The 42,761-nt window shown below is 69.1% G+C and carries 40 protein-coding genes and 2 tRNA genes; 16 read left to right on the forward strand and 26 right to left on the reverse strand.

Features of this window, described 5'->3' with window-relative positions:
• Positions 1-51 precede the first annotated feature (51 nt).
• Positions 52-1,662, reverse strand: a complete 1,611-nt coding sequence (locus AC3ERS_RS35050) for a DAK2 domain-containing protein (protein WP_431972490.1) — start codon at positions 1,660-1,662, stop codon at positions 52-54.
• A gap of 330 nt (positions 1,663-1,992) precedes the next feature.
• Here AC3ERS_RS35050 and rpmB point away from each other — a divergent pair, with 330 nt between their 5' ends.
• The 3 genes from rpmB to AC3ERS_RS35065 all read left to right on the forward strand — a co-directional run bounded on the left by rpmB (position 1,993) and on the right by AC3ERS_RS35065 (position 3,657).
• Complete coding sequence (rpmB, locus tag AC3ERS_RS35055) at positions 1,993-2,184, forward strand: 50S ribosomal protein L28 (protein ID WP_039799620.1); 192 nt, start codon at positions 1,993-1,995, stop codon at positions 2,182-2,184.
• A gap of 113 nt (positions 2,185-2,297) precedes the next feature.
• Positions 2,298-2,813, forward strand: coding sequence for a GNAT family N-acetyltransferase (locus AC3ERS_RS35060; protein WP_431972456.1), 516 nt, complete (start codon positions 2,298-2,300; stop codon positions 2,811-2,813).
• 55 nt (positions 2,814-2,868) lie between these two features.
• Positions 2,869-3,657, forward strand: coding sequence for an enoyl-CoA hydratase/isomerase family protein (locus AC3ERS_RS35065; protein ID WP_431972457.1), 789 nt, complete (start codon positions 2,869-2,871; stop codon positions 3,655-3,657).
• Between the two features lies 1 nt (position 3,658).
• On the opposite strand, the gene AC3ERS_RS35070 is transcribed toward AC3ERS_RS35065, so the two are convergent.
• The 4 genes from AC3ERS_RS35070 to AC3ERS_RS35085 all read right to left on the reverse strand — a co-directional run bounded on the left by AC3ERS_RS35070 (position 3,659) and on the right by AC3ERS_RS35085 (position 6,630).
• Positions 3,659-4,540 (reverse strand): alpha/beta fold hydrolase, encoded by an 882-nt coding sequence (locus AC3ERS_RS35070; protein WP_431972458.1) that lies wholly within the window; start codon positions 4,538-4,540, stop codon positions 3,659-3,661.
• 58 nt (positions 4,541-4,598) lie between these two features.
• Positions 4,599-4,862 (reverse strand): hypothetical protein, encoded by a 264-nt coding sequence (locus AC3ERS_RS35075; protein ID WP_431972459.1) that lies wholly within the window; start codon positions 4,860-4,862, stop codon positions 4,599-4,601.
• A 77-nt stretch (positions 4,863-4,939) separates the two neighbouring features.
• Positions 4,940-5,623 carry a uracil-DNA glycosylase gene (locus tag AC3ERS_RS35080; protein ID WP_431972460.1) on the reverse strand — a complete coding sequence of 228 codons (684 nt, stop codon included), beginning with the start codon at positions 5,621-5,623 and terminating at the stop codon, positions 4,940-4,942.
• 11 nt (positions 5,624-5,634) lie between these two features.
• A complete protein-coding gene (locus tag AC3ERS_RS35085) occupies positions 5,635-6,630 on the reverse strand; it encodes a thiamine-phosphate kinase (protein WP_431972491.1) in 996 nt (331 codons plus the stop codon).
• Positions 6,631-7,103: 473 nt separating this feature from the next.
• Between AC3ERS_RS35085 and AC3ERS_RS35090 the strand changes: the two genes are divergently transcribed.
• Entirely contained in the window at positions 7,104-7,619 is a 516-nt protein-coding gene (locus AC3ERS_RS35090; protein WP_431972492.1) for a DUF3515 domain-containing protein, read from the forward strand.
• A 24-nt stretch (positions 7,620-7,643) separates the two neighbouring features.
• Here AC3ERS_RS35090 and AC3ERS_RS35095 read toward each other — a convergent pair whose 3' ends face one another.
• On the reverse strand, positions 7,644-8,735 hold the full coding sequence (locus tag AC3ERS_RS35095) for a D-alanine--D-alanine ligase family protein (RefSeq protein WP_431972461.1): 1,092 nt from the start codon (positions 8,733-8,735) through the stop codon (positions 7,644-7,646).
• 87 nt (positions 8,736-8,822) lie between these two features.
• Positions 8,823-9,833, reverse strand: a complete 1,011-nt coding sequence (locus tag AC3ERS_RS35100; protein ID WP_431972462.1) for an NAD(P)H-dependent glycerol-3-phosphate dehydrogenase — start codon at positions 9,831-9,833, stop codon at positions 8,823-8,825.
• A 31-nt stretch (positions 9,834-9,864) separates the two neighbouring features.
• Between AC3ERS_RS35100 and cofC the strand changes: the two genes are divergently transcribed.
• The 3 genes from cofC to AC3ERS_RS35115 all read left to right on the forward strand — a co-directional run bounded on the left by cofC (position 9,865) and on the right by AC3ERS_RS35115 (position 13,759).
• Entirely contained in the window at positions 9,865-10,548 is a 684-nt protein-coding gene (gene cofC / locus AC3ERS_RS35105) for a 2-phospho-L-lactate guanylyltransferase (RefSeq protein ID WP_431972463.1), read from the forward strand.
• Positions 10,549-10,619: 71 nt separating this feature from the next.
• The gene (locus AC3ERS_RS35110; RefSeq protein ID WP_431972464.1) at positions 10,620-12,794 is read left to right on the forward strand and encodes an RNA degradosome polyphosphate kinase; all 2,175 of its coding nucleotides are present in this window, start codon (positions 10,620-10,622) and stop codon (positions 12,792-12,794) included.
• Between the two features lie 20 nt (positions 12,795-12,814).
• A complete protein-coding gene (locus AC3ERS_RS35115) occupies positions 12,815-13,759 on the forward strand; it encodes an NUDIX hydrolase (protein WP_431972465.1) in 945 nt (314 codons plus the stop codon).
• A gap of 141 nt (positions 13,760-13,900) precedes the next feature.
• Here the strand turns inward: AC3ERS_RS35115 and AC3ERS_RS35120 are convergent, their stop codons facing one another.
• From AC3ERS_RS35120 to leuC, 3 genes are all read right to left on the reverse strand, one after another.
• Positions 13,901-14,557: an HU family DNA-binding protein gene (locus AC3ERS_RS35120; protein ID WP_431972466.1), complete on the reverse strand. Its 657-nt coding sequence runs from the start codon at positions 14,555-14,557 to the stop codon at positions 13,901-13,903.
• Between the two features lie 157 nt (positions 14,558-14,714).
• Positions 14,715-15,323 carry a 3-isopropylmalate dehydratase small subunit gene (gene leuD / locus AC3ERS_RS35125; protein ID WP_431972467.1) on the reverse strand — a complete coding sequence of 203 codons (609 nt, stop codon included), beginning with the start codon at positions 15,321-15,323 and terminating at the stop codon, positions 14,715-14,717.
• A 37-nt stretch (positions 15,324-15,360) separates the two neighbouring features.
• A complete protein-coding gene (leuC, locus tag AC3ERS_RS35130; protein ID WP_431972468.1) occupies positions 15,361-16,785 on the reverse strand; it encodes a 3-isopropylmalate dehydratase large subunit in 1,425 nt (474 codons plus the stop codon).
• A gap of 190 nt (positions 16,786-16,975) precedes the next feature.
• Between leuC and AC3ERS_RS35135 the strand changes: the two genes are divergently transcribed.
• The 3 genes from AC3ERS_RS35135 to AC3ERS_RS35145 all read left to right on the forward strand — a co-directional run bounded on the left by AC3ERS_RS35135 (position 16,976) and on the right by AC3ERS_RS35145 (position 18,558).
• A complete protein-coding gene (locus tag AC3ERS_RS35135; protein ID WP_067781941.1) occupies positions 16,976-17,677 on the forward strand; it encodes an IclR family transcriptional regulator in 702 nt (233 codons plus the stop codon).
• A gap of 33 nt (positions 17,678-17,710) precedes the next feature.
• Positions 17,711-18,211 carry a pyridoxamine 5'-phosphate oxidase family protein gene (locus tag AC3ERS_RS35140; protein ID WP_431972469.1) on the forward strand — a complete coding sequence of 167 codons (501 nt, stop codon included), beginning with the start codon at positions 17,711-17,713 and terminating at the stop codon, positions 18,209-18,211.
• A gap of 164 nt (positions 18,212-18,375) precedes the next feature.
• Positions 18,376-18,558, forward strand: a complete 183-nt coding sequence (locus tag AC3ERS_RS35145; RefSeq protein WP_431972470.1) for a DUF5302 domain-containing protein — start codon at positions 18,376-18,378, stop codon at positions 18,556-18,558.
• Positions 18,559-19,863: 1,305 nt separating this feature from the next.
• On the opposite strand, the gene AC3ERS_RS35150 is transcribed toward AC3ERS_RS35145, so the two are convergent.
• From AC3ERS_RS35150 to AC3ERS_RS35165, 4 genes are all read right to left on the reverse strand, one after another.
• Positions 19,864-19,936: transfer RNA gene (locus tag AC3ERS_RS35150), tRNA-Glu, on the reverse strand.
• A 149-nt stretch (positions 19,937-20,085) separates the two neighbouring features.
• Positions 20,086-20,157: transfer RNA gene (locus tag AC3ERS_RS35155), tRNA-Gln, on the reverse strand.
• 263 nt (positions 20,158-20,420) lie between these two features.
• A complete protein-coding gene (gene gltX / locus AC3ERS_RS35160) occupies positions 20,421-21,896 on the reverse strand; it encodes a glutamate--tRNA ligase (protein WP_431972471.1) in 1,476 nt (491 codons plus the stop codon).
• A gap of 13 nt (positions 21,897-21,909) precedes the next feature.
• Entirely contained in the window at positions 21,910-22,710 is an 801-nt protein-coding gene (locus AC3ERS_RS35165; RefSeq protein ID WP_431972472.1) for a fumarylacetoacetate hydrolase family protein, read from the reverse strand.
• Between the two features lie 298 nt (positions 22,711-23,008).
• On the opposite strand from AC3ERS_RS35165, the gene AC3ERS_RS35170 reads away from it, so the two are divergent.
• On the forward strand, positions 23,009-24,190 hold the full coding sequence (locus AC3ERS_RS35170) for an MFS transporter (protein ID WP_431972474.1): 1,182 nt from the start codon (positions 23,009-23,011) through the stop codon (positions 24,188-24,190).
• 288 nt (positions 24,191-24,478) lie between these two features.
• Here the strand turns inward: AC3ERS_RS35170 and AC3ERS_RS35175 are convergent, their stop codons facing one another.
• The 3 genes from AC3ERS_RS35175 to serA all read right to left on the reverse strand — a co-directional run bounded on the left by AC3ERS_RS35175 (position 24,479) and on the right by serA (position 27,995).
• On the reverse strand, positions 24,479-25,078 hold the full coding sequence (locus tag AC3ERS_RS35175; protein WP_431972475.1) for a Uma2 family endonuclease: 600 nt from the start codon (positions 25,076-25,078) through the stop codon (positions 24,479-24,481).
• A gap of 93 nt (positions 25,079-25,171) precedes the next feature.
• Positions 25,172-26,179: a 3-isopropylmalate dehydrogenase gene (locus AC3ERS_RS35180; protein ID WP_431972476.1), complete on the reverse strand. Its 1,008-nt coding sequence runs from the start codon at positions 26,177-26,179 to the stop codon at positions 25,172-25,174.
• Between the two features lie 202 nt (positions 26,180-26,381).
• Positions 26,382-27,995 carry a phosphoglycerate dehydrogenase gene (serA, locus tag AC3ERS_RS35185; protein ID WP_431972477.1) on the reverse strand — a complete coding sequence of 538 codons (1,614 nt, stop codon included), beginning with the start codon at positions 27,993-27,995 and terminating at the stop codon, positions 26,382-26,384.
• 1,618 nt (positions 27,996-29,613) lie between these two features.
• On the opposite strand from serA, the gene AC3ERS_RS35190 reads away from it, so the two are divergent.
• Positions 29,614-30,426, forward strand: a complete 813-nt coding sequence (locus AC3ERS_RS35190) for a nucleotidyltransferase domain-containing protein (RefSeq protein WP_431972478.1) — start codon at positions 29,614-29,616, stop codon at positions 30,424-30,426.
• On the opposite strand, the gene AC3ERS_RS35195 is transcribed toward AC3ERS_RS35190, so the two are convergent.
• The 7 genes from AC3ERS_RS35195 to AC3ERS_RS35225 form a co-directional block, all read right to left on the reverse strand.
• Positions 30,416-30,622, reverse strand: coding sequence for a cold-shock protein (locus AC3ERS_RS35195; protein ID WP_357446224.1), 207 nt, complete (start codon positions 30,620-30,622; stop codon positions 30,416-30,418). The genes AC3ERS_RS35190 and AC3ERS_RS35195 overlap by 11 nt on opposite strands.
• Positions 30,623-30,773: 151 nt before the next feature.
• Positions 30,774-30,980 (reverse strand): cold-shock protein, encoded by a 207-nt coding sequence (locus tag AC3ERS_RS35200; protein WP_011210759.1) that lies wholly within the window; start codon positions 30,978-30,980, stop codon positions 30,774-30,776.
• A 221-nt stretch (positions 30,981-31,201) separates the two neighbouring features.
• Complete coding sequence (iolD, locus tag AC3ERS_RS35205) at positions 31,202-33,046, reverse strand: 3D-(3,5/4)-trihydroxycyclohexane-1,2-dione acylhydrolase (decyclizing) (RefSeq protein WP_431972479.1); 1,845 nt, start codon at positions 33,044-33,046, stop codon at positions 31,202-31,204.
• Positions 33,037-33,930, reverse strand: a complete 894-nt coding sequence (iolB, locus tag AC3ERS_RS35210; protein WP_431972480.1) for a 5-deoxy-glucuronate isomerase — start codon at positions 33,928-33,930, stop codon at positions 33,037-33,039. The genes iolD and iolB overlap by 10 nt, the downstream gene beginning before the upstream one ends.
• A 13-nt stretch (positions 33,931-33,943) precedes the next feature.
• Entirely contained in the window at positions 33,944-34,849 is a 906-nt protein-coding gene (locus tag AC3ERS_RS35215; protein WP_431972481.1) for a Cgl0159 family (beta/alpha)8-fold protein, read from the reverse strand.
• Positions 34,846-35,802, reverse strand: a complete 957-nt coding sequence (gene iolC / locus AC3ERS_RS35220) for a 5-dehydro-2-deoxygluconokinase (protein ID WP_431972482.1) — start codon at positions 35,800-35,802, stop codon at positions 34,846-34,848. Before iolC ends, AC3ERS_RS35215 begins: the two co-directional genes overlap by 4 nt.
• 69 nt (positions 35,803-35,871) lie before the next feature.
• Complete coding sequence (locus AC3ERS_RS35225; protein WP_431972483.1) at positions 35,872-36,774, reverse strand: TIM barrel protein; 903 nt, start codon at positions 36,772-36,774, stop codon at positions 35,872-35,874.
• A 288-nt stretch (positions 36,775-37,062) separates the two neighbouring features.
• Here AC3ERS_RS35225 and AC3ERS_RS35230 point away from each other — a divergent pair, with 288 nt between their 5' ends.
• The 4 genes from AC3ERS_RS35230 (at position 37,063) to AC3ERS_RS35245 (ending at position 41,163) form a co-directional block, all read left to right on the forward strand.
• On the forward strand, positions 37,063-38,064 hold the full coding sequence (locus AC3ERS_RS35230; protein WP_431972484.1) for a LacI family DNA-binding transcriptional regulator: 1,002 nt from the start codon (positions 37,063-37,065) through the stop codon (positions 38,062-38,064).
• A 54-nt stretch (positions 38,065-38,118) separates the two neighbouring features.
• Positions 38,119-39,132, forward strand: a complete 1,014-nt coding sequence (locus AC3ERS_RS35235) for a Gfo/Idh/MocA family protein (RefSeq protein WP_431972485.1) — start codon at positions 38,119-38,121, stop codon at positions 39,130-39,132.
• A 164-nt stretch (positions 39,133-39,296) separates the two neighbouring features.
• Complete coding sequence (locus AC3ERS_RS35240) at positions 39,297-39,587, forward strand: hypothetical protein (protein WP_431972486.1); 291 nt, start codon at positions 39,297-39,299, stop codon at positions 39,585-39,587.
• Positions 39,588-39,822: 235 nt separating this feature from the next.
• On the forward strand, positions 39,823-41,163 hold the full coding sequence (locus AC3ERS_RS35245) for a HupE/UreJ family protein (RefSeq protein ID WP_431972487.1): 1,341 nt from the start codon (positions 39,823-39,825) through the stop codon (positions 41,161-41,163).
• Between the two features lie 277 nt (positions 41,164-41,440).
• On the opposite strand, the gene AC3ERS_RS35250 is transcribed toward AC3ERS_RS35245, so the two are convergent.
• Positions 41,441-41,794 carry a DUF397 domain-containing protein gene (locus AC3ERS_RS35250; protein WP_431972488.1) on the reverse strand — a complete coding sequence of 118 codons (354 nt, stop codon included), beginning with the start codon at positions 41,792-41,794 and terminating at the stop codon, positions 41,441-41,443.
• 9 nt (positions 41,795-41,803) lie between these two features.
• Positions 41,804-42,670, reverse strand: coding sequence for a helix-turn-helix domain-containing protein (locus AC3ERS_RS35255; RefSeq protein ID WP_431972489.1), 867 nt, complete (start codon positions 42,668-42,670; stop codon positions 41,804-41,806).
• Positions 42,671-42,761 lie beyond the last annotated feature (91 nt).

Consider the following 42,761-nt stretch of genomic DNA (forward strand, 5'->3'; position numbering starts at 1 on the left):
GCTCCGCCATGCGCAACGCGCGCTGGCACATGATTCGCTCACTACGTTCGCTCATTCCACCCCGATCTGCGCCAGATCCCCTTGCTGCCCACCGGAATACACCGTGACCTCGACGCCGGGGAAGCTCCGCGCGATGTGCGCGCTCAATTCCTCGGCCAGACCGGCGGGCGCGTCCGCACCCATCAACAGGGTGACCAATTCGCCGCCGAGGCCGAGCATCCGGTCGAGCAGCGTCAGCGCCGCGCCGCGCACGTCGCGGTCGATCACCACCACGTCGTGGCCGACCAGGCCGAGTCCGTCGCCCGGCTCGCAGGTCCCGACCATGGTCAGTGCGCGGTGCGAGGCCGCCCGCAGCGCACCCCATCGGGTGGCCGCGGCCGCCTCCGACATCGCGAACGCGTCGTCCACGGCGATCCGGCCGCGATCGTGCACCGCGAGCGCCGCCAAGCCCTGCACCATGGAACCGCTCGGCAGCAGCAGCACGTCGCGGTGCGCGTCGCGAGCGGCGACACCGACGGCCACCAGTTCGTGCGCGGGCAGCGCGCCGTTGGGCAGCACGAGCACTTCGCGATGCGGCATCTGCCGGATCGCGGTGAGCAGCGCGGCCGAGGTGACCGGATGCGCGCCGAGCACCGCCGCGCCCGCCGCCTCGAACAGCGCCGCGGCGCCCGAGCCCGCGGCGACGGCCAGCACACCGCGATCGGCGGGGCCCGCGTCGCGCGGGCGCGGCGGCTCCAGATGATCGCGGCCGACCGGGGCCGTGATGGCGAAGCTCTCGATCCGGATGTCGCGCAGGGCGCCCGCCGCCAGCCCCGCCTCCACGGCGGCGCCCGCGTCGGCACAGTGCACGTGCGCGGACCAGTTCCCGCTGCCGTCGCCGACCACGACCACGGAATCGCCGAGCTCGGCGAGGCGCTCGCGCAGACGGGTGATGCGCGCCAGGTCGGTGTCGGACAGCTGGTACATCACCTCGAAATGCGGCTCGTCGCCCGCGCTGTCCACGACTTCCGCGGCCTCCGCGACCGCGGCGAATTCACCAGGCAGGTACTCGGGCCTGGTCGGCGTCTCGCCGAGGACGACCGCGACCAGCGCGTCCAGCAGCACCACCAGACCGCGCGCGCCCGCGTCGACCACGCCCGCCGCCCGCAGGACACCGAGCTGGGACGGGGTCTCGCCGAGCGCCTTCGCCGCGCCGTCGGCGGCGGCCACGGCGACCTCGGCGAGCGTGTCCTCGGCGCAGGCCGACGCGCAGTCGGCCGCGCACTCCAGCACGGTGAGGATGGTGCCCTCGACCGGGACGCTCAACGCCTCGCGGACCAGGGCCGCGGCGCGGTGCAAGGCGGCGCGCAGGGTCGTCGCGGTGAGCGGTCCCTCCGTAGTCGCCTCCGCGATGCCGCGCAGCACCTGCGAGAGGATGATGCCGGAATTCCCCCGCGCGCCCGCGGTGGCGCCGCGCGCCAGTGCCGCGGCGACCTGATTCGCGCTCGCCGCGGCCTGCGCGGCGTCGGCCGCCTGCACGGCCGCGCGCATGGTGGCCAGCAGATTGGTCCCGGTGTCGGCGTCGGCGACGGGGAAGACATTGAGCGCGTTGATCTCCGCGCGGCGCTCTTCGAGGTCGTCCAGACAGAGGCGGCTCCAGAGCCTCAGCGCCGCGCCGTCCATCTCGTCCCGCTGCCCCGGCACCGTCACCTCGCTCCCTTCTCGCCCACCGGCGTCACCACCGTTCGCCAGGTTAGCTGGCGATACCGACAGCGGGCGCGTGACACCGAATCGGTATGCTCGACGGGTGTTCGACGGCCGGGACGGCCCGTCCGACCGGGTCCCGGTTTGGCGGATCGGCACGGCATTGGCTACCCTTGCTGGGTTGCTCGTGCGGCCTGAAGCTGGCCTGCGCTGGCCGACGTCAGTCGGCAGGGCACATCACGACATTGTTTCCGGACATGCCGCATCATTGTGCGGCGGTCCCCACATGACATGAAGGAGTTCGCGACTATGGCTGCCGTCTGCGACGTCTGCGCCAAGGGCCCCGGCTTCGGGAAGTCGGTCTCGCACTCGCACCGGCGCACCAACCGTCGCTGGAACCCGAACATCCAGACCGTGCGCGCGCAGGTTGCCCCGGGCAACACCCGCCGCATGAACGTGTGCACCTCCTGCCTGAAGGCGGGCAAGGTCGCTCGCGGCTGATTCGGCCGCCGGTCGATCAGCACCAAGACACACGCCCCGGCGCCCGACAAGGGTGGTCCGGGGCGTCGTCGTCGGTAGGTATTCCAGTACGCCGACCACAGCGGGGACATCGGATGGCCGAGGCGCCCTCGCGAGCATGGCGGATCACGCCGCTCGCCGCCGAACACGTGCACAGCTTGGCCGAATGCCACATCGCCTGCTGGCGTGAGGCCTACCGCGGCCTGGTCCCCGCTCACGTGCTCGACGCCTTCGACGTGGATCGGCGGGCCGAGGCGTGGGACCGCGTCCGCACCGCCCATCCCGACAGCACGCACGTCGCGGTCGTCGGCGACTCCGTCATCGGGTTCGCGAGTTCGGGCCTGTCCCGGGACCGTGCCCCGGTCGCTCCGATCGAACTCAACGCGCTGTACGTGCGCGCCGGCTGGTACGGCACGGGCCTGGCCGACCAACTGCTGGCCGCCGCCGTCGACCCGGATCGGCCGTGCTCGCTATGGGTGTTCGAGGACAATCCGCGCGCCCAGGCCTTCTACCGCAAGCACGGTTTCGCGCTGGAGGGTGCGCGCAAGGTGGAGGACTTCACCGTCGCGATGCAGGTGCGGATGATTCGCCCGGCCCGCGCGACCGGGTAGCCCGAAGCCGGAACGGGCGTCGAGATCCCGCCCGAGCGAACGATAGTGTTCCCTCATGACTTCCACCGCGCAGACCGACTACGTCACGACCGTCGACGACGTCCTCCAGATCACGATCGCCACTGCCGCCAACGGCACCTCGATGGATTTCGCCGGGATCACCGCGGGCACCGCGGCGCTCGCCGACCTCGGCCCCGAGATCGGCGCGGTCGTGCTCGTCGGATCGGGCGCGAACTTCTGCGCGGGCGGCGACGTGCGCGGCTTCGCCGCCGCCGAGGATCGCGCCGCCCACATCCACGGCCTGGCGACCGACCTGCACGCGTTCGTCCGCGCACTGGACGAGACCCGCGTGCCGGTGCTCGCCGCGGTGCAGGGCTGGGCGGCGGGCGCGGGCATGAGCCTGGTCTGCGCCGCGGATATCGCGCTGGGCGGCCCGTCCACCAAGCTGCGCCCCGCCTACCCCGGCATCGGCCTGAGCCCCGACGGCGGCATGTCGTGGACGCTGCCCCGCATCGTCGGCGCGGGACGGGCCAGCGAGATCCTGCTCACCGACGCCGTCCTCGACGCCGAGGAGGGCGTGCGGCTGGGCATCCTCAGCCGCCTCGTCGCGGACGACGAAGTGCGCAGCGCGACACTCGCGCTCGCGCAGGAGCTGGCGCGCGGGCCGCGCTCCACCCATGCCAGCATCAAATCGCTTCTGGCACAGTCGGATTCGACGACGCTGAGCGAACAGCTGGACCTGGAGCGCGATTTCATCGCCACGGCGGCGAACAGCCGCACCGGCCGGGAAGGGGTGGACGCCTTCGTGGCCAAGCGCAAGCCCGACTACCGGAACCCGGCCTGAGCTACGTCAGGTTCTCCACCACGAACTTCGCGACCGCGTCGGTGAAGGCGTCGTTGTCGTCACCGGCCGCGGTGTGCGCCGCGCCGCCGATCTCGACCAGTTCGGCGTGCGGCACCAGCGCCTGGAACGCCGCCGCGCCCTCGGCGCTCACCACATCGGACTGCATGCCGCGCACCAGCAGCACCGGGATGCGCAGCCGCGCGGCGGCCGCCTCCATCTGCTCGGTCATCGCGCTCGGATCCTCGACGCGGTCGCGCAGCATGTCCGGGTCCCAGTGCCAGTACCAGCGGCCGTCGCGCTCGCGCAGATTGCGGCGCAGGCCGTCGGTGTTCTTCGGCCGCGGCCGGTGCGGCAGATACTCCGCGACCGCGTCGGCAGCCTGTTCGAGGGTGTCGAAGCCGTCGCGATGTTTGCTGAGGAAGTCGATCACCCGGGCGACGCCCTCGGGCTCGGGGCGGGTGACGATGTCGACGAGCACCAGCGCGCGGATCGCCGCGCCGCCCGGCGTGGCCGAGGTCAGCAGTCCGGTGATGCCGCCCATGCTGGCGCCGACCACGACCGCACCCCCGCCCGGTGCGGCCGCGGCATCGAGCTGTTCGAGCACGAGCGTCAGATCCGCGACCATCGTCTCGCGCGTGTAGTCGCGGTCCGGCGACCACTGGCTGTCGCCGTGGCCGCGGGCGTCCAGGGTGATCACCCGCATCCCGGCCGCGGCCAGTTTCGCGCCGGTCTGCTTCCACGAGTGCCTGGTCTGTCCGCCGCCGTGCAGAAAGACGACGAGCGGGCCGCCGACCGGGCCGAACTGGTCGGCGGCCAGCTCGATGCCACCCGAACCGCGCAGCCGCAGCCGGGTGGGCTCGAGAAGATTGTTCGCATTACTCACGATCTGAGGATCGCACAGTACGTGCACGGCTCGTCGTGAGCCTCGGTGAACTCGGTGCTCAGCAGTCCAGGCGCATGGCGCTGAAGGTGCGCTGGAACAGGCACGCGACCTTCGCGTTCACCGACGCCGAGATGGTGGAGGAGCCGGTCGAGGTGAACTCCTCGGCCACCGGCGCCGCAGGCGCGGTCTCGCTGGTCTCCACGGCGGGTTCCAGTTTCAGCGGCGCGGCGGTGGCCGCCGACGTGGCGCCCGCGATAGCGGCGGCCATGGCCAGCGTGGCGGTGGTGCCGCGCAGGGCGCCGCGAACGGTGTTGTGCTGCATTGCAGTGCTCCTCGATATCGTGTTCGTGCGGTGATGCGGGTGGTGCTGATTCCCGGCGGGCCGGGAGGCGAGCGGGATCAGGGCAGGCGCCAGTCGACCGGTTCGGCGCCCAGTTCATCGAGCAGTTCGTTGACCCGCGAGAACGGGCGCGAGCCGAAGAACCCGCGGGACGCGGACAGCGGCGAGGGATGCGCGGACTCGATGTAGGGCACCTCGGCCTGGCTCAGCAGCGGCTTCAGCGTCGAGGCGTCGCGACCCCACAGGATCGCCACCAGCGGCTCGTCGCGCGCGACGAGCGCGCGGATGGCCTGCTCGGTGACCGCCTCCCAGCCCTTGCCGCGGTGCGAGGCGGGCTGGCCGGGCGAGACGGTGAGCACGCGGTTGAGCAGCAGCACGCCCTGGTCCGACCACGGGCTCAGATCGCCGCAGGAGGGCGTCGGGTGGCCGAGGTCCTTGTGCAGCTCGGAGAAGATGTTGGCCAGGCTGCGCGGTACGGGCGAAACATCTGGCGCCACAGAGAAACTCAGTCCCATGGCGTGGCCGGGCGTCGGGTACGGATCCTGGCCGACGATCAGCACGCGCACCTTGTCGAACGGCCGCTGGAAAGCGCGTAGCACGTTCTCCCCCGCGGGCAGGTAGCCGCGGCCCGCGGTGTTCTCGGTTCGCAGGAATTCACCCATCTCCGCGATCCGGTCCTCGACCGGCTGCAAGGCCTGTGCCCAGCCCGAATCCATGATTTCCGACAGTGGTTTCGCACCCATGACCGCACAACCTATCGTGGCTCGGGCCCGGACGCCGAGTCCGCCCCACGGAACGATTCCCAGCCGCTGCCGCCCCGGTGCGGCGCACCGTCGACGGTGACCCTCGACCCGGCCGTCACGCGGCCGATCGCACGCCATCCTTCCGGCAGCTCAGCGCCCTCCGGCCAGGTCCCGGCGAAGGCGTGATCCTCGCCCCCGGCCAGAACCCATTGCGCCGCATCGGCATCCAGCCTGCGCGCGAGCGCGTCCAGCGCGGGGTCGCGCAGCGCGGCCGCGTCGAGATCGATCGCGACACCCGAGGCGTCGGCGATATGACCGAGATCGGCGAGCAGTCCGTCGGAGATATCGGTGAGCGAGTGTCCCGCTCGCCACGTCGAACCGAGTACCGCCTCGTAGGGCGGCTGCGGAACCCGGTGGGCGGCAAACGCTTCGGCGAACTCCTCGGCGTCGACGCCCCGCGTGAGCGCGGCCAGTCCCGCGGCCGACCAGCCGAGCCTGCCCGCCACGGCGACCGTGTCTCCCACGCGCGCACCGGCTCTGGTGACCGGCGTGCCGCCGCGCAGATCGCCGAACGCGGTGACCGAGAGGACCAACTCGGGGCTGCGGACCAGATCGCCGCCCGCGATCGAGCCGCCCGCGCGCGCCGCCTCGGCCCACAGGCCGTCGGCCAGTTCGTCGATCACCGCGACGGGAGTCTCGGCGGGGCAGCCGAGCGCCACCACGAAGGCCGTCGGCGCCGCGCCCATGGCGACCACGTCGGCGGCGTTCTGCGCGATCGCCTTGCGGCCGATCTCCCTTGGGCTCGACCAGTCACGCCGGAAGTGGCGTCCCTCGACCAGCATGTCGGTGGTCACCACGAACCGGCCGTCGGGCGCGGCGACCAGCGCCGCGTCGTCACCGGGGCCGAGCAGCACGGCGGGCGCCTGCACCCGGCGGGCGTTGATGCGCTCGATCAGCGCGAACTCTCCCAGCTCACGCACCGTCCGCGGCGCCGCGCTCTCGCTGATGACCGGTCCCCTTCCGAGGTAATGCCAGCTGAAATCGGCTCGACGGTACCCTGTCCTGGGCAATCGAGACCACCGAGTCGGTGCGCGCGCCCGCCGCGACGCAGGCAGCGCGACCCGCGCCGACCGGCTCCAGCGAGCGCGAAGAGGAAGGACCGGTACGCATGGCGGCGGACTCGTCGGACAGCGACTCGTCGAAGGGCCATGACCCCACCGACGACGACAAGCCGACCGGCCTCGGCAAGGGGGCGGCCGCGGATCGGTCCGCCGACCGGTCGGACACCGTCGAGCAGCCCGAAGCCTCGGACGAGCCGCGTCCCGACGGCTCCGACGCTGCCGGGGACTCGCGCGCCGACGAGGAATCCGAGGCCACCGGCGAGAAGCCCGTCACCGGCGAGGCCGACGAAAGTACCAGCACCACAGGAGATTCCGACGCCGACGACGCGAACGAGGAATCCCGCCCGTACCCGCCCGCCTTGATCGCGACGGCGGTAGCACTGCCGGTGGTTCTGGTGGTCGCCGTCCTGGTCGCCGCCGTGCTGGCCCGCCGCATGCCGGTGGAGCGGGAGCCGCTGGCGCTCGGCCCGGTGCCCGCGCCCGCCGCGGAGGGCGAAGCCTGCACCAAGCTGCTGCCCGCGTTGCCCGCCGAGCTGGGCGAGTTCACCAAGTCGACCCTGGTGGAACCCGCTCCGCCCGCCACCCGCGCCTGGCAGCGCCCGGACGGCGGGAACGCCATCGTGCTGCGCTGCGGGCTGGATCGACCGCTGGAATTCCATCGCGCCTCGCCGTTGCAGATCGTCAACGACGTGCAGTGGTTCGAGGTGCGCGACGACGCGGCCGAGGCGAGCACCTGGTTCGCCGTCGACCGCGGCACCTACATCGCGCTGACGGTGCCCGACGGTTCGGGGCCGACTCCGCTCCAGGAGGTCTCCGACACCATCACGGCGAACCTGCCCGCCACGGAGCTCGATCCGGGCCCGCTGCCGAACTGATCCGCGCGGCAGCCTTCGCAGCGGTCAGCGCAGGCCGGTGCCGCGCACCAGCGCGGTGTCGATCAAGGTCGAGATCAGGACGTTGTAGTCGATCCCGGTCGCCTCCCACATGCGGGGATACATGGAGATCGCGGTGAAGCCGGGCATGGTGTTGATCTCGTTGATCACCGGCCCCTGCTCGGTGACGAAGAAGTCCACGCGGGCCAGCCCCTGGCAGTCGAGGGCGCGGAAGGCGCGCACCGCCAGCTCCCTGATCTGCTCGGCCACCTCGTCGTCGAGCTTCGCTGGCACGTCGAACTCGCAGACGTCGTCGAGGTATTTGGTGTCGAAGTCGTAGAACTCGGGAGCGTCGTCGTCGGGCATCCTGATCTCGGCGATCACGCTGGCCTCCACCCGGCCGTCCGGGAATTCCAGCACGCCGCATTCCACCTCGCGACCGACGATGCCCGCCTCCACGATCACCTTCGGATCGTGTGCGCGCGCCGTCGCGATGGCGGTGTCCAGCTCGCTCCAGTCGTCCACCTTCGTGATGCCGAGCGAGGAACCGGCGCGGGCGGGTTTGACGAACACCGGAAGCCCGAGCCGTTCCCGCTCGGCCGCCGACAGCGTCGCGACGCCGGGTCGCAGCACCACCTGCGTGCCGATCGGCAGGCCATCGGCCGCGAGCAGCTTCTTGGTGAATTCCTTGTCCATGCCAGCGGCGCTGGCCAGCACGCCGGGTCCCACGTACGGGACACCCGCGAGCTCGAGCATGCCCTGCAAGGTGCCGTCCTCGCCGAACGGGCCGTGCAGGATCGGGAACACCACGTCGACCGAGCCGAGCGCGGCGCCCGGGTCGTCCAGCGCCACCAGCGACCCCGAACGCTGCGGGTCGGGGGTCAGCGTCAGTGCGGTGCCGGAGGCGTCGACGGAGGGCAGCGCGTCGTCCTTGCGGCGCAGCGCGGCGACGTCGGCGCCGCCGAGCACCCAGCCGCCCTCGGTGGTGATGCCGATCGGGACGGCCTCGTACTTCTCCGGATCCAGGTTCCGCAGCACGCTGCCGGCCGACAGACACGAGACGGCGTGCTCATTGCTGCGCCCGCCGAACACCACAGCCACCCTGATCCGGTTCGTCATGCCCCGAACCGTACCCGCCCGCGGCGGCGCGGCGATCGCGGACCGGGCCGGTGGGCGGCGGTCATAGCGACCGCTACCCTGCGGCGATCACTCGGGCTTGACGCGCCGCCCCAGCAGATTCTCGACGGCTTCGCGCATCGAGAGGCCCTCGTGGCACACCTGGTGCACCGCGTTGGTGAGCGGCATTTCCACCTCGTGCGCGGCGGCCAGTGCGCGCACCGATGTGCACGACTTCACACCCTCGGCCACCTGTCCATGGGTGGCCTCCTGGGCTGCCTCCATCGATCCGCCCGCGCCGAGCACTTGCCCGAAGGACCGATTGCGCGACAGCGGCGAGGTACAAGTCGCGACCAGGTCGCCGACCCCGGCGAGGCCCGCGAGCGTCACAGGCTCGGCGCCGAGCGCGACGCCGAGCCGGATGATCTCGGCGAGGCCGCGGGTGATCAGGCTGGCGATGGAGTTGTCACCGAGACCCATGCCGGAGGCGATGCCGCAGGCCAGCGCGATGACGTTCTTGCACGCGCCGCCGATCTCGCAGCCGATCACGTCGGTGTTGGTGTACGGCCGGAAATAGCCGGTGTTGCTGGCCTGCTGCACCGCCTCCGCGCGGGCGGTGTCGGCGCACGCGATCACGGTGGCCGCGGGCTGACCGGCCGCGATCTCCTTGGCCAGATTGGGCCCGGACAGCACCGCGATGCGGCTCGGCTCGGTGCCGGTCACCTCGGCGATGACCTGGCTCATCCGCAGCAGCGTGCCCGTTTCGATGCCCTTGGCGAGGTTCAGCAGCGTGGCGTCGTGCTCGGTGATCGCGCCGTGCAGCGCCGGTTTCCACGCCTCGAGATTCGCGCGCAGAGATTGGGACGGCACGGCGAGCACCACGAGCTGCGCACCGTCCAGCGCCCGCTCGTGATCGTCGGTGGCGGCCACCGGCGGCAGCTGCACACCGGGCAGGTAGAAGGGATTGCGATGCTCGGAGGCCAACGCCTCGGCCACCTCGGCGCGCCGGGCCCAGATGGTGACCTCGGTTCCGGCGTCTGCCAACACCTTCGCGAACGCGGTGCCCCACGATCCCGCGCCAAGTACTGCCGCCCTCGTCATCTGCCCAATATGCCATGGAAGGATTGGGACCATGCGCCCGCACGCCGTGCACGCCGTGATCGCGGTCAAGAGCCTCGATCTGGCCAAGAGCCGACTGGCCGACCGGCTGCGCCCGGAGCACCGGGCGCGGCTGGTGCTCGCCATGCTCGCCGACACCGTGTCGGCCGCCGCGGCGGTCTCGCAGGTCCGGTCGGTCACCGTCGTCACCCCGGATCCCGCAGTCGCCGAGCTGGCGGGCGGGCTCGGCGCGCACGTGCACCCGGAACCGCGCATCGCCGACTCCGACGGACTGAACACCGCGCTGTCCGACGCCGCGACCGCGTTGCGCAGGCGCCACGGCGCGGTCGAACTGCTCGCACTGCAAGCGGATCTGCCTGCGCTGCGCCCCGAGGAACTGGCGGACATGCTGGCGGTCGCGCCGGTCGGCAGGCGCGCGGTGGTCGTCGACCACGCCGGGACCGGCACGGCCGCGCTCGTCGTCCGCGACGGCGTCGCGCCGCTGGATCCGCGGTTCGGCGCCGACTCCGCCCGACAGCACATCGCGGCGGGCGCAGCGGATCTGACCGGACACTGGCCGGGACTGCGCCTCGATGTCGACACCGCCGCGGATCTCGACCTGGCGGTCGAACTCGGGGCGGGCGACGCCACCCGCGCTGTGCTGCGTGACATCGGCTGGTCCTGTCGTGTTCACGAACCCTTTCGTCACGTGTGCTAGGGGATCGCCGAAACGGCGTGATCCGGCCTGCAATCCCGATGTGGACCTGCACACCGCGCGGTTCGTAGGGGATGATCGTTGACGTGAGCGATACGGAAACCGTCAAGCAACAGCAGCTGCTGCCCACGCCTCCACCGGCCGTCACCCCGGTGCAGTCGGACCAGGCTCCGCAGCGGTTGCCACGTGATCGCTACCTGAACAGGGAACTGAGCTGGCTCGACTTCAACGCCAGGGTGCTCGCCCTCGCGGAGGACGCCTCGCTGCCGTTGCTCGAACGCGCCAAATTCCTCGCGATCTTCGCGTCCAATCTCGACGAGTTCTACATGGTCCGGGTCGCCGGGCTGAAGCGTCGCGCCGAGACCGGGCTGTCGGTGCGTTCGGCCGACGGCCGCTCGCCGAGCGAGCAACTGGAGCTGATCGCGGCCCGCGCGCAGGAGATCGCGGACCGGCACGCGCGGGCCTTCCTCGATTCGGTGCTGCCCGCGCTCACCGCCGAGGGCATCGCCATCATCGTGTGGCGCGACCTGAACGACGATGAGCGCCAGCGGCTCTCGGCCTACTTCCAGGATCAGGTCTTTCCGGTGCTGACCCCGCTGGCCGTCGATCCGGCACACCCGTTCCCCTACATCAGCGGACTGAGCCTCAACCTCGCCGTGACGGTGAAGGACTCCGCCACCGGCGGCGAGCACTTCGCCAGGGTGAAGGTCCCCGACAACGTGGACCGCTTCGTGCGCGTGCGGCGCAACTCGTCCGGTTCCTCGGTCGCCGCCTTCCTGCCGATGGAAGAACTCATCGCCGCGCACCTGGATCAGCTCTTCCCCGGCATGGACGTGGTGGAGCACCACTCCTTCCGGATCACCCGCAACGCCGACTTCGAGGTCGACGAGGACCGCGACGAGGACCTACTACAGGCGCTGGAGCGCGAGCTGGCCCGCCGCCGCTTCGGATCGCCGGTGCGGCTCGAAGTCTCCGACGACATGACCGAGCACATGCTCGATCTGCTGTTGCGCGAACTCGACGTGCATCCCGGGGACGTGATCCAGGTGCCCGGCCTGCTCGACCTGTCCTGCCTGTGGCAGGTGTACGGCGTGGACCGGCCGAACCTGAAGGACGCGCCCTACGTTCCGGCCACCCCGCCCGCCTTCGGCGAGCGCGAGACCCCGCGCAACGTCTTCCAGGCGCTGCGCGAGGGCGATGTGCTGGTGCACCACCCGTACGACTCGTTCTCCACCAGCGTCCAGCGCTTCATCGAGCAGGCGGCCGCCGACCCGCAGGTGCTCGCGATCAAGCAGACCCTCTACCGCACCTCCGGCGACTCCCCGATCGTCAACGCGCTCATCGACGCGGCCGAGGCGGGCAAGCAAGTGGTCGCCCTGGTGGAGATCAAGGCCCGCTTCGACGAGCAGGCCAACATCAAATGGGCACGGGCGCTGGAGCAGGCGGGCGTGCACGTCGTGTACGGCCTGATCGGTCTCAAGACGCACTGCAAGACCTGCCTGGTGGTGCGGCGCGAGGGTTCGACCATCCGCCGCTACTGCCACATCGGCACCGGCAACTACAACCCGAAGACGGCCCGCCTCTACGAGGACGTCGGATTGCTCACCGCCGCACCGGAAATCGGCGCCGACCTCACCGACCTGTTCAACTCGCTGACCGGCTACTCCCGAAAAGCCAACTACCACAACCTGCTTGTCGCTCCGCAGGGCGTGCGCGCCGGCATCATCGACCGCATCCAGCGCGAGACCGAGCTCGCGCTGGAGGGCGTCGACGCGCGAATCCGCCTGAAGGCCAACGCGATCGTGGACGAGCAGGTGATCGACGCACTGTACCGCGCCTCGCAAGCGGGGGTGCCGGTGCAGATCGTGGTGCGCGGCATCTGCGGGCTGCGTCCCGGCGTGCCCGGCATGAGCGACAACATCGAGGTGCGCTCCATCCTCGGCCGCTTCCTCGAGCATTCGCGGATCATGCACTTCCAAGCGCAGGACGAGTACTGGATCGGCAGCGCCGACATGATGCACCGCAACCTGGACCGCCGGGTCGAGGTGATGGCGCAGGTGAAGGATCCCAAGTTGCGCGAGCAGTTGGGCGCCGTCTTCGACTCCGCCCTGTATCCCACCACCCGCTGCTGGGTACTCCAACCGGATGGCAGCTGGCAGGCCTCGCCGGAGCACGCCGGCGAGGACGGTGAGCAAGTGCGCGACCATCAAGAATTCCTCATGCGACTGCGGAGACCGGAACGACCGTGAATGCCACGACGGGATACGAAATGGACGGGGGCCCATTCTGGGATCCCCGAGTGACGGCCAATATTCACGCCGCTGGCGCCGTGCTGTGGCGCCGCGCCCCCGCGGCGCCCGGCGGCGTCGAGATCGCGGTCGTCCACCGGCCCAAATACCAGGATTGGTCGCTGCCCAAGGGCAAGCTCGACCCGGGTGAGACCCCGGTGCTGGCCGCCGTGCGCGAAGTGCGCGAGGAGACCGGCCTCGACTCCCGTCTCGGCCGCTACCTCGGGCACGTCACCTACCCCGTTCCCGGCCATCGCAAACTCAAACGCGTCGATTACTGGGCGGCGGAAGTGGCGGGCGGCGAATTCACCGCCAATTCCGAAGTGGACGTGCTGACCTGGTATCCGCTCGATCGGGTGATGGACGCGCTGTCCTATCCGATGGATCGCCAGGTCGTGCGGGCATTCAGCAGACTGCCCGCCGCCACCGACACCCTGTTGCTGGTGCGGCACGCGAAAGCGGGCCACCGCGACCGATTCGACGGTCCCGACGACGAACGTCCGCTGGAGCGCGCCGGACGCGACCAGGCCCAGGCATTGGTGCCGCATCTGCTGGCTTTCGGCGCGAGCGAGATCTATTCGGCCGATCCCGCGCGGTGCGTGCAGTCGGTGGAGCCGCTGGCCGAGAAACTCGGTGTGGAGATCCATCTGGAGCCGCTGCTGTCCGAAAGCGGTTACGCGGCAGCGCGGGACGAGGCCAGGGAACGCGCCGTCGAGCTGGAGCCGCACGGCGCGGTGCGGGTTGTGTGCAGCCAGGGCAAGGTGATTCCCGATCTGCTGTCCTGGTGGGCGGGCCGGTCCGGGCTCACCCTTCCACCCGCGCGCAACCGCAAGGGCAGCGTATGGGTGCTGTCTTTCGCGGGCGGGCGGATGGTGGCCGCCGATCACCTCGACCGGTCGCTGTCGACGGGCTTGGTGAAGCCGTAGGGCCATCGAGCCCGCCGAAGGCGCGCTAGGAGATCCCCGCCCCGAAACCGGGTGCGGACAGACCGAAACGGCCCCGGGGCGATCCCCGGGGCCGTTTCCGGTCCGTATGGCTGGTCAGTCGGCCGGGCCGCCGACCGATCCTCAGCGTGCGCGGCGGGCCGGAGCCTTCTTGGCCGCGGTCTTCTTCGCAGGGGCCTTCTTCGCCGCTGTGGTCTTCTTGGCGGCGGTGGCCTTGGTAACCGTCTTCTTGGCCGCGGTCTTCTTGGCCGCGGTGGCCTTGGCGGCCGTCTTCTTGGCGGGAGCCTTCTTCGCGACGGTCTTGGCGGCGGTCTTCCTGGCGGTGGTCTTCGCAGGAGCCTTGGCCGCAGCCTTCTTGGCCGTCGTCTTGGCGGGCGCCTTGGTGGCGGTCGCCTTCTTGGCGGCGGCCTTCTTCGCCGCCGTCTTCTTGGCGGCCGCCTTCTTCGCGGCCACAGGGGCATTCACGCCGCGCTTGACCGCAGGGCCGGTCGCCGCGAGCTTCTGCTTGCCCGCGATGACCGCCTTGAACTGGGCGCCGGGACGGAACGCGGGCACCGAAGTCGGCTTGACCTTGACGGTTTCGCCGGTGCGCGGGTTCCGAGCCACACGGGCAGCACGCTTACGCTGTTCGAACACACCGAATCCGGTGATCGTGACGCTCTGGCCTTTGTGCACCGCGCGCACGATGGTGTCCACAACATGCTCGACTGCCGCGGTAGCCGTGCGCCTGTCCGTACCCAACTTTTCGGTCAGAACGTCGATCAGTTCCGCCTTGTTCATTGAATCCTCCGCAGACTAATGGCCCGTCGTCGGACCGACTAGGTACCACGGTAAACCCACTTTGAGCAAGAGTCTATGTGCCACGCCAAAATTCATGGTGGTTTAGCACACGTCTAGCTACCGCCCACCATGACGTCCAGCTATCGTCCCTGATTGATTACGCCTGCGAAATATGCGCGGGCAGGGTGGTGGGCTTCCAAGCCGGCCTTGCCTTTTCGAACTCGGTGATGACGTCGCTACGCCGCAGCGTCAGACCGATGTCGTCCAAACCCTCGAGCAGACGCCACCGGGTGTAGTCATCAATATCGAACGGCAACACGACGGTTCCCGCCGTCACGGTGCGCGCCTGGAGATCCACTACCAATTCGAGACCGGGCTGTTCCTCGATCATCTTCCAGAGCAATTCGACATCGTTCTGTGACATCTGGGCCGCCAACAGGCCACCCTTGCCCGCATTGCCACGGAAGATGTCGGCGAATCGGGGCGAGATGACCACCCGAAAGCCGTAGTCCGACAGAGCCCATACGGCATGCTCGCGTGAGGAACCGGTACCGAAATCCGGACCCGCAACCAGCACACTACCCCGGTTGAAGGGCTCGGTGTTCAAAATGAAGTCCGGGTCCGTTCGCCAGCCCGCGAACAGTCCGTCCTCGAATCCGGTTCGAGTGACCCGCTTCAGATAGACCGCCGGGATGATCTGGTCGGTGTCGACGTTGGAGCGGCGCAGCGGTACACCGATCCCCTTGTGCACGGTGAAGGCTTCCATCGGATTCTCCTGGGTAGATAGGGGGTGTCGTGCGGCGTCAGTTCAGATCGGCGGGCGAGGAGAGAGTTCCGCGGACGGCCGTCGCGGCGGCCACCAGCGGAGAAACCAGGTGGGTACGCCCGCCTTTGCCCTGCCTGCCTTCGAAGTTGCGGTTGGAGGTCGAGGCGCAGCGCTGGCCCGGCGAAAGCTGATCCGGGTTCATTCCCAGGCACATCGAACAACCCGCCTGCCGCCATTCGGCGCCTGCCGCGGTGAAAATCTCGCCCAATCCTTCTTTTTCCGCCTGAGCGCGAACCCGCATCGAGCCCGGTACAACCAGCATTCGCACGCCGTCCGCGACGCGCCGTCCCTTCAAAATCCCGGCCACAGCGCGCAAATCCTCGATGCGCCCGTTGGTGCACGATCCGACGAATACGGTGTCGATCGGGATCTGCCGAAGCGGAGTTCCCGGCTCCAAATCCATGTACCGCAGCGCTTTCTCCGCGGCCTCACGCGCCGTCTCGTCGGCAATCTCGGCGGGGTCGGGTACCGCGGCGCCCAGGGGCAAACCCTGACCGGGGTTGGTGCCCCAGGTGACGAACGGCGTCAGCGCGCTCGCGTCGATGTGCACCTCGGCGTCGAAAACGGCGCCCTCCTCCGTCTTCAGCGCGTCCCAGGCCGCCACGGCGGCATCCCAGTCGGCGCCCTCGGGGGCGTGCGGACGGCCCTTCAGGAATTCGTAGGTGACCTCGTCCGGCGCGATCATGCCCGCGCGGGCGCCCGCCTCGATGGACATGTTGCACATCGTCATCCGCGCCTCCATGGACATGGCGCGCACGGCCTCGCCGCGGTACTCCAGGACGTAGCCCTGACCGCCGCCGGTGCCGATCTGGGCGATCACGGCGAGGATCACGTCTTTACTGGTGACGCCGTGCGGCAGCTGACCGTCGATGTTGACGGCCATCGTCTTGAACGGGCGCAGCGACAAAGTCTGTGTCGCCAGCACGTGTTCGACCTCGCTGGTGCCGATGCCCATCGCCAGCGCGCCGAACGCGCCGTGCGTGGAGGTGTGGCTGTCGCCGCACACCACCGTCGTACCCGGCTGGGTCAGGCCGAGCTGCGGACCGACCACGTGCACGATGCCCTGGTCCAGATCACCCATCGGGTGCAGCCGGACACCGAATTCCGCGCAGTTGTGCCGCAGCGTCTCGACCTGGGTCCGCGAAACGGGATCGGCGATCGGCTTATCGATATCTGTGGTGGGGACGTTGTGGTCCTCGGTCGCGATGGTCAGGTCGGGGCGGCGCACCCTCCTGCCGGCGGCCCGCAGTCCGTCGAAGGCCTGCGGACTCGTCACTTCGTGCACCAGATGCAGATCGATGTAGATCAGATCGGGCTCGCGCGAGGAACCTTCGCCCTCGCCGCGCGCGACGACATGCTGATCCCACACCTTCTCGGCCAGGGTGCGTGGGCGGTCGGCCATTCTCGATCACCTTTCGGACGAGCAGCGGTCCCCCGCGATTCGGGCTGAGTGCGCGGGAACTGCTGCACAGAATTGTGGATTCGGGTCGCCGGACATCTCGACCGCGTCGCCCCGCCCGGCCGCTCGTCTCGACGGCGACTTTCCCGGCGGAGTTTGACTATCTCAATATCCGAGACGCTAATATCGTTCTATGAGACAGCATAGCGGTATCGGCGTCCTCGACAAAGCAGTGGCGGTCCTCTACGCCGTCGCGGAGCATCCGTGCGGTCTCAACGAGCTGTGCACCCGCACCGGCCTGCCCAGGGCCACCGCGCACCGGCTGGCCGTCGGCCTCGAGGTGCACCGTCTGCTCGCCCGCGACAACAACGGAACCTGGCGGCCGGGACCGGCCCTCGCCGAGCTGGCCGCGGGCGCCACCGACCCGCTCCAGGAGGCCGCTGCCGCTATTCTGCCCCGGCTGCGCGAGATCACCGGCGAGAGCGTCCAGCTCTACTGCCGGGACGGCGGCGCCAGGGTCTGCATCGCCGCCATGGAACCCCCCGTCGGACTGCGCGACACCGTCCCGATCGGGGCCAGGCTGCCGCTCACCGCGGGCTCGGCCGCCAAGGTGCTGCTCGCCTGGGCGGATCCGGAGTTGCAGCGCACCATTCTGGCCGACGCGGTCTTCGGCGAGCGCGCGCTGGCCGAGGTGCGCAAGCGCGGCTGGGCGCAGAGCGCGGCCGAGCGAGCGGCGGGCGTGGCCAGCGTCTCGGCGCCGGTCCGCGACACCGCGGGCAACGTGATCGCCGCTGTCTCGGTCTCCGGCCCGATCGATCGGATGGGCCGCAGGCCGGGCGCGCGGTGGGCGGCGGATCTGGTCGCGGCCGCGGACGCGCTGCACAAGCGCCTGTAACACGTTTCAGAAACTGTTCTCTAGAGTTGGCCCATGGGAGTCAACCAACGGGCGCAGATCGTCATGTCCGACGCCGAGATCGCCGAGTTCCTGGAGCGCAGCCGTATCGCGACGCTGGCCACCCTCGGTCCGCAGGGCAGGCCGCACCTGACCGCGATGTGGTACGCGCTGATCGATGGCGAGATCTGGTTCGAGACCAAGGCCAAATCGCAGAAGGCGGTGAATCTGCGCCGCGATCCGCGCATCACGTGCATGGTCGAGGCCGGACAGACCTACGACCAGCTGCGCGGGGTGTCGATCGAGGGTCGCGCCGAGATCATCGATGACCCGAAGCGGCTGTTCGCGGTCGGCGTGAGCGTCTGGGAACGCTACACCGGCCCCTACAGCGAAGAGGTTCGCCCGCTGGTGGAGAACATGCTCAACAAGCGGGTCGCGGTGCGCGTGGTGCCCGAGCGGGTGCGCAGCTGGGATCACCGCAAACTCGGCCTGCCCGCGCTGCCGCTCGGCGGCACGACCGCCAACGCTCTGGACTGATCGCTGGCGCGCCGCACTGATCGGGGCCGCGCCGCGCCGCACCGGAAATCGAGCTGACAGCGGCGCTCCGGCGCGTTAGCGTCGAGTCGTTCGACACGATTCGGCCGGGCAGCGCCGCCCCGCGGGTAGCGCCTGCGCGCGGCCGCGACGACGAGGAGCAGGCGATGACGGAATCGGGAAGTCCCAACGGCAGTGCCGAAGAAGTGAAGCGCAAGTTCCGCGAGGCGCTGGAGCGCAAGAACGCCCAGCACGGCAAGGCAGCCGACCACATGGACGGCCACTCCAAGGCGACCGCCACCCACGGCACCGCCAGCCACAAGCGAGAGTTCCGCCGCAAGAGCGGATAACGACGACCCGGCACGGGGCGCCCGCGGATCACGAGGCTCACCACCCGCGATCCCATCGAAGGCGCCCCGTTCCCCTTCTTCCTCGCGCCGAAGATCACCCCCGAAACGCCCGCACGCAATTCGCCGCCCGCGGCAGCACGTCGCGCCGAACACGTCACCGATTCCGATCGAGTTCGCCCCGAAGACGAACCTTCGATTGCCAACACCTCCGGCAACACAGTTCGTGGATCGTCGCTCAGTTGGCCTGGTCGCCGAATTCGACCGGCTCTTCCGTCATCCGTCCGCTCGCACTCGCTGCGCGACTCAGGGGCATGCCTGCCGACCCGTCGAGGAGCCCGGCCCCGACGGCGCCCTTGCCCCGGCATGTGCACCGCGACCCCATCCGCGCTGACGGTGCGCACAGCGTCTCGCGCAGATCCGGCAGCAGCCACCACACCACCGCTGCCACCACACAGGCTCGACGCCGGTGTGCACTCGACCTCACGGAGCTCCCGCCCGGAACTCAGCAGCCGAATCTCCGCCGCGCGACGCCGATCAGCAAGCCCCGCGGCGCATTGCAGGGGCCCACGCTGCCCGATTCCTGAGCGTCCACCTGATCGACAACCCCAACAGCACCTAATCCCCCGATCCCGGCAGCCATCGCAGACTTCATCGACCACCGGATGCCCGCCGACATGCGCGATTCCGCGCAGCGTTCAACGCGCGCCGCACTTGTCCATGCCACAAGCCGCTTCGAGCGCCCCCGGTCCCGACACTCCGCTGACGCTGCCCTCGCAGAGGTTTCACGCCCCTCGCAAAGGCTGCCTCCCCTGCGAGGCGTGCAAACGGTCTGTGTGGTCGGACGTAGATGGCGCTGCGATGGGGCTGTGAGGTTCGTGGCGGCTCGATCCACCCTTGATGCCGGGCCAACCAGCCGCGAACGGCAGCCGCGAAGTGAGCCGCGCGATCACGGCGACCGCGTACACCAGGACCGCCTGGTGAAGGTGACGCGGCAAAGGCCCCCAAAGGCCAATCAGGGTTACTCAGCGGTCAACGGCGACATCCGATGACCCGCCTCGATTGCCGGAGCGCCTCCGCCCACCGAGCCTGCACCGCCCGAAGGCCATGCCTACCGCAGACTTCAAAGGCCCGTTCGCCAACGATCCCAAAGACTCAAAGTGACGACCCCCACAAAACGGGACCACCCACCAAGGGGGTCCGGGGGGCAACGCCCCTCCGGGTGGGGCGTGGGGGCCGCACCCCCACAAAACACTTGCGAAGCAAGAAAGGCCCATGCTCTCCATGAGCATGGGCCTCTCACTTGCGTAGCCCCGACGGGATTCGAACCCGCGCTACCGCCTTGAGAGGGCGGCGTCCTAGGCCGCTAGACGACGGGGCCAGGACTGATCACTCACGTTCTCAGTGATCTCCGGTTGATCTTTCGATCTTTGGAAGCTCGGTTAGTTTAGCTGACCGAAGCTCGGCGACCAAATCGCCGGATGCTGAACTACTTTCGGCCGCGAACCGAGAGACGTACAACATTCTCCGCTGGGGTACCAGGACTCGAACCTAGAATGGCTGAACCAGAATCAGCTGTGTTGCCAATTACACCATACCCCAGTGACCAGGTCCTTCGACCCCGCTGCCTGGCTGACCTCGGGGCCGCGTTCCGGCCGAGAAAGAGATTACCAAACCTCTACCGGTAAACTACAAATCGCCTGGTCAAAGCCATGTTTTCGGCCGAAAAATGCCGCTTGCCACAGCCGGTCCGCGTACGGCGAGCGAACCGGCCTCGATGCCCCCCCCCCCCCCGCCCCGGCCGGCGCGCGCCACCGGACGACATCCGTGGCGGCCCGTGCCGACCGGAGCGAGGGCGGGCAGACCTACTCCGCGGCGGGCGACCACGCCTGCGCGGCACGCAGCCGCGCCATCGTCACCTCCCTGCCGAGCAATTCCAGCGACTCGTACAGCGGCGGGCTGATGTGCGATCCGGTCACCGCGACCCGCACCGGCGCGAACGCCTTGCGCGGTTTGAGCCCCAGATCATCGATCAGCGCGACTTTCAGCGCTTCCTCGATAGCGGAGGTGGTCCAGGACGCCAAAGGCTCCAGCGCGGCAATTGCGGCGTCGAGCACCGGTACCGCGTCCGCGCCCAGATTCTTGCCGCCCGCCGCGGGATCGATGACGAACTCTTCGGCGGGTGCGAACAAGAATCGCAGAAGATCCCAGGCATCGGACAGCACCACGATTCTGGTCTGCACCAATTCCGCCGCCACCGCGAACACCTTCTCGTCCACTTCGGCGCCGATGTGACCGTGTTCGGTGAGGAACTCGCGCAGTCGGCTCGCGAAATCACCGGGTGCCAGCAATCGGATGTGCTCGGCGTTCAGCGCGTCGGCCTTCTTCTGGTCGAAACGCGCCGGGTTCGAATTCACTGTCGCAATATCGAAGGCCGCCACCATCTCGGTCATCGAGAACACATCGTGATCGTCGGCGATGCTCCAACCGAGTAGCGCCAGGTAATTCAGCAAACCCTCGGGGATGAATCCGCGGTCACGGTGGGCGAACAGATTCGACTCCGGATCACGCTTGGACAACTTCTTGTTGCCCTGCCCCATGACGAACGGCAGGTGGCCGAACTCCGGGGTGAAGTCCGCCACTCCGATCCGCTTCAGCGCGGCGTACAGCGCGAGCTGGCGCGGCGTCGAGGAGAGCAGATCCTCGCCGCGCAGCACGTGGGTGATCTTCATCAGCGCGTCGTCGACCGGGTTGACCAGCGTGTAGAGCGGATCGCCGTTACCGCGGGTGAGCGCGAAATCGGGTACTGTGCCCGCCTTGAAGGTGGTCTCGCCGCGCACCAGATCGTGCCAGGTGAGGTCCTCGTCGGGCATGCGCAGCCGGATCACCGGGGGCCTGCCCTCTTCGCGGTAGGCCGCGATGGCCTCGGGGGTCAGATCGCGGTCGAAGTTGTCGTAGCCGAGCTTGGGGTCCCGGCCCGCCGCGCGGTGGCGCGCCTCGACTTCGTCGGGCGTGGAGAAGGATTCGTACGCCTCGCCCGCCTCCAGCAGCTTGCGCACCACATCGAGATGCAGCTCCCGCCGCTCCGACTGGCGGTAGGGCCCGTAGGGGCCGCCGACCTCGGGACCCTCGTCCCAGGTCAGCCCGAGCCAGCGCAGCGCGTCGAGGATCGCGCGGTAGGACTCCTCGGAATCGCGTGCCGCGTCGGTGTCTTCGATGCGGAAGACGAAGGTGCCGCCGGTGTGGCGGGCGTACGCCCAGTTGAACAGCGCCGTCCGGATCAGGCCGACGTGCGGTGTACCGGTGGGTGACGGGCAGAAACGGACCCGTACTTCAGTCATGGCTCTCTTTCGATCAGCGTTTGGCGGCAACGGGATTGGTGAGGGTTCCGAGGCCCTCGACGGTGACGGACACCTGCTGGCCGTTCTGCATGGGCCCGACGCCCTCCGGCGTTCCGGTCAGGATGACGTCGCCGGGAAGCAGCGTCATGACCGTGCTCACCCATTCGATCAGCTTCGGAATGTCGTGCAGCAGTAGCGAAGTGCGGCTGCGCTGACGGACCTCGCCGTCGAGTTCAGTGACGATCTCCAGATCCGAAGGATCCAGCGAGGTTTCGATCCAGGGGCCGAGCGGGCAGAAGGTGTCGTAGCCTTTGCCGCGCGTCCACTGGCCGTCCTGACGCTGCTGATCGCGGGCGGTGACGTCGTTGGCGACGGTGTAGCCGAGGATCACGTCCTTGGCCCGGGCGGCGGGCACGTCCTTGCACGGGCGGCCGATGACGACGGCGAGCTCGCCCTCGTAATCGACCTGAGAGGAGCTGGGCGGCAAGATGATCGGGGCGTTCGGCCCGACGATGGCGGTGCTCGGCTTGATGAAGATCACCGGCTCCTCCGGCGCGGGACCGCCCATCTCCGCGGCGTGCGCGGCGTAGTTCTTGCCGACACACACCACCTTGCTGGCCAGGATCGGCGCGAGCAGGCGTACGTCGGCCAGCGGCCAGCTCCGTCCGGTGAACGTCGGCGTACCGAACGGGTGTTCCGCGATCTCTTTCGCGGTCCACGATCCCGCCCTACTCCCGCCCGTGATGTCGCTTCCCTCCCCCTCGATGCTGACGAACGCGACCCCATCGGGACTGGCAACTCGACCTAGACGCATGCCCCGAAGTCTATCGACCGGCGTCGACCTGCTCGAACGCACCCGACCGAGCGGTCCGATCGGCCCGCGCGGCCGACCGATTCGGCAGGAAGCCGCGACAGACCTCACTGTCGGCCGGGCGCACATCGAGTGTGAGTTTCGACTCGATCCGCGGCGCGTTCGCGCCGGTCACCCGGGACCCGACGCGGGCGTGACCGCTCCCGAATCGAGAAATCCAGTCGCCCCCGGGTGTAACGTAACGCCCGATGTTCATTCCGTGAGACTTGCGTTCCATATTCTGAGATTCGAGGTGTGGCCCATGGCGACCGTGACAGAGATTCGCGCGGGACGACGGTGGTCCATGCTCGCCCTCGGCGTCTTCGCGCAGGCATCGAGCGCGGTGTTCATCCACGGAACGCCCTTCCTGCTGCCCGCGCTGACGGCGCGCGGAATGTCCTTGCCCACAGCGGGTCTGCTGGTGGCGATGCCCACCGTCGGACTGGTCTGCACGCTCATCGCGTGGGGCTACGTGGTGGACCGCATCGGCGAGCGGAAGGTGTTGGTCGGCGGGCCGCTGGTGATGTTCTTCGCGGGCGCCGCGGCGGCCACCACCACCCACGACATCGCGCTGGGCGCGTTGCTGTTCCTCGGCGGCGCGGGCGCGGCAAGCACCAACGGCGCCAGCGGCCGCGTCATCGTCGGCTGGTTCCCGCCGGAGCGGCGCGGGCTGGCCATGGGCATCAGGCAGACCGCCCAACCGCTCGGTGTCGGCGTCGGCGCGCTGGCGGTGCCCGCCGTCGCTGCGGCCCACGGCATTTCGGCCGCCGTTCTGGTGCCCGCCGTCATGGCCGGCATCGCGGCGGCGGCCTGCTACCTGGGCATCATCGATCCGCCGCGGCCGGAGGGCAAGGGCGTCGACCGGGTCAATCCGTATCGCGGCGATGCCACGCTGTGGCGCATCCACGCCGTGTCCGTGCTGCTGTGCGTGCCGCAGGGCGTGGTGTGGACCTTCGCGCTGCTGTGGCTGCACCGCGACATCGGCTGGTCGCTGGCCGCCGCGGGCGCGCTGGTGACGGCGACCCAAATCCTCGGCGCGTTCGGCCGCATCGGCGCGGGCGCCTGGTCCGACCGGGTCGGCAGCAGACTGGGCCCGCTGCGAACGGTGGCCATCGGGGCCGTCCTGTCCATGGCGGCCTTGGGCCTGACGGCATGGACGCAGTGGTGGTGGGCCGCCATCCCGCTGCTGATCGCCGCCTCGGTGATCACGGTGTCGGACAACGGACTCGCCTTCACGGCGGTCGCCGAGATCGCCGGTCCGTACTGGAGCGGGCGCGGTCTCGGCATTCAGAACACCGGCCAGAACCTCGCGATGGCCGCCATCCCACCGGTTTTCGGCGCGCTGATCACGATCGGCGGTTTCCCCGCCGCCTACCTGGCTGCCGCGGCACTGGCCACGGCAGCCATCCCACTGGTTCCCGCCGACCGCCACATCCCGAGCTGATTACACTGCGGCCCACAGGGTCGCCCCGCATCGAACGAACGGGGCGACCCTACCGCGCGGCGCGGCCAACACTCGAACGGGCGACGCGAAAACGAACGCCTGGGCGCCGAATTCGTTGCGGTGCACCGCGTCGACCACACAACCCACCGAAAGCGATCTCCAGCGCACGTCCACGCCCGCCGTCGTCCCAGCCGTAATGCTCAGCGGCGGCACACAAGGCTCTTCTTCACCGCCTCTATTGCTGCCACCGGAATGGCCTGAGCAGGACCCGTTGCGCCGGTGGTGGACTCACACTTCGAGCAGGGCGGCCGGATCGACGCTGACGCGAAAGTGGTTGCGGTGACCGATGTTCGCGCTCAGGATCGACCCCGGTCCGACGGGCGGTTCGGCGCGATAGACGTCCCCGTCGAGGACGAGCGGATAGATGCGCACGTGCGGGTGGTGTTCGACGATCCAATACTGCGGTATGCCTGCGGCCGCGTACTCACGGACCTTTCGCACCCGGTCGGTGCGCTCGCTGCCGGTCCCCGGCGCGATGACCTCCACGGCGAGTTGCACTTCGGACCCGGGCAGCAGCCGGGGCGGATCGGCGACGAGCGCCGTGCGCACCACCTCGCGGGGCACCACGACGATGTCGGGTTTACGAATGCCGTTGGGCGTGCTCACTTCCCAGCCGCCGCCGAGGCAGACGTGCACCGCCGCGTCGGCGGCGACATCGAGGAAACGCGCCAGCCGCCGGGCCACGTGATTGTGCCGGGCGCCGCGCGCGACTTCGATCAACCAGCCGTCCTCGAGCTCGAATCCCTTGCCGTCCTCCGGCAGCGCGTGCAGGTCCCGGATCGTGTAGGGACCCGGCCCCGGCCGTTTGCTCGCTCGTCGCTCGGTCACCCGACCTCCCTGGTTCGCACTCGCCCCGAGGATAACCAGGAGGTACGACGAGGCCCCGCACCCGAGACGGATGCGGGGCCTCGCCGACGATGGTCAGACCGAGGCGGCGATGCGGTCGCCGACCTCCACCGTGGAGGAAGCGCCGGACCGCTCGGCCAGGTCCTTGGCGACGGCGGCCTCGATCCGGGCGGCGGCCTCGGTGTTGCCGAGGTGGTTGAGCAGCAGCGAGACCGACAGGATGGCGGCGGTCGGGTCGGCCTTCGACTGGCCCGCGATGTCGGGGGCGCTGCCGTGCACCGGCTCGAACATGCTCGGGTTGGCGCCGGAGGCATCGATGTTGCCGCTGGCGGCCAGGCCGATGCCGCCGCTGACCGCGGCAGCGAGGTCGGTGATGATGTCGCCGAACAGGTTGTCGGTGACGATCACGTCGAAGCGGCCGGGATCGTTGACCATGTGGATGGTCGCCGCGTCGATGTGCTGGTAGGCGGTGGTGACCTCGGGGAACTCCGCGGCGACCTCGTCGACGGTGCGCTGCCACAGCGATCCGGCGAAGGTCAGCACGTTGTTCTTGTGCACGAGGGTGAGGTGCTTGCGGCGGGCCTGCGCCTTGGCGAAGGCGTAGCGCACCACGCGCTCGATGCCGAAGCGGGTGTTGGTGCTCACCTCGGTGGCGACCTCGTGCGGGGTCTCGACGCGGATCGCGCCGCCGGTGCCGGTGTAGGGGCCCTCGGTGCCTTCGCGCACCACGACGAAGTCGATGTCGGGGTTGCCGGCCAGCGGGCTGGTCACGCCGGGGAACAGTTTCGAGGGGCGCAGGTTCACGTGGTGGTCGAGCGCGAACCGGGTGCGCAGCAGCAGACCGCGCTCGAGCACGCCGCTCGGCACCGACGGGTCGCCGATCGCGCCGAGCAGGATGGCGTCGTGCTGCTTCAGTTCCGGCAGCACCGAGTCGGGCAGGATCTCGCCGGTCGCGTGGTAACGCTTGGCACCCAGGTCGTACTCGGTCTTCTCGACTCCGGGCACGACGACGTCCAGCACCTTGAGCGCCTCGGCGATGACCTCGGGCCCGATACCGTCACCGGGGATGACAGCAAGCTTCATGACAACTCCGTTCAGTGTTCGACCGGACCTGGCCGGACGCTCGGCGAGCAACGACACGGTACTAGGCGCCCCGCCGTGTCCGGCCATCCGGGCGGGGCCGCTCCCGACCTCCCGGCGCCGCGCCGGGAACATGCGGCACGCCGCCACCCTGCGGTGACGGCGCGCACACGGTCTGATGTCACGCCCGAAGGGCGTGAGTGGATCAGAACAGGTCGACCAGCGCGATCTTGGCGGCGCCGACCGCCTCGGCGATGGCGTTCTGCACATCGGCGGGCACTTCCTTGTTGACGCGCAGGATGACGGTGGCGCCTTCCTTGTTCACGTCCTGGCTCAGCTGCGCGGCCAGGATGTCCACGTCGGCCTCGCCAAGCTTGGTGCCGATCTTGCCCAGCGCGCCCGGCCGGTCCTCGTAGTTCAGCACGGCCAGGTTCAGGCCCTCGGCGCGCATGTCGTAGTTGCGGCCGTTGATGTTGACGATCTTCTGCACCAGCTGCGGCTCGGTGAGGGTGCCCGCGACGTTCAGCGTGCGGCCGTCGCCGAACACGGCGCGCACGTCGACGACGCTGCGGTGGCTCGGGCTCTCCGAAGCGGTGGTGACCGTGGCGGTGATGCCGCGGTCCTTGGCGAGCGCGGGGGCGTTGACGAAGGTCACCGCCGGGCCCTGCCCGTCGCCCTCGGACAGCGCCGAGAAGATGCCGCGCAGCGCCGCGAGCTCCAGCACCGCGACGTCCTCGGAGGCGAGCTCGCCGCGCACCTGGACTTCGATGCTGACGGGCAGCACGTCGGACAGCGCGCCGATCAGCGCGCCCTGCTTGCGCACGATCTCGAGCCACGGGGCGACCTCTTCGCCCACGGTGCCGCCGGTGACGTTCACCGCGCCCGGCACGAACTCGCCGGCCAGGGCGAGCAGCACCGACTTGGCGACATCGGTGCCCGCGCGGTCCTGCGCCTCGGAGGTGGACGCGCCGAGGTGCGGGGTGACGACGACCTGCGGGAGGTCGAACAGCGGGCTGTCGGTGCAGGGCTCGGTGTCGAACACGTCGAGGCCCGCGGCGCGCACGTGGCCGGACTTGATCGCGTCGGCCAGCGCGGCCTCGTCGATCAGGCCGCCGCGCGCGGCGTTGACGATGATGACGCCCGGCTTGGTGAGGGCGAGCTTCTCCTTGCTCAGCAGGCCCTTGGTCTCGGGGGTCTTGGGCAGGTGCACCGAGATCAGGTCGGCGCGCTGCAGCAGCTCGTCCAGGGTGACCAGCTCGATGCCGAGCTGGGCGGCGCGGGCCGGGGAGACGTAGGGGTCGTACGCGATGATCTTGGTCTCGAACGCGGCGAGGCGCGCGGCGAACAGCTGGCCGATCCGGCCGAGGCCGACGACGCCGACGGTCTTGTCGAAGATCTCGACGCCGTTGAACTTGCTGCGCTGCCAGGTGCGCTCGCGCAGGGTCGCGTCGGCGGCGGGAACCTGGCGAGCCGCGGCGAGCAGCAGGGTGACCGCGTGCTCGGCGGCGGTGTGGATGTTGGAGGTCGGCGCGTTGACGACCATGACGCCGCGCTCGGTGGCCGCGGGCACGTCGACGTTGTCGAGGCCGACGCCGGCGCGGGCGACGATCTTCAGGTTCTTGCCCGCCTCGAGCACCTCGGCGTCGACGGTGGTGGCGGAACGCACGAGCAGCGCGTCGGCCGTCGGGACCGCGGCGAGCAGGGCCGGGCGGTCGGGGCCGTCGACCCAGCGAACCTCGACACCGTCACCGAGCGCGTCGACGGTCGACTGGGCGAGCTTGTCGGCGATCAGAACAACAGGACGGCCTGCTTGGCTCACTGTGGGGTACTCCTGGGGAAAGGGGGTCGGCAGTTACCGCCGACCAGCTTAGTAGTCGGCATTTCGTTCGGCCGTACCACCCGGTAGGCGGCTGCCGTCAGTGTGCGAGCGGCGCGGTGAGGTGCGGCGAAACCGAGAACGAATGCCGGTCTGTCGCAACGCCACCGGATCCGCGTCGGCCCTGTCGTGTGTCCGCGCACGCCCCGAACGGGCGCGTTGCCCGAAACCCTTGGAAAGACGGGAAGACCCCGCACCGAGGGGATGCGGGGTCTTCCATCGGTCGTGCCGATCGAACGGCACGGCTGCGATCGAGTTACTCGATCGCGGAGTCGAATCAGCGGCCGCCGAAGGATCCCGTCCACAGGGTGTTCAGCACACCGTGCAGCGCGGCACCGAGAGTGTCGAACAGGCCGTTGATGGCAGCACTACCGGTGTCGATGATAACGGGGATCATAAGAATTCCTCTTCGTTGAAATTATCCAGTCGAACTGGCTGACACACGGCACATCGGCGGCTTCGCGAATGCGGTTACGAAATTCCGAGGAATTGTGACGCAGACTACATTCGTTTATCGGATGCGGCCCGCGTCACTGGACGTCAGGCGAGTCGACCCTCAAAAATGGCCTCCTGCCTGCACATTTGCCGCCCTGGAACACTGGTCGTGCGTCCAGATAAGGTGGCCGATCACAATTCCAAAATCTCTGAGAGAACTCTGAGGAATCGCCGGAGAAACTCTGAGAATATCCACTAGAGCGCTCTCATCGAATTCGGATGCAGAGCCTCTCGGAGCGCGAACAGGACCGGGAATCAGCAGCATCGCTCGATGTCGGTATTTCCCGAGGCGCAAGCACACGAGTTATTGCTCGGCAATTCACCGAATTTTCGGTGGAGACAGCCGAAAGCACCGTCTCCGCCACGGACTCGGACGGAGGCAACCACTCACAGCAACCTCGGCAGGCCGGTCGCACGACATCACGCGAGCCCAGGCGGGCGCCCGACGATCGGCATCCCCGTCCAAGGCGAACGCCCGCGAGAACGCACATCGCGCGTTCTCCGCCGCGCGAGTGCCACACCACCTCCCACCGAGCTTCCGGCAGCCCACACGCACGAACAGCACCGAAGGCCGTGCCCTGGGTACACCGCGCGCACCGAAGGTTGTGCCGGGGTACACCGCGGTCGGACGGCACAGCAGCATCGCGCCACGCCCAACCCGACCCGCCCCCGCCAACGTTCAACCGGCGGCCCCGCGGCCCAGCGCGAGCATTCCGGCGAAGGCCGGGTGGATTTCGGACGCCTCGGCGTGCGCACTCGCCGAGAGGCGCAGCAGCGCGGCGCGCGGCGCACTGCTCATACAGGATGGGCACGGCGGGCTCGAACATCGCGATGACGGCCACCGGAGCTCGTTGTCTGCCGCGATCGCGGCAGGCTCGCCACCGGGCAGGCTCGCCACCGATCACCCGGCGGCTGTGCCGCCATGGCGCTCGGCCCAACGCTGTCGCTCGCCACGCTGACGAACATCACGATCGGACCCGATCCGGCTCGACAGTGATTCGCGCGGACCATGTTTCGTCCCGAAAAATGAGCTGAACGCACACACCGGCCCGCATACCATCGGCCCATGTCGTTGCGCGCTGTTCCCGAGTCGATGGATCCGACGGTGGTCGGGTCCGTCGACGCCGAGCTGGACCGGATCGAGCGCGAGTGCCGGGTGGGTGTGCGGCTGGCCATCGAAAGCGGCAGCCGCGCTTGGGGCTTCCCGTCGCCGGACTCCGACTACGACTGCCGGTTCGTGTACGTGGCGGCGCTGGACACCTACCTGTCGCCGTGGCGCACGCGCGATGTGATCGAGACGCCGCTGGTCGGCTTGCTCGATGTGAGCGGCTGGGATCTCGGCAAGGCGCTGCGGTTGCTCGTCAAGGGCAACGCGGTGCTGATCGAATGGCTGATGTCGCCGATCGTGTACCGCGGCGACGCGCGATTCCGTGCCGAGCTGCGGGAGCTGGCCGAGCAGGTCGCCACTCGCGACAAGGTGGCGCGGCACTACTTGCACCTGGGCGCGCGGCAATGGGAACTGTTCGACCACAACCGATCCCTGAAGAAGGTCTTCTACGCACTGCGCCCGGCGATGGCGCTGCGGTGGCTGCGCGAGCATCCCGAAGCCGCTGTGGCCCCGATGCATCTGCCGACGCTGATCGCGCAGTGCGAGCTGCCCGCCGACCTGGTCGCGGCCGTGACCGAGCTCACCGAACTCAAGTCGCGGACAAGGGAAATGGGCAGCGGAGTGGTGCCCGCACCGATCGCCGCCTTCATCGCGGGCGAATTCGACGGCGCCGCCGATGCTTTCCCGCGAACGACAGACCGGGATCCGGGACGCGCAAGGGAGCTGACCGCGGAGTTCTTCCGCGCGCAGGCCCTGTCGGTCAGCCGATGACGCGCACGCCGATCGCCTCCGGACCGGACTTGCTCTGGCGCAGCTCGAACTCGACCCGCTGCCCGGCCGCCAAAGACCGGAACCCCGAACCCTCCAGGTCCAGATAGTCCACGAACACGTCCTTGCCGCCATCGTCTTGGGCGATGAAACCGAAACCTTTTTCGGTGTCGAACCACATCACTGTGCCCTGAGCCATACGCCGTACCTTCTCCCGCGCAGAACCGGGGAAGGGTACACCGACCGAGGCCGATCGGTCCATCAGGTGGCGGCCTCAGGGGCCCGACCTGGCCTGAAAAGACGAGAGGCCCCGCACCGAACCGGTGCGGAGCCTCGAAGTGCGTGTCGAATCAGGCGACGACGCGGACGTCCTGGGCCTGCGGACCCTTCTGTCCCTGGCCGATCTCGAACTCCACGCGCTGCCCCTCATCGAGGGACCTGAAACCCGAGCCGCTCACAGCCGAGTAGTGCACGAAGACGTCGGGACCGCCGCCGTCCTGTGCAATGAAGCCGAAGCCCTTCTCGCTGTTGAACCACTTAACAATGCCTTGAGCCATTTCATACTTTCTGTTGACGAGCCAGGGACTTGCATGGACACCCCGGTCTCGTAGATCCACAATGCCATCATCGGACGAATTTCTCCACATTCGGCACCGTCGACTGTGAGCTATTCAACGAATCTCGGGGTCGGTGTCTCACACAGCGCGTCCGGGCCCGCCATCGACCGCCCAGCGAACAGGCCCGCATTTCGACGGGTGCGGGCGATCGCCAGCAGTTGTCATCGCCCGCGTGCGTAGCGCAGCTGAGCGGGCTTGTGCGCCTCGTAGTCGCCGCGACCGGAAAGGTATTGCGGTACACCGACTTCCCACCACGCACCCGCATCGGTCCAGTCGGACGCCCGCGTGCGCACCACCACGACCGCGGGACGCGACGCCGCGACCGCGGCCGCCCTGGCTTGGGCGTAGGCGGTTCGAAACTGGTCGGTATTGCTTGCAGCGAATATCGAGCAACCGAGCGCCGCCGCGTGCGCCGCGAAATCGACGCGCGGCGGGTCGGCGAGGGTGGTCCGGCAGTCCGCGTACTGATTGTTGAACGCCGCGCCGCCCTGTCCCTCCTGGAGCCGCGCGATCACCGCGTAGCCGTCGTTGTCGCACACCACAGCGACGAATGGATGCCCGGCGAAGGCCGCCGAGAACAGCTCCGAATTCAGCATCAGATAGGAGCCGTCGCCGAGCAGCGTGGTGACCAGACCGGGCCGGTGCGCCATGGCGGCGCCCCACGCGCCCGCGAGCTCGTAGCCCATACAGGAGAATCCGTACTCGACGTCCATGCTCGGCGTTCCTCCGGCGGCGCGCCAGCCGCCGATCAGCTCGCCGGGCAGCCCGCCGGAAGCGGTCATGACGTAGTCCTCCGGCGCCGAGAGCTCGTTGACGATGCCGACCACCTGGGCGTAGCTGGGCGTCCCCGGCGTCGGCGCGCGCAGCTTGTCGATCCGGGCGTCCCAGGTCTCGCGCAGCACCGCCGCGCGCCCGGACCAGTCCGCGGGCGCCGTCCACCCCGACAGCTCCTGGCCCAGCTCGGTGAGGGTGGCCGCCGCGTCGCCGACGATCGCCAGCGCACCGTGCTTCACCGCGTCGAAGCGGGCCGCGTTGACGGTGACCAGGCGGACGTCGGGCGCGAAGACCGTCCACGAGGCGGTGGTGAAGTCCTGGAGCCGGGTCCCGACGGCGAGCACCAGATCGGCGTCGGCGGCGAGAGCGTTCGCCGACGCCGAGCCGGTGATGCCGAGCGGTCCCGCGTGCAAGGGGTGATCGTGGGGCACCAGGGTCCGTCCCGCGGTGGTCTCGGTGATCGGAATACCGCGCCGCTCGGCGAATTCCACCGCCTGCGGGCCCGCGCCCGAATAGCGCACCCCGCCGCCGACGATCAGCAGCGGCCGCCGCGCGGCGCGCAGGACGGCGGCGGCCTCGCGCAGTGCGCGCAGGTCGGGACGCGGCCGCGGTACGCGATGCAGGAGCGGAGCGAACAGCGCGTCCGGGAAGTCGAAGGTCTCGGCCTGCACGTCCTGCGGCAGCGCCACGGTGACCGGTCCGGCGTCGGCTGGATCGGTCAGCACGCGCGCCACCTGCGGCAACGTCGCGATCAGCTGTTCTGGTCTGGTGATCCGGTCGAAGTATCGGCTGACCGCGCGGAAGGCGTCGTTCACCGTCGCGGTCGCGTCCCCGAAATGCTCCACCTGTTGCAGCACCGGGTCGGGGGCGCGTCCGGTGAAGGTGTCGCCGGGGAGCAGCAGGAGCGGCAGCCGGTTCGCGTGCGCGACCCCGGCCGCCGTGACCATGTTCAGCGCGCCGGGACCGATCGAAGACGTGGCGACGCCGACCTGACGCCGGTGGGTGGCCTTGGCGTACCCGAGCGCCGCCAGCGCCATCCCCTGCTCGGTGTGGCCCCGCCAGACGGGCAGTTCGTCGCGGCGCTCGTGCAGCGCCGTACCGAGGCCGAGCACATTGCCGTGCCCGAAGATCGCGAAGGCCGCCGGGAAGAGCGGCACATCCGCCCCGTCCAGCGTCTCCGAACGCTGTGCGACGATCCAGGCCACCAGGGCCTGGGCGGTGGTCAGTTCCATGGCGACCGTCCTTCCGGGCCGGTGACCGGGCAGCGCGGGTCGGTCGGCTCGCCGATCCAGCCGTCTCGGACCCAGGCGTGCGCCGGATCGTCGCAAAAGGCCATCGACCGTTCGGGCGCCGGACCGGCCAGCACATTGAGGTAGTACATCGGGTAGCCGGGCGCGGCGACGCAGGGACCGTGGTAGCCGCGCGGTATGAGGAAGACGTCGCCGTCGCGCACCGCCACGTTCTCGTCCACCGCGCCGTCGGCGGTGTAAATGCGATGCAGGCCGAAACCCTCGCGGGACGGGGTGACGCCGTCACGGCCCGCGATGCGGAAGTAATAGATCTCCTCGTTGACCACCTCGCACTCGCTCGCCTCGTCGTGCTTGTGCGGCGGGTACGACGACCAGTTGCCGTCCGGCGTGATCAGCTCACAGGCGTTGAGCTTGTCCGCGTGCTCCCATACTCCTGGCACGCCGAAGTTGGTGACCTGTCGGGTGGCTCGGCCCGCGCCCCTGACCTCGATCGGAATATCCTCGGCTGCACCGTATTTCGGCGAGAGCCGCCGCGCGCACTTGGCCATGGGCAGGGCGAGCAGCGCGCCGTCGGCGCTGGAGATCCGCGCTTCGGCGTCGCGCGGCACGTACGCGAAGTCCGTCACGCGGTGGAAAACCGAAGCGCGCCCGGCCAGTTCGAGGACGATCCCGTCGACGCGAACGACGCACGAGCCGGAGAGCGGCAGGACGAACGCCTCGTACTCGCCGGTGGACAGCGTTCTGGTCTCGCCCGGTTCGACCGTCACCACGCGTAGACCGGTGTAGCGCCACCCGGCGTCCTCGGCGGTCAACCGGATCGGATCTCGGCCGTCTGCCAGTGTCCCGGCCGGACGATGCAATGTCATCGGGACTCCTCCGTCATCGGGACGCCTTCAGCATGCGGGCCGCCGCGTCGACGGCGACGGCGACATCGCCGTCCGGCGGATACAGCAGAGCGCGCCCGACCACCAGGCCGCGCACCACGTCGTGGTGCAGCGCGCCGCCCCAGGCGGCCAGGTCGGCCGCGGGGTCTCCGGAGGGCGAGCCGCCGAGCACCACCACCGGCAGCGTCGTGGCGTCCAACACCGAACTGTCCTCGGGTGCGGGAATTTTCAGCCAGGTGTAGGCGGAGGTGACGCCGAGGCCGGAGGCGACCGTGATCGCCCGCGCCAGCGACGGCGCGTCCTTGCTCATCACCAGCGCGCCGGAGTGGTCGCGGTGATACGGCAGCGGTTCCACCATCGCCATCAGACCGTGCGCCGCCAGCTCGGAGACCGCCTGCGCGCAGGCGTGCAGGGTGGACGCCGTACCGGGATCGGAATCGACGAGGCGCAGCAGCATCTTGCCGCCGTCGAGGCGGCAGCGGACAAGGGCGTCGGCGTCGTAGCCGGTGAACCGGTCGTCGATCTCCCACTCCGCGCCCGCCAAGCCGCCGCGGTTCATGGAGCCGATCACCACCTTGTCGTCGAGCGCGTCGAGCAACAGCAGTTCCTCGACCACGTCGGGCGAGCCGAGCACGCCGTCCACGGCGGGATTCGCCAACGCGATCAGCAGCCGCTCCAGGAGCGCGCGGCGGTCGGCCATCGCGGTGCGATCCGATCCGACGCCGAGCGCGCCGCGGGCGGGGTGGTCGGCGGCCACCAGGAACAGCGTCTCGCGGTCCGACAGCACGCTCGCGCGCCGAATCCGCTTGGCGTAGGCCCGCTCCACGGCCGCGGGGTCCTTGGCGCGCATCCGCAGCAGCTCGGCCCAACGATCGTCGGTCAGGTACGGGACGGCGTTCATCGGCACAGCAGCTCCTCGATCTCCGCCGCCGTCGGCATGGCGTCCGCGCAGGCCAGCCGGGCCGCGACCAGCGCGCCCGCCGCGTTGGCGTACGTGGCGATCCGGTGCGGGTCCCAGCCGGCGAGCAGCCCGTGGACCAGCGCGCCGCCGAAAGCGTCGCCCGCGCCGAGACCGCACACCACTGTCACCGGGCACGGCGGCACGGTCCGGCGCTCGTCGGCGGTGGCGACGAGTACACCGTCGGCCCCGCGTTTGATCACCGCGAGCCGGACCCCGCGCGCCAGCAGTCGATCGGCTGCCGCGTCGGGGTCGGCGGTGCCGACCGCGACGCCGACCTCGGTGCGGTTGCCGACGACGACGTTCACGTGGTCGATCAACCCGCCGATCTCGGCGCGCGCGGTCGCCTCGTCGGGCCAGAACATCGGCCGGTAGTCCAGGTCGAGCACCGTGTGCCCGCGCCGGGCGCGCCGCTCCAGGATCGCGCGCTGGGTGCCGCGGGCGGGTTCGGCGCTCACTCCGGTGCCCGTGACCCACAGCAGCGGGACGGCATCGATGAGATCCCACGGCACGTCGTCGGGTGTCAAGGTGAGGTCGGGCGCGATCGGGGCGCGGTAGAACAGCAGGGGCGGATCGGCGGGCGGATTCAGCTCGCAGAAGACCACGGGCGTCAGCAGATTCGGCGCGGTGCCGACGTGGTCCGCGGCGACGCCGAACTCGGTGAGCGCCGCGCGCACATAGGAACCGAAGCCATCCGGGCCGACCTTGGTGAGGACCGCCGTGCGACGGCCGAGGCGCGCGGCGGCCACCGCGACGTTGGTCGCGGTGCCGCCCAACGATTTCGCGAAGGAGCGAACCTCGGCCAGCGGCACGCCGCTTTGCTCCGGATACAGGTCGACGCCGACGCGGCCGATGGTCAGCGCCTCCGTCGTCCCCGCCCCGGCGGCCGCGGTCACGAGCGGACCACCCGCGCCAATTCGTGTCGCAGCGCGTCCCATGTGGCCCCGCCCGCCATCCGCGCCCTCCTACATTCGCGCCGACGTCGATGCGACGCCGAGATCGGCGAGATAGCGCAGACTGCGTTGCGCGTCACGGCTCGCCGACTCCACCGGGTCGGTCGGCCGCAACGCCATGTCCTGCTCGATGACGAACCAGCCGCGGTAACCGGCCTCGTGGACGGCGCGCACGAGCGCGGCGATGTCGACGTCGCCCGCACCGAGCGGCACATAGAGTCCGCGGCGCACCGCATCGCTGTATTCCACTGCGCCACCGCGCACTTCGCGTGCCAGATCGGCGCGCACATCCTTCAGGTGGACGTGGCCGATGCGGTGCGCATGCCGCCGGGCCAGGCCGACCGGATCGGTTCCCCCGACGAGCAGGTGGCCGGTGTCGAGACAGAGATCGAGATCGGAGTCCGCGAGGAATCGTTCGACTTCGTCCTCCGTCTGCACCTGGGTGCCGACGTGCGGATGCACCGCGGTGCGCAGACCGTGCGCGGCCGCGAGGTCACGAATGGCGGCCGCGGTGTCCAGGAGGGTCCGCCACCCGGCCGCGTCGAGCCGTGGGCGGAGGTTGTAGCCCGCCAACCCGGTGGCGGCGGCCAGCACCAGGACCTCGGCGCCGGTCGCCGCGAACAGTTCGGCCGCGCGCCGCGCCGCCGCCAGCGCCTGCTCCGGCGCACGGTGCAGCGGCAGCGCGAGGAATCCGCCCACGGCGCGGATGCCGAATCCGTCGAGCAGCGCGCGCAGCGCGGCCGGGTCGTCCGGGAGATAGCCGGGCGGACCCAGCTCGGTCGCGGTGATGCCGAGTCGAGTCATCTCGGCCAGCACGGTCTCCGCGTCGAGCACATGGCCCCAGCCGGGGACTTCGCACACGCCCCAGGAGATCGGCGCGGCCGCGATACGCAGCGGGTAGAGAGATTCGGTCATCGCACCCTCCGGCCTTCGAGGTGAACAGGCGCCCTCGCTTGGAGCGCTCCAACTATGTAACGCGGGCCACAGCGTGTCAAGGGTTGCGGCCCCTCCGCGTTTCCTTGTCTCTACCTCGTATTTCTTTGCCAGGCATGACAACAGGGCATGGTGCGAAAGGTGCTCGGCGCCGGATTGGAGCGCTCTATTGATCGGCCCGCTTCGCTGCGTGTAACGTCCGATCCGGCACCCGGTACAGCCCGTTCGACGGGCTGGGAGCCGGACACGGGACGGCCGGACGGAGGCGAGATGGCGCGACCGACGATGGAGGACGTCGCCGCCCGCGCCGGCGTCTCGCGGGCGCTGGTATCGCTGGTCATGCGGGATTCGCCGAAGGTCAGCGCACACCGTCGCCGCGCCGTGCTGGAGGCCGCGCGCGATCTCGGCTATCAGCCGCACATCATGGCCAGATCGCTGGCCAGTCGCACCTCCAATATCGTCGGAGTCCTCGTCTCGGATCTGCGCAACGCCTTCTTCGCCGACGTTGTGGAGGGCATGGACGCCGTCGCCCAGCGATCGGGGCTCGAATTGATTCTGAACACCGGCAGGCGTAGCGCGGCCCGTGAGCGCACCGCACTGGAGAGCTTGCTGTCGTTCCGCCCCGGCGGGATCATCCTGCTCTCCCCCGTGCTACCCGCCTCCGCGATTCGTCATGCGGCACAACAGGTTCCGATCGTCCTGGTATCCCGCGGCTCTACCATCGCCGGCGTCGACACCGTCAACGACGACGGCGAGATCGGCAGCGCGCTGGCTGTCGACCACCTGGTTTCCCTCGGCCACAGTCGAATCGTGCACCTGGACGGGGGCGCAGCTTTCACCGCCGCCGCCCGCCGCCGCGGCTACCGCACCGCCATGGCGCGGCACGGCCTGGAACCGATGGTCATCGCCAGCGAGCACACCGACTCGGCAGGCATGGAAGGCGTGCGCAAGCTGCTGAAGATCTTCTCCCCCAGCACTTTTCCCACCGCGCTGATGTGCGGCAACGATTTCAACGCCGTGGGCGCGATGTCGGCGCTCGAGGAAGCCGGGCTGCGAGTGCCGGACGACGTCTCCGTCGTCGGCTATGACAACACGTCGCTTGCCGCGCTGCGCCACATCTCGCTCACCACCATCGACCAGCCGCGCGTCCGGATGGGCGGGCTCGCCGTCGAAGCGCTCGCCGAACGTCTCCGCGACGGCCGCATCGACCCCGTCCGCCGCAGGCTGGAACCCAAGCTCGTCGTCCGAGGAACCACCGCCGCACCCGGCTGAATCACAGCGAAACACCAAGGCAAGCAATCGAATTCTTACCGAGCAGGAGGATCGATGAGCACCACCGTCACCATAGGCCTCGTGGGCACGGGCCGCATCGGCACCGCGCACGCCGAAACGCTGCACGAACTTCCGGGGGTCGACCGCGTCCTTGTCGCCGATATCGACACCACTCGCGCGCACGCCGCGGCGGCCAAGCTCGGCGTCGAAGCCGTCCCCGACATCCAGACGCTGCTCGCCGCCGGCCTCACCGGCCTCGTCGTCGCCACCGCCACCGACTCCCACCCCGCGCTGATCGCCGCCGCCGTCGACCGTGGCATCCCCGTCTTCTGCGAAAAGCCCGTCGCCGCCGACATCGACGGCACCCTGGCCGTGCTCGACCACCTGCGCGGCGCCACCGTCCCCGTGCAGATCGGCTTCCAACGCCGCTTCGACGCCGGCTACCGCGCCGCGCGCGCGGCCGTCGCGAGCGGCGAACTCGGCTGGCTGCACACCCTGCGGGCCACCACCCTCGACCCGGCGCCGCCGCCCGCCGACTACGTCCGTCGCTCGGGTGGACTGTTCCGCGACTGCGGCGTCCACGATTTCGACATCATCCGCTGGGTCAGCGGCCGCGAGGTCACCGAGGTCTACGCGCACGGCGCCAATCGCGGCGACCAATTCTTCACCGCCGCAGGCGATATCGACACCGCCGCCGCCCTCCTCACGCTCGACGACGGCACTCTCGCCACGGTGAACCTGGGGCGCTACAACGGCGTGGGCTACGACGTCCGCCTCGAGGTCCTCGGCTCACGCGGCAACGCCATCGTCGGCCTCGACGACCGCGCTCCACTGCGCTCCGTCGAACCCGACCACCACGCCTCGCCCTACCCCGCCTATCCCGGCTTCATGGAACGATTCCGCCGCGCCTACACCGAGGAACTCGCCACCTTCGTCGCCGTCGCCACCGGCTCCACCCCCACCCCCTGCACCGTGGCCGACGCGCTCGAAGCCGCCTACATCGCCGAAGCCTGCACACGCTCCCGCGCCGAGCGCCGCCCAGTCGCGCTCACCGAAGTGCGCCGCTGAGTCCCCCCACCACACCAGTCCTGCTCACACATCACGGAGACACCCACCACCCTGGCACAACGATCGAGATACGGAACCGAAACCTGTCGGACCCCACCGCCAAACTGTTGGTACTCAGCACAACAGCCGTCGCTCACCAGCGACACGCATCACCCGGGGGTCCCATGTTCCAGGTCGCACTCACCGCTGTCTCCCTCACCTGCATCGCCACCGCCGTCCTCGCCCTCACCGCAGGCGGCATCGCCGACTCCCTCGCCGCCCGCGCCATCAAAGCCTCCGAATCCTGCTTCATCGGCGACACGATGCCCACCGACAAGTTCTTCGAGAACCGGCAGAGGTACGAGCGGCTGCACCGGATTACGGTGCGGTTGATGATGGGTGGGTTGGGGACGTTGGTGGTGGGGATCGCGGTGCTGGGGGTGGCGGCGTGGCAGTTCAAACACGCGGGGCGTTGACGGTCCCGGACCCGACACGCCTCCTGCGAATCCCTTGCGGGAAGGCATTTCGAACCTCCGACTGCGGAAATGTGATCAGCGCCGCCACCAAACTTCGCACCGGGCTTTGACGAGAACTATCACCGGGCCAGTCGCCAGGCCCCTTCGGCTCGACAGGCTATCCGCATGCAGGCTGTCGCGAAGATAGGTCGATCGGCCGATTCGGGTGTACCCGTGGAACGCGCATCATCGGCCCATGACACGAACACTACGCAGAGTGCTGGTCGCGCTGGGTTGTGCAGTTATCGTATTGCTATACAACCCGATTGCCGCACCAGCGCATCCGATGCCGGGCACCAAGGTTCTGCTCGATGTGCGCGAGACGGCAATCAACGCAGAATTGCTGGTACCCGCAGCCAATCTCGCGGAGGCCAGCGGTATCGATGTCAACCTGAAGCCGGACCTGTCGGCCGAGGACTTCGCCAGACTGGCGAGCTATTTCCGCGACCATCTGCGGCCCGCCACGCCGGACGGCGTGCCGTGGACCGTCCAGATCGGCGACCTGCGTCTGGACTACGCAGACCAGACGGCCACCGGTTCTTACAAGGAACTCGTCGTCCATGCAGTGCTGACCGCGCCGCCGGGCGTCGACATGCGCCGATTCGTCTTGGGCTACGACGCCGTCATCCACAAGGTTGTCACGCACATCGCCATCGTCGCGGTCCGTCAGGACTGGCAAGCCGGGCAAGTCGATGCCGATAATGACGCCAGACAGGTCGGCGTCGTACGCATGGACACCGAGTCCATGACCGTGCCACCCCTATCGGTGGATCTGAACGATGCCAGCGCGTGGCGGGGATTCGTCGGAATGGTGATGCTCGGTGGCCATCACATTCTCGAGGGCACTGACCACCTCCTGTTTCTGTTCACCCTCCTCCTACCAGCTGTGCTGATAGCCAAGGCTGGTCGTTGGCACCCGGACAACCGCCCGCGTCGCGCCGTTCGGCACATCCTGGCTGTCACAATCGCATTCACCGTGGGGCACTCCGCTGCGCTCGTGGTCAGCGCCCTGAGTCGGCTGGAGATCCCTGCGCGCCCGGTCGAAACACTCATCGCCGCGACGATCCTGGTGGGCGGCGCACACGCCATCCGGCCGCTGTTCCCGGGCCGAGAAGCCGTCGCCGCCGGGACATTCGGGCTTATCCACGGTATGGCGTTCTCGTTCACCCTGGCCGAACTGGAGTTGTCCACCCGCCAACTGGCGCTCAGTCTGCTCGGGTTCAATCTGGGCATCGAGGCGATTCAGTTGCTGCTGGTCGCGCTCGCCCTGCCGCCACTACTCGTACTGGCCACCACCCGAGCTCAGCCAGTCCTTCGCGTCGGCGGCTCACTCCTGGTAATCATCGCCGCCCTCGGCTGGGCGTTCGATCGACTCGGGTTCGCCAACCCGATCGCCCGTGCCGCGGACCAGGCCGGCACAATGATCCTTCCGATCATCATTACCGCAGCCGGTGTCGCCGTTGTAGTGCTGGCCGCCCAGGTGCTGAGACGGCGGTCAAGGGTACGTCGACCGCAGCTGCTTGGGGTCGCCGACTAGGAGCCTGTGAACAACTGCTCATATCCGTGGTTGGGTGCGGGCGAGCAGGACATGAGCATGACCATCGACCAGGTGACTCAGGCTTCGCGGTGGTCGGGTAGGCGTTCATAGTCGCGGATGCATCTGCAGCGCAGGCAGATCCAGGCCAGTAAGCGTTCGACGAGCCAACGGCGTGCCGCACGACGAAGCCGGTCATGATGTCGTGTCGGTGTCATCTTTGCACCGCGCTGTCGCCGGTCAGATCACGGCAACCGCTGTTCCGCTCCAGCTCCGAGTTTCAGCTCGACACAAACCCATCTACGAAGTCGAACTCACCGTCGCGTACGCCGGCGCGAAAGGCAGACCATTCACCATCATCGAAGCTGAGCGACTCCGATCCAGACAACGACCGAACCAGCGTCGCGTCACCGCTGATCTCGACGGCGACAACGCCATTTGCGTCGCCGGCCCGATCCTGTACCTCACAGACAAACCTGCTCCAAGCAGCAGCGTCGAAGGTGATGATGCCATCGGCGGGCCGCTTGCTGTGCCGCAAATGCACGGCACCGTCTCCAGGTGCGACCTCCACACAGTTCTCACCGGCGCCGCTGTAGCTCGAGGTTCGCCAGTCGAGGCGGTCGTCGATGATCAACCGGTACTCCTAACCCACGCGTGCAAGCCTCGCGATGCGGTCCCGGATGAGATCAGCCGAGTCCGACTCCGAGAGCGCCGATCCGCAAAGCCGATCGGCAGTCATCCTATACTCGCCGACCTGGCCGGCCTCCTGCACATACAAGGCTCCAGCCGGATATTCGATGTATCCGATCGACTGAGCTTGCTCGAAGTCGAGCAGCATGAAGTCGCCGTCGAGTCCGTCGTGCACCGTCACGGTCACCGGCATCACGTGCAGTTCGACATTGTCGAGGCCGACCAGATCGAGCAAGTGCTCAAGTTGTGCGCGCATGATCGAGGGACCACCGACCATGCGGTCGAGCACGTACTCCTCGATCACTGCACGAAAGTGCAACGGCCGATCCACATCTGTCAGGCGCTGACGAGCCATCCGTGCCTGCACCACCTGCGGCACGTCGATCGGCGGTACGCGCAGGTGACCGTCGAGCAACGCGGTCGCATACTCGGCAGTCTGTAGCTGCCCGGGCAGTAACTGCGGCTCGTAGGTAAAAGCACTGCTGGCGAGCCCTTCCAGTCCGACAAACGTTCTGAACCACCCCGGCAGGACATCCCGAAACGGCGTCCACCAGATCGTTTGATCGGCACGTCCCGCCAGCGACGTGACCCGATCGCGGTAGGCAACATCGACGCCGTAGAACGCCAACAGCCGGTCGACGTCATCCGGCTGCTGTTGCAGCTTCGCCGCCTCCAACGCGTTGATCCGTGATTGCGCACATCCGAGCAGCTTTGCCGCCTCCGCCTGCGTCTTGCCAGAACGCTCGCGGGCAACGCGCAGATCGTGCCCGATCAAGAAGCGCAACGCAGTGGGATCGGACCGTGTACCGGGATCAGACATCGGACTCCCCTTGTCGGACTTCAGCGAGAACCTGAACCGAGCAATGCCACGTCAAGATATATCACTTCGTCAATCGCGGGATGTTCCAGAT

The organism is Nocardia sp. bgisy134 (assembly GCF_057708325.1).

Bases quoted from the DNA above. Each gene is read 5' to 3' on its own strand.
- AC3ERS_RS35050 (WP_431972490.1), bottom strand. From the start codon at position 1,662: ATGGACGGCGCGGCGCTGAGGCTCTGGAGCCGCCTCTGTCTGGACGAC.
- rpmB (WP_039799620.1), top strand. From the start codon at position 1,993: ATGGCTGCCGTCTGCGACGTCTGCGCCAAGGGCCCCGGCTTCGGGAAG.
- AC3ERS_RS35060 (WP_431972456.1), top strand. From the start codon at position 2,298: ATGGCCGAGGCGCCCTCGCGAGCATGGCGGATCACGCCGCTCGCCGCC.
- AC3ERS_RS35065 (WP_431972457.1), top strand. From the start codon at position 2,869: ATGACTTCCACCGCGCAGACCGACTACGTCACGACCGTCGACGACGTC.
- AC3ERS_RS35075 (WP_431972459.1), bottom strand. From the start codon at position 4,862: ATGCAGCACAACACCGTTCGCGGCGCCCTGCGCGGCACCACCGCCACG.
- AC3ERS_RS35080 (WP_431972460.1), bottom strand. From the start codon at position 5,623: ATGGGTGCGAAACCACTGTCGGAAATCATGGATTCGGGCTGGGCACAG.
- AC3ERS_RS35095 (WP_431972461.1), bottom strand. From the start codon at position 8,735: ATGACGAACCGGATCAGGGTGGCTGTGGTGTTCGGCGGGCGCAGCAAT.
- AC3ERS_RS35100 (WP_431972462.1), bottom strand. From the start codon at position 9,833: ATGACGAGGGCGGCAGTACTTGGCGCGGGATCGTGGGGCACCGCGTTC.
- cofC (WP_431972463.1), top strand. From the start codon at position 9,865: ATGCGCCCGCACGCCGTGCACGCCGTGATCGCGGTCAAGAGCCTCGAT.
- AC3ERS_RS35110 (WP_431972464.1), top strand. From the start codon at position 10,620: ATGATCGTTGACGTGAGCGATACGGAAACCGTCAAGCAACAGCAGCTG.
- AC3ERS_RS35115 (WP_431972465.1), top strand. From the start codon at position 12,815: ATGGACGGGGGCCCATTCTGGGATCCCCGAGTGACGGCCAATATTCAC.
- AC3ERS_RS35120 (WP_431972466.1), bottom strand. From the start codon at position 14,557: ATGAACAAGGCGGAACTGATCGACGTTCTGACCGAAAAGTTGGGTACG.
- leuD (WP_431972467.1), bottom strand. From the start codon at position 15,323: ATGGAAGCCTTCACCGTGCACAAGGGGATCGGTGTACCGCTGCGCCGC.
- leuC (WP_431972468.1), bottom strand. From the start codon at position 16,785: ATGGCCGACCGCCCACGCACCCTGGCCGAGAAGGTGTGGGATCAGCAT.
- AC3ERS_RS35135 (WP_067781941.1), top strand. From the start codon at position 16,976: ATGAGACAGCATAGCGGTATCGGCGTCCTCGACAAAGCAGTGGCGGTC.
- AC3ERS_RS35140 (WP_431972469.1), top strand. From the start codon at position 17,711: ATGGGAGTCAACCAACGGGCGCAGATCGTCATGTCCGACGCCGAGATC.
- AC3ERS_RS35145 (WP_431972470.1), top strand. From the start codon at position 18,376: ATGACGGAATCGGGAAGTCCCAACGGCAGTGCCGAAGAAGTGAAGCGC.
- gltX (WP_431972471.1), bottom strand. From the start codon at position 21,896: ATGACTGAAGTACGGGTCCGTTTCTGCCCGTCACCCACCGGTACACCG.
- AC3ERS_RS35165 (WP_431972472.1), bottom strand. From the start codon at position 22,710: ATGCGTCTAGGTCGAGTTGCCAGTCCCGATGGGGTCGCGTTCGTCAGC.
- AC3ERS_RS35170 (WP_431972474.1), top strand. From the start codon at position 23,009: ATGGCGACCGTGACAGAGATTCGCGCGGGACGACGGTGGTCCATGCTC.
- AC3ERS_RS35180 (WP_431972476.1), bottom strand. From the start codon at position 26,179: ATGAAGCTTGCTGTCATCCCCGGTGACGGTATCGGGCCCGAGGTCATC.
- AC3ERS_RS35190 (WP_431972478.1), top strand. From the start codon at position 29,614: ATGTCGTTGCGCGCTGTTCCCGAGTCGATGGATCCGACGGTGGTCGGG.
- AC3ERS_RS35195 (WP_357446224.1), bottom strand. From the start codon at position 30,622: ATGGCTCAGGGCACAGTGATGTGGTTCGACACCGAAAAAGGTTTCGGT.
- AC3ERS_RS35200 (WP_011210759.1), bottom strand. From the start codon at position 30,980: ATGGCTCAAGGCATTGTTAAGTGGTTCAACAGCGAGAAGGGCTTCGGC.
- iolD (WP_431972479.1), bottom strand. From the start codon at position 33,046: ATGGAACTGACCACCGCCCAGGCCCTGGTGGCCTGGATCGTCGCACAG.
- iolB (WP_431972480.1), bottom strand. From the start codon at position 33,930: ATGACATTGCATCGTCCGGCCGGGACACTGGCAGACGGCCGAGATCCG.
- AC3ERS_RS35215 (WP_431972481.1), bottom strand. From the start codon at position 34,849: ATGAACGCCGTCCCGTACCTGACCGACGATCGTTGGGCCGAGCTGCTG.
- AC3ERS_RS35225 (WP_431972483.1), bottom strand. From the start codon at position 36,774: ATGACCGAATCTCTCTACCCGCTGCGTATCGCGGCCGCGCCGATCTCC.
- AC3ERS_RS35230 (WP_431972484.1), top strand. From the start codon at position 37,063: ATGGCGCGACCGACGATGGAGGACGTCGCCGCCCGCGCCGGCGTCTCG.
- AC3ERS_RS35235 (WP_431972485.1), top strand. From the start codon at position 38,119: ATGAGCACCACCGTCACCATAGGCCTCGTGGGCACGGGCCGCATCGGC.
- AC3ERS_RS35240 (WP_431972486.1), top strand. From the start codon at position 39,297: ATGTTCCAGGTCGCACTCACCGCTGTCTCCCTCACCTGCATCGCCACC.
- AC3ERS_RS35245 (WP_431972487.1), top strand. From the start codon at position 39,823: ATGACACGAACACTACGCAGAGTGCTGGTCGCGCTGGGTTGTGCAGTT.
- AC3ERS_RS35255 (WP_431972489.1), bottom strand. From the start codon at position 42,670: ATGTCTGATCCCGGTACACGGTCCGATCCCACTGCGTTGCGCTTCTTG.